This is a genomic window from Pseudomonas sp. RIT288, from assembly GCF_000631985.1.
Lineage (GTDB): Bacteria > Pseudomonadota > Gammaproteobacteria > Pseudomonadales > Pseudomonadaceae > Aquipseudomonas.
In genome coordinates this window covers 1-56,493 of record NZ_JFYN01000042.1, presented here as the reverse complement: position 1 = coordinate 56,493, position 56,493 = coordinate 1, and the positions used below count along the sequence as shown (strand labels likewise).

The 56,493-nt window shown below is 60.5% G+C and carries 52 protein-coding genes and 1 pseudogene (1 of these 53 only partly in view); 24 read left to right on the top strand and 29 right to left on the bottom strand.

Translation table 11 applies throughout. The features are described 5' to 3' along the window. Positions 1–999, bottom strand: the 5' portion of a protein-coding gene (locus BW33_RS23660) for a sensor histidine kinase (protein WP_047601601.1). 396 nt of this gene lie to the left of the window's left edge; the window shows 999 of its 1,395 coding nt (coding positions 1–999); it begins with the start codon at positions 997–999; its stop codon lies off the left edge, out of view. Further along, entirely contained in the window at positions 977–1,660 is a 684-nt protein-coding gene (locus BW33_RS23655) for a response regulator transcription factor (protein WP_027613239.1), read from the bottom strand. Before BW33_RS23655 ends, BW33_RS23660 begins: the two co-directional genes overlap by 23 nt. Before the next feature lie 308 nt (positions 1,661–1,968). Between BW33_RS23655 and BW33_RS23650 the strand changes: the two genes are divergently transcribed. The 4 genes from BW33_RS23650 to hcnC all read left to right on the top strand — a co-directional run bounded on the left by BW33_RS23650 (position 1,969) and on the right by hcnC (position 6,390). Beyond that, on the top strand, positions 1,969–2,913 hold the full coding sequence (locus BW33_RS23650; protein WP_047601598.1) for a hypothetical protein: 945 nt from the start codon (positions 1,969–1,971) through the stop codon (positions 2,911–2,913). 504 nt (positions 2,914–3,417) lie between these two features. Continuing rightward, a complete protein-coding gene (gene hcnA / locus BW33_RS23645; protein WP_047602019.1) occupies positions 3,418–3,732 on the top strand; it encodes a cyanide-forming glycine dehydrogenase subunit HcnA in 315 nt (104 codons plus the stop codon). Continuing rightward, positions 3,729–5,138: a cyanide-forming glycine dehydrogenase subunit HcnB gene (gene hcnB, locus BW33_RS23640; protein ID WP_047601595.1), complete on the top strand. Its 1,410-nt coding sequence runs from the start codon at positions 3,729–3,731 to the stop codon at positions 5,136–5,138. Before hcnA ends, hcnB begins: the two co-directional genes overlap by 4 nt. Beyond that, a complete protein-coding gene (gene hcnC / locus BW33_RS23635; RefSeq protein WP_047601592.1) occupies positions 5,131–6,390 on the top strand; it encodes a cyanide-forming glycine dehydrogenase subunit HcnC in 1,260 nt (419 codons plus the stop codon). Before hcnB ends, hcnC begins: the two co-directional genes overlap by 8 nt. A 172-nt stretch (positions 6,391–6,562) precedes the next feature. Here hcnC and BW33_RS23630 read toward each other — a convergent pair whose 3' ends face one another. After that, positions 6,563–8,371 (bottom strand): monovalent cation:proton antiporter-2 (CPA2) family protein, encoded by a 1,809-nt coding sequence (locus tag BW33_RS23630; protein ID WP_047601589.1) that lies wholly within the window; start codon positions 8,369–8,371, stop codon positions 6,563–6,565. Between the two features lie 264 nt (positions 8,372–8,635). Between BW33_RS23630 and BW33_RS23625 the strand changes: the two genes are divergently transcribed. Further along, positions 8,636–9,550: a LysR family transcriptional regulator gene (locus BW33_RS23625; RefSeq protein WP_047601586.1), complete on the top strand. Its 915-nt coding sequence runs from the start codon at positions 8,636–8,638 to the stop codon at positions 9,548–9,550. Here the strand turns inward: BW33_RS23625 and BW33_RS23620 are convergent. The 3 genes from BW33_RS23620 to BW33_RS29905 are packed head-to-tail and all read right to left on the bottom strand — an operon-like array spanning position 9,540 to position 11,823. Then, the gene (locus tag BW33_RS23620; RefSeq protein WP_047601584.1) at positions 9,540–10,307 is read right to left on the bottom strand and encodes a substrate-binding domain-containing protein; all 768 of its coding nucleotides are present in this window, start codon (positions 10,305–10,307) and stop codon (positions 9,540–9,542) included. The two genes, BW33_RS23625 and BW33_RS23620, sit on opposite strands and share 11 nt — an antisense overlap. A 12-nt stretch (positions 10,308–10,319) precedes the next feature. Continuing rightward, the gene (locus tag BW33_RS23615) at positions 10,320–11,612 is read right to left on the bottom strand and encodes an MFS transporter (protein WP_047601580.1); all 1,293 of its coding nucleotides are present in this window, start codon (positions 11,610–11,612) and stop codon (positions 10,320–10,322) included. 55 nt (positions 11,613–11,667) lie between these two features. Continuing rightward, positions 11,668–11,823, bottom strand: a complete 156-nt coding sequence (locus tag BW33_RS29905) for a hypothetical protein (RefSeq protein ID WP_160168824.1) — start codon at positions 11,821–11,823, stop codon at positions 11,668–11,670. A 199-nt stretch (positions 11,824–12,022) separates the two neighbouring features. Here BW33_RS29905 and BW33_RS23610 point away from each other — a divergent pair, with 199 nt between their 5' ends. Beyond that, on the top strand, positions 12,023–12,331 hold the full coding sequence (locus BW33_RS23610) for an RcnB family protein (RefSeq protein WP_047601577.1): 309 nt from the start codon (positions 12,023–12,025) through the stop codon (positions 12,329–12,331). 79 nt (positions 12,332–12,410) lie between these two features. Here the strand turns inward: BW33_RS23610 and BW33_RS23605 are convergent, their stop codons facing one another. After that, entirely contained in the window at positions 12,411–14,168 is a 1,758-nt protein-coding gene (locus BW33_RS23605; protein WP_047601575.1) for a hypothetical protein, read from the bottom strand. Positions 14,169–14,355: 187 nt separating this feature from the next. Here BW33_RS23605 and BW33_RS28685 point away from each other — a divergent pair, with 187 nt between their 5' ends. Then, positions 14,356–14,820, top strand: coding sequence for a hypothetical protein (locus tag BW33_RS28685; protein ID WP_081794248.1), 465 nt, complete (start codon positions 14,356–14,358; stop codon positions 14,818–14,820). Between the two features lie 2 nt (positions 14,821–14,822). Here the strand turns inward: BW33_RS28685 and BW33_RS23600 are convergent, their stop codons facing one another. After that, a complete protein-coding gene (locus tag BW33_RS23600; RefSeq protein ID WP_047601572.1) occupies positions 14,823–15,899 on the bottom strand; it encodes a sensor domain-containing diguanylate cyclase in 1,077 nt (358 codons plus the stop codon). A gap of 163 nt (positions 15,900–16,062) precedes the next feature. On the opposite strand from BW33_RS23600, the gene BW33_RS23595 reads away from it, so the two are divergent. The 3 genes from BW33_RS23595 (at position 16,063) to dmeF (ending at position 18,082) form a co-directional block, all read left to right on the top strand. Next, entirely contained in the window at positions 16,063–16,401 is a 339-nt protein-coding gene (locus tag BW33_RS23595; protein ID WP_047601570.1) for an FKBP-type peptidyl-prolyl cis-trans isomerase, read from the top strand. A gap of 463 nt (positions 16,402–16,864) precedes the next feature. Further along, positions 16,865–17,140, top strand: a complete 276-nt coding sequence (locus tag BW33_RS23590; RefSeq protein WP_047601568.1) for a metal/formaldehyde-sensitive transcriptional repressor — start codon at positions 16,865–16,867, stop codon at positions 17,138–17,140. A 12-nt stretch (positions 17,141–17,152) separates the two neighbouring features. Beyond that, complete coding sequence (gene dmeF / locus BW33_RS23585; protein WP_047601566.1) at positions 17,153–18,082, top strand: CDF family Co(II)/Ni(II) efflux transporter DmeF; 930 nt, start codon at positions 17,153–17,155, stop codon at positions 18,080–18,082. Here the strand turns inward: dmeF and BW33_RS23580 are convergent. Then, the gene (locus tag BW33_RS23580) at positions 18,079–19,182 is read right to left on the bottom strand and encodes a cytochrome P450 (protein WP_047601563.1); all 1,104 of its coding nucleotides are present in this window, start codon (positions 19,180–19,182) and stop codon (positions 18,079–18,081) included. The genes dmeF and BW33_RS23580 overlap by 4 nt on opposite strands. A gap of 78 nt (positions 19,183–19,260) precedes the next feature. Between BW33_RS23580 and BW33_RS23575 the strand changes: the two genes are divergently transcribed. The 3 genes from BW33_RS23575 (at position 19,261) to BW33_RS23565 (ending at position 22,166) form a co-directional block, all read left to right on the top strand. After that, entirely contained in the window at positions 19,261–20,019 is a 759-nt protein-coding gene (locus BW33_RS23575) for an ArsR/SmtB family transcription factor (RefSeq protein WP_047601562.1), read from the top strand. Positions 20,020–20,127: 108 nt separating this feature from the next. Further along, positions 20,128–21,348, top strand: a complete 1,221-nt coding sequence (locus tag BW33_RS23570; protein ID WP_047601560.1) for a putative DNA modification/repair radical SAM protein — start codon at positions 20,128–20,130, stop codon at positions 21,346–21,348. After that, positions 21,345–22,166 (top strand): TIGR03915 family putative DNA repair protein, encoded by an 822-nt coding sequence (locus tag BW33_RS23565; RefSeq protein ID WP_047601559.1) that lies wholly within the window; start codon positions 21,345–21,347, stop codon positions 22,164–22,166. Before BW33_RS23570 ends, BW33_RS23565 begins: the two co-directional genes overlap by 4 nt. 136 nt (positions 22,167–22,302) lie before the next feature. On the opposite strand, the gene BW33_RS23560 is transcribed toward BW33_RS23565, so the two are convergent. From BW33_RS23560 to BW33_RS23540, 5 genes are all read right to left on the bottom strand, one after another. Then, complete coding sequence (locus BW33_RS23560; protein ID WP_027613221.1) at positions 22,303–23,322, bottom strand: branched-chain amino acid aminotransferase; 1,020 nt, start codon at positions 23,320–23,322, stop codon at positions 22,303–22,305. A 242-nt stretch (positions 23,323–23,564) separates the two neighbouring features. After that, complete coding sequence (gene lpdA, locus BW33_RS23555; RefSeq protein ID WP_047601557.1) at positions 23,565–24,938, bottom strand: dihydrolipoyl dehydrogenase; 1,374 nt, start codon at positions 24,936–24,938, stop codon at positions 23,565–23,567. 7 nt (positions 24,939–24,945) lie between these two features. Beyond that, entirely contained in the window at positions 24,946–26,226 is a 1,281-nt protein-coding gene (locus tag BW33_RS23550; RefSeq protein WP_047601555.1) for a dihydrolipoamide acetyltransferase family protein, read from the bottom strand. Next, entirely contained in the window at positions 26,227–27,285 is a 1,059-nt protein-coding gene (locus tag BW33_RS23545; protein WP_003224000.1) for an alpha-ketoacid dehydrogenase subunit beta, read from the bottom strand. Position 27,286: 1 nt separating this feature from the next. Then, positions 27,287–28,522, bottom strand: coding sequence for a 3-methyl-2-oxobutanoate dehydrogenase (2-methylpropanoyl-transferring) subunit alpha (locus BW33_RS23540; protein WP_003224001.1), 1,236 nt, complete (start codon positions 28,520–28,522; stop codon positions 27,287–27,289). 185 nt (positions 28,523–28,707) lie between these two features. Here BW33_RS23540 and bkdR point away from each other — a divergent pair, with 185 nt between their 5' ends. After that, the gene (gene bkdR, locus BW33_RS23535) at positions 28,708–29,196 is read left to right on the top strand and encodes a Bkd operon transcriptional regulator BkdR (protein WP_027613216.1); all 489 of its coding nucleotides are present in this window, start codon (positions 28,708–28,710) and stop codon (positions 29,194–29,196) included. A gap of 2 nt (positions 29,197–29,198) precedes the next feature. Here the strand turns inward: bkdR and BW33_RS23530 are convergent, their stop codons facing one another. Then, positions 29,199–30,062: an MBL fold metallo-hydrolase gene (locus BW33_RS23530; protein ID WP_047601552.1), complete on the bottom strand. Its 864-nt coding sequence runs from the start codon at positions 30,060–30,062 to the stop codon at positions 29,199–29,201. 91 nt (positions 30,063–30,153) lie between these two features. Between BW33_RS23530 and BW33_RS23525 the strand changes: the two genes are divergently transcribed. The 3 genes from BW33_RS23525 to BW33_RS23515 all read left to right on the top strand — a co-directional run bounded on the left by BW33_RS23525 (position 30,154) and on the right by BW33_RS23515 (position 32,715). Next, positions 30,154–30,495, top strand: coding sequence for an ArsR/SmtB family transcription factor (locus tag BW33_RS23525; protein WP_007965280.1), 342 nt, complete (start codon positions 30,154–30,156; stop codon positions 30,493–30,495). Between the two features lie 165 nt (positions 30,496–30,660). Continuing rightward, positions 30,661–31,905, top strand: coding sequence for an NAD(P)/FAD-dependent oxidoreductase (locus BW33_RS23520; protein ID WP_047601550.1), 1,245 nt, complete (start codon positions 30,661–30,663; stop codon positions 31,903–31,905). A 9-nt stretch (positions 31,906–31,914) separates the two neighbouring features. Continuing rightward, positions 31,915–32,715 carry a sulfite exporter TauE/SafE family protein gene (locus BW33_RS23515; protein ID WP_047601547.1) on the top strand — a complete coding sequence of 267 codons (801 nt, stop codon included), beginning with the start codon at positions 31,915–31,917 and terminating at the stop codon, positions 32,713–32,715. Positions 32,716–32,906: 191 nt separating this feature from the next. Here the strand turns inward: BW33_RS23515 and BW33_RS23510 are convergent, their stop codons facing one another. The 7 genes from BW33_RS23510 to BW33_RS23480 form a co-directional block, all read right to left on the bottom strand. Continuing rightward, complete coding sequence (locus tag BW33_RS23510) at positions 32,907–34,187, bottom strand: TRAP transporter large permease (RefSeq protein ID WP_047601545.1); 1,281 nt, start codon at positions 34,185–34,187, stop codon at positions 32,907–32,909. Next, on the bottom strand, positions 34,187–34,714 hold the full coding sequence (locus BW33_RS23505; RefSeq protein ID WP_047601543.1) for a TRAP transporter small permease: 528 nt from the start codon (positions 34,712–34,714) through the stop codon (positions 34,187–34,189). Before BW33_RS23505 ends, BW33_RS23510 begins: the two co-directional genes overlap by 1 nt. Positions 34,715–34,790: 76 nt before the next feature. Further along, positions 34,791–35,762, bottom strand: coding sequence for a TRAP transporter substrate-binding protein (locus BW33_RS23500; RefSeq protein WP_047601540.1), 972 nt, complete (start codon positions 35,760–35,762; stop codon positions 34,791–34,793). Positions 35,763–35,826: 64 nt separating this feature from the next. Next, positions 35,827–36,720: an SMP-30/gluconolactonase/LRE family protein gene (locus BW33_RS23495; RefSeq protein WP_047601537.1), complete on the bottom strand. Its 894-nt coding sequence runs from the start codon at positions 36,718–36,720 to the stop codon at positions 35,827–35,829. Between the two features lie 30 nt (positions 36,721–36,750). Further along, on the bottom strand, positions 36,751–37,575 hold the full coding sequence (locus BW33_RS23490) for an NAD-dependent epimerase/dehydratase family protein (protein WP_047601535.1): 825 nt from the start codon (positions 37,573–37,575) through the stop codon (positions 36,751–36,753). Positions 37,576–37,847: 272 nt separating this feature from the next. Continuing rightward, on the bottom strand, positions 37,848–39,143 hold the full coding sequence (locus tag BW33_RS23485) for an OprD family porin (protein WP_047601533.1): 1,296 nt from the start codon (positions 39,141–39,143) through the stop codon (positions 37,848–37,850). A gap of 171 nt (positions 39,144–39,314) precedes the next feature. After that, positions 39,315–40,265 carry a polysaccharide deacetylase family protein gene (locus BW33_RS23480; protein ID WP_047601531.1) on the bottom strand — a complete coding sequence of 317 codons (951 nt, stop codon included), beginning with the start codon at positions 40,263–40,265 and terminating at the stop codon, positions 39,315–39,317. A gap of 204 nt (positions 40,266–40,469) precedes the next feature. Here BW33_RS23480 and BW33_RS23475 point away from each other — a divergent pair, with 204 nt between their 5' ends. Continuing rightward, positions 40,470–42,125 carry an MFS transporter gene (locus tag BW33_RS23475; RefSeq protein WP_047601529.1) on the top strand — a complete coding sequence of 552 codons (1,656 nt, stop codon included), beginning with the start codon at positions 40,470–40,472 and terminating at the stop codon, positions 42,123–42,125. Beyond that, a complete protein-coding gene (locus BW33_RS23470; protein WP_027613204.1) occupies positions 42,122–43,264 on the top strand; it encodes an HlyD family secretion protein in 1,143 nt (380 codons plus the stop codon). Before BW33_RS23475 ends, BW33_RS23470 begins: the two co-directional genes overlap by 4 nt. A 76-nt stretch (positions 43,265–43,340) precedes the next feature. Here the strand turns inward: BW33_RS23470 and copD are convergent, their stop codons facing one another. Together copD and copC are read right to left on the bottom strand one after the other, a co-directional pair. Continuing rightward, positions 43,341–44,198, bottom strand: coding sequence for a copper homeostasis membrane protein CopD (gene copD / locus BW33_RS23465; protein WP_047601526.1), 858 nt, complete (start codon positions 44,196–44,198; stop codon positions 43,341–43,343). Positions 44,199–44,201: 3 nt separating this feature from the next. Next, the gene (gene copC, locus BW33_RS23460) at positions 44,202–44,564 is read right to left on the bottom strand and encodes a copper homeostasis periplasmic binding protein CopC (protein ID WP_047601524.1); all 363 of its coding nucleotides are present in this window, start codon (positions 44,562–44,564) and stop codon (positions 44,202–44,204) included. Positions 44,565–44,702: 138 nt separating this feature from the next. Here copC and BW33_RS23455 point away from each other — a divergent pair, with 138 nt between their 5' ends. Then, on the top strand, positions 44,703–45,323 hold the full coding sequence (locus BW33_RS23455; protein ID WP_027613201.1) for a TetR/AcrR family transcriptional regulator: 621 nt from the start codon (positions 44,703–44,705) through the stop codon (positions 45,321–45,323). A 110-nt stretch (positions 45,324–45,433) separates the two neighbouring features. Here the strand turns inward: BW33_RS23455 and preA are convergent, their stop codons facing one another. From preA to hydA, 3 genes are all read right to left on the bottom strand, one after another. Beyond that, complete coding sequence (preA, locus tag BW33_RS23450) at positions 45,434–46,708, bottom strand: NAD-dependent dihydropyrimidine dehydrogenase subunit PreA (protein ID WP_047601523.1); 1,275 nt, start codon at positions 46,706–46,708, stop codon at positions 45,434–45,436. Further along, positions 46,709–48,076, bottom strand: a complete 1,368-nt coding sequence (locus tag BW33_RS23445) for an NAD(P)-dependent oxidoreductase (protein ID WP_047601521.1) — start codon at positions 48,074–48,076, stop codon at positions 46,709–46,711. 191 nt (positions 48,077–48,267) lie between these two features. Next, complete coding sequence (hydA, locus tag BW33_RS23440; protein WP_047601519.1) at positions 48,268–49,707, bottom strand: dihydropyrimidinase; 1,440 nt, start codon at positions 49,705–49,707, stop codon at positions 48,268–48,270. A gap of 636 nt (positions 49,708–50,343) precedes the next feature. Between hydA and BW33_RS23435 the strand changes: the two genes are divergently transcribed. Together BW33_RS23435 and BW33_RS23430 are read left to right on the top strand one after the other, a co-directional pair. Then, positions 50,344–51,828, top strand: coding sequence for an NCS1 family nucleobase:cation symporter-1 (locus tag BW33_RS23435; protein ID WP_047601517.1), 1,485 nt, complete (start codon positions 50,344–50,346; stop codon positions 51,826–51,828). A gap of 142 nt (positions 51,829–51,970) precedes the next feature. Beyond that, positions 51,971–53,254 carry a Zn-dependent hydrolase gene (locus BW33_RS23430; RefSeq protein ID WP_047601514.1) on the top strand — a complete coding sequence of 428 codons (1,284 nt, stop codon included), beginning with the start codon at positions 51,971–51,973 and terminating at the stop codon, positions 53,252–53,254. A 113-nt stretch (positions 53,255–53,367) separates the two neighbouring features. On the opposite strand, the gene BW33_RS23425 is transcribed toward BW33_RS23430, so the two are convergent. Then, positions 53,368–53,577 carry a hypothetical protein gene (locus tag BW33_RS23425; protein ID WP_047601513.1) on the bottom strand — a complete coding sequence of 70 codons (210 nt, stop codon included), beginning with the start codon at positions 53,575–53,577 and terminating at the stop codon, positions 53,368–53,370. Between the two features lie 284 nt (positions 53,578–53,861). Here BW33_RS23425 and BW33_RS23420 point away from each other — a divergent pair, with 284 nt between their 5' ends. Next, positions 53,862–55,358, top strand: coding sequence for a helix-turn-helix transcriptional regulator (locus tag BW33_RS23420; RefSeq protein WP_047601511.1), 1,497 nt, complete (start codon positions 53,862–53,864; stop codon positions 55,356–55,358). Between the two features lie 134 nt (positions 55,359–55,492). Next, entirely contained in the window at positions 55,493–55,750 is a 258-nt protein-coding gene (locus tag BW33_RS23415; protein WP_047601509.1) for a DUF1652 domain-containing protein, read from the top strand. A 375-nt stretch (positions 55,751–56,125) separates the two neighbouring features. Here BW33_RS23415 and BW33_RS30295 read toward each other — a convergent pair. Beyond that, a pseudogene (locus BW33_RS30295) lies at positions 56,126–56,493 on the bottom strand (hypothetical protein); the annotation flags it as partial.

Genomic DNA, 56,493 nt, shown 5'->3' with positions numbered 1-56,493 from the left:
GCCTTCCTCGGCCAGTGGCAGGTAGAACTCATGCAGTTCTTCGAGCAATTGCACCGGATCGAGTTCGACAAATCCTGAGCGGCGTTGACGATCTTCCAGCTCCGAGATCCGCAGCAATCCGCGAAACCGCGCCATCAGCGTGTCCGCCTCGGCCAGCACCAGATCCAGTTGCGCGGCTTCCGGTGAACCCTCACCAGCCTGCTGTTGCATGCGATACAACTGCGCACGCAAACGCGTCAGCGGGGTGCGCAAGTCGTGGGCGATGTTGTCGCACACGCCTTTGACTTCATGCATCAGCCGCTCGATGCGATCGAGCATGGCGTTGACGATGGCGGCGAGCATGTCCAGTTCATCGCGGCGATTGGACAGCGGCAAACGGTGAGTCAGGTCGCCGGCCACAATCGCCTGCGCGCTGTCCTGAATCGCGCGAATGCGCCGCATCGGTCGGCGGCGCAGCAAATGCCAACCGGCAATCCCCGGCAGGATCGTCAGCGACACCCCCCAGAACAACGCATGCAGAATGATCCGCGTGACGGCGAACAACGAGCCGTTATCGCGCAACAACACCAGCCAGCGACCGTCGCGGGTCTGGGTTGCCACCGCGTCGCAGCTGTCAGCGGGCAGGGTCGGGTCGTCGGAGTCGGCGCAGTCATTCAGGGTGTGAATCTTGCCGTCCAGCGGCAGGCCTTCGGGCAGTTGCTGCAACGCGCCGCCGAGGTACACGCCCTGGGCGTCGAACAGGCCATAGGCGTCGATGCCACGGATGTCGAAGGTCATGCTGGCGGCGAGCGCTTCTTCCAGCTGCTCACCGCGAAAGTGCGAAAACAGATGTTGACGTTGCATCAGCGAATGCTTGGCAAGGTTATCGAGGTAGCTGGAAACCTCGAAATACATGACCCCCATGAGGATCGCGCTCCAGGCCACGAACAGCGAACTGTACAGCGCCAGCAAGCGGCTGCTGGAGGAACGCCAGCCGTCAGACGGGTTCGGCAATGACATAACCCGAGCCCCGTACCGTGCGAATCAGCGGAACGTTGCCCGCCGCGTCGATCTTCTTGCGCAGACGACCGATATGCACGTCGATCAGGTTGGTGCCCGGGTCGAAGTGATAGCCCCAGACTTCTTCGAAAATCATCATTCGCGACAGGATCTGGCCGCTGTTGCGCATGAGGAATTCCAACAGCTTGTATTCGGTCGGCAGCAGCGTCAGCACCTGTCCGGCGCGGCGCGCTTCGTGGCTGATCAAGTCCAGTTCAAGGTCGGCGACCTGCAACGTGGTGGCCTGGGTGGCGACGCTGTTCTGTCGGCGCAGCAGCACTTCCACACGTGCGGCCATCTCGTCGGTGGCGAACGGTTTGGTCAGGTAATCATCGCCGCCGGCGCGCAAGCCGCGCACGCGCTCATCGACATCGGAGAGGGCGCTGATCATCAGAATCGGCGTGGCCACGCCCATGGTGCGCAGCGTGGTGACGATGGCCAGACCATCGAGTTCCGGCAGCATGCGGTCGAGGGTGATCAGGTCATAGTTGCCGCTGACGGCACGGTCCAGGCCCTCGCGGCCATTGTCGACCCAATCCACTTGCAGGCCGTGGCTGCTGAGTTCGGCGACGATTTCACGGGCAGTCACGGCGTCGTCTTCGATGGTCAAAATACGAGTCATAGAGCAAGCCTTGATCGGTTCAAACGGAATGGCAGCATTTTGCCAAGTATTTTCCGGCGCGCTTTAAATTAACTTTCATGTAGAGCCTTTCACAAACGTCAATCCGCCTGAGCTGAGGCGTTCTGGCGTCAATGCATAAAACCCGCTGCTTTCAGGCCATTGTTGCAAATTGCAATGAATATAGAAGTTCAGTCTTTTTAACCTGTTGAAATTTAACGACTTATTCAAAAGTGACAAATGGCACGGTGGCTGCAATTCATCTCGTGACGAGCTGTAACACCATTTTTCATGCCTGGAGCACTACAACAATGAATAGATCCTCTGATGGGTTTTATCCTGCCTTCGAAGGAGAGTCGAGCAACGTGTCAGGCGTGTCCTGGGGCGCGATCTTTGCGGGCGCGGCGGCCGCTGCAGCACTGTCGATGATTTTGGTGCTGCTCGGCTTCGGTTTGGGATTCTCTGCCGTTTCACCTTGGGCCGGGGAGGGCGTCAGCGCCAAGAGCCTGGGGATTTCCACGATTGTCTGGCTGGCGGCGACGCAAATCATCGCTTCGGGCCTCGGTGGTTACATCGCCGGTCGCCTGCGGGTGAAATGGGCCAACATGCACGGCGATGAAGTGTACTTCCGTGATACCGCCCATGGTTTCCTTGCCTGGTGTGTGGCTACGTTGGTGACGGCCGTTCTGGTCGTCGGCTCGGTCAGCAGTGTGATCAGCGGTGGCGTGCAGGCCGGTGCTAGTGTCGCCGGTGGCGCAGCGGCCGCCGCGACTCAGGCTGCCGGCAGTGCTGCTGCCAACACCGACAGCAACCAGTACGGTTATTTCATCGACAGCCTGTTCCGCGATGACCGTCCAGCCTCCGTCAGCGATGACGCCGCGCATGGCGCAGTAGCCCGGATCTTCGCCCAGAGCCTCGCCAACGGCCAGCTCAGCGCCGAAGACCGTACCTACCTCGCGCAACTGGTGGCGCAACGGACCAACCTGAGTCAGGCCGACGCCGAACGTCGTGTCGATGAAGTCTACGCCCGCACTCAGAAAGCCATCGCCGACGCCAAAGTCAAAGCCCAACAGGCTGCCGAGACCGCTGCCAAAGTCGCTGCCTGGACTTCGCTGTGGATGTTCATCGCGCTATTGGCCGGTGCGTTCTTCGCCAGTCTCGCAGCCACCTTCGGCGGTCGTCGCCGGGATGCGGTCGAGTACGTTGAAGTCGACACCTACGCCACCACTACCACCACGCTGCCTCCAGTCCGTTAACAAGGAGAATCACCATGCGCTCTCTACTGCTGTTTTTCCTCGGTGTGCCGATCCCGATCATCATCCTGATCGCCCTGTTCGTACACTGATCCAGATGCTCTATTGAGGCGCATGCCTCGGCCGCTTCCACTTCACGGTGGAAGCGGCTTTTTTCATTTCTGTCACATGCTGACCTGTAGGCGCTGCCGCAGGCTGCGATCTTTTGACTTTGTTTTTCACAGACAAGATCAAAAGATCGCAGTCTTCGGCAGCTCCTGCAGGTGTTCGTGTGAGGGGAGGATGATTTGTCGACCTGGATCAATATTCACTGCCGCGATATCACCTAACTTAAAAGATCCAGGCCCTTGTCGCGGTTTCGACTACAGTGCTCCGGTGCGCAATTTGCTGCGCTCATGGAGTAGCCCGGCAGACCCCCGCCAAAAAACACAATGGGTCGCCAGGCAGTGCGCAGCAAGGAGCTGACGTAACACTTACCCCTGAACCTTTTCACGGATGAACATCGTAATGCACTGCCTAGAACGCACCTTCGATATCCAGCCCCTGACCCAGGCGGACATGACTGTCCACATCAACGGCCAACCGGTCACCGCGGCCATCGGCGAAACCGTCCTCAGCGTCATTCAGTCCCTCGGCGTGCGCCAGGTCGCACGCAACGATCACAACCAGATCAGCGGCGCCTACTGCGGCATGGGCGTGTGCCAGTGCTGCCTGGTGAAAATCAACGGTCGTCACAAGCGCCGCGCCTGTCAGACCGTGGTGCGTGACGGTATGCAGATTGAAACCCAGGTCAACCGCATCAACGAGCAGGAGGTTGTATGAGCCTGCAACCGGTGATCGTCGGCGGTGGTCCGGCGGGGATGGCGGCTGCCATCGAACTGGCGCGCCACGGTGTGCGCTGCACCTTGCTCGAAGAAGCCTCGCGCCTCGGCGGCGTGGTCTATCGCGGGCCGCTGCGCGACGGCGTGCAACTGGATTATCTCGGGCCGCGCTATTCCGAAGCCCTGAGCAAACTGCACGGTGATTTTCAGGAGCAATCCGGGCTGATCGACGTGCGCCTCAATCACCGCGTGGTCGGCGCCGAAGGCACCCGTGCGCTGGTGGTGCTCGACGGCGATGAGCAACTGCACGAGATCGAATACCCGCAATTGCTGCTGGCGGCCGGTTGCCACGAGCGCAGCGTGCCGTTCCCCGGCTGGACCCTGCCGGGGGTGATCATGCTCGGCGGCCTGCAACTGCAAATCAAAAGTGGCGTGGTCAAGCCGCAAGGGCCGGTGGTCATCGCCGGTACCGGGCCGCTGCTGCCGCTGGTGGCAACGCAACTGCACGCATCCGGGGTCAAGGTCGCGGGTGTGTATGAGGCCTGCGCCTTCGGCAGGATCGCCCGCGAAAGCCTGGCGCTGCTGAACAAACCGCAGTTGTTCCTCGACGGCCTGAGCATGCTTGCGTATCTGAAACTGCACGGCATCCCGATGAACTACGGCTGGGGCGTGGTCGAAGCGCATGGCGAAGGTGAACTGAAGAGCGTCACTGTCGCGCCGTATTCGGCCAGTTGGGAACCTGATCTGACTCAGATCGAACGCTTCGAAGCCCAGACCCTGGCGGTCGGTTACGGCTTCATCCCGCGTACGCAACTCAGTCAGCAGATGGGCCTTGATCACGGTTTCAGCGACGACGGCTACCTGCGCGCCAATGCCAATGTGTGGCAGCAAAGCAACGAGCCGCACGTGCATCTGGCCGGTGACATGGGCGGGATTCGCGGTGGTGAAGCGGCGATGCTTGCCGGCAAGATCGCCGCCACCTCGATCCTCCTGCAACGCGGGGTGATCGAAGAAGAACTGGCGCGGGTACGCCGCGACCGTTATCTGGGCAAGCTCAAATCCATCGTGCGTTTTCGCGCAGCCGTCGACCGCTACACCGAACGCGGTGCCGGCCAGACCGCTTTGCCGGCCGCCGACACGGTGATCTGCCGCTGCGAACATGCGACCCGCGCCGACATCGATCTGGCGCTGGAGCAGGGCGTGCAAGACATCGCCAGCCTGAAAATGCGCACCCGCGTCAGCATGGGCGATTGTCAGGGACGGATGTGCGTCGGCTACTGCAGCGACCGTCTGCGCCAGGCCACCGGGCGCAAGGACGTCGGCTGGCTGCGTCCGCGCTTCCCGATCGATCCGATTCCTTTTTCCGCGTTCCAGTCCGTCGGCACGGAGGCCACTTCCCATGAGTAAGTTCTATGACGTGATCATTGCCGGCGGCGGCGTGATCGGGGCGTCCTGCGCCTATCAATTGTCCAAGCGCCAAGGGCTCAAGGTTGCGCTGATCGATGCCAAGCGCCCGGGCAACGCGACCCGCGCTTCGGCCGGCGGCTTGTGGGCTATCGGCGAGTCGGTGGGGCTGGGCTGCGGGGTGATTTTCTTCCGCATGATGTCGGCCAACCGCAAGCGCGAAACCCAGGGCGCGGCGGTCGCGGTGGACGCCAGCACGCCGCACATCCTGCCGGAGTCGTTCTTCGAGTTCGCCTTGCAGTCCAACGCGCTGTACCCGGCGTTGCACCGCGAGCTGAAAGACCAGCACGGGATGGATTTCAAGTTCGAGAAGACCGGACTGAAATTCGTCATCTATGACGACGAAGACCGGCTCTACGCCGAGCACATTGTCAGCTGCATTCCGCATCTGGCCGATCAGGTGCGCTGGCTCGATCAGGCGGCGCTGCGTGAGGCCGAGCCGAGCGTCAGTCAGGAGGCCCGGGGCGCGCTGGAGTTTCTCTGCGACCACCAGGTCAGCCCGTTTCGCCTCGCCGATGCCTACATGGAAGGCGCGCGGCAGAATGGCGTCGATATCTTCGTCAACACCAACGTCACCGGTGTGTTGCACCACGGCAGCCGCGTGACTGGCGTGCAGACGGCAGAAGAGGGCGTGTTCCACTGCAAGACCCTGATCAACGCCGCTGGTGCCTGGGCGGCGGACTTGAGTGCGTGGGCGACGGGGATTCGTATCCCGGTGAAACCGGTCAAGGGCCAGATTCTGCTGACCGAGCGCATGCCGAAGATCCTCAACGGCTGCCTGACCACCAGCGACTGCTACGTGGCGCAGAAGGACAACGGCGAGATCCTGATCGGCAGTACCACCGAAGACAAAGGCTTCGACGTCACCACCACCTACCCGGAAATCGCCGGGCTGGTGCAGGGCGCGGTGCGTTGCCTGCCGGAACTCAAGGACGTCAACCTCAAGCGCACCTGGGCCGGGTTGCGTCCGGGCTCGCCGGATGAACTGCCGATCCTCGGGCCGATGCGAGGGGTGGAGGGGTATCTGAATGCCTGCGGACACTTCCGCACCGGCATCCTGACCTCGGCGATCACCGGCGTGCTGCTGGACAAACTGGTCAACCAGGAAGCGCTGCCGCTGGATATCACACCGTTCCTGGCGGACCGGTTTGAGGTGGCGCCGGTCAAGCAAGAGCTCGAGTTAGAGCTGGCCTGACCCAATCCACAATCCCTGTAGGAGCTGCGGCAGCTCCTACAGTGGTCAAATTTACCGATCAATTGTGTAGGAGTGAGCCTGCTCGCGATGGCGGTGTGTCAGTAAAAGAGATGTCTACTGATAGATTGCAATCGCGAGCAGGCTCACTCCTACCATTGGAAATGCGTTGAAGTCAGACCTTGCGCGCTTCCTCTTCCAACTGGTCCGACTCAAACAACCGCGCCAGCTCCGCCCGGGCTTCCTGGGCGGTCTGCAGGACTTTGGCCGCATCGTCGTAGACCGCGTGCTGGGCTTCCAGCACCTGTTCGTCGTGGTGCTTGAAGCGCTTGATCCGCGCATCGGCCTGGGCCTGAGTCAGACCGAGGCCGACCAGGGTGCGGCGGCTCATTTCCAGACTGGAGTAATACGTCTCTCGAATCGGCTCGGCACCGACATCGACCAGGCGGTGCACGTGCTGACGGTTACGTGCGCGGGCGATGATCTTCATGTGCGGATACAGCTTGCGCACGACTTCGGCGGTCTTGATGTTGGTCTCTGGATCGTCCGTGGCAATCACGAAATATTCCGCTTCACCGACCTTGGCTGCATTAAGAATCTCCGGGCGCATCGGGTCGCCATAGAACACCGGCACGCCGCCAAAACTGCGTGACAGTTCGATGGTTTCCACCGAGGTGTCGAGGGCCACGAACTTGATGTTCTGCGCCCGCAGAATCCGCGCCACGATCTGGCCCATCCGCCCCATGCCGGCAATCACCACGCGCGGAGCCTCGGTGTCGATCTCGCGGAATTTCTCCGGCACCTCCACCGGCTGCACTTTCGGGCTGACCAGCCGTGCGCAGATCAACAGCAGCAATGGCGTCAGCGCCATCGACAGGGTGATGGTCAGTACCAGCAGGTCATACAGGCGCGGTTCGAACAGGCCCTGATCACGACCGATCTTGAACACCACAAAGGCAAATTCACCACCGGCGGCGAGCACAATCCCCAGGCGAATCGCACTGACCCTGGTCAGCCCTCCGGCCAGACGCCCGACCACAAACAGCAGCGGCAACTTCAAGCCGATCAGCAGCAGCGTCAGCCCCAGCACGGTGATCGGCGCACTCAGCAGCAGGCTGAGGTTGGCGCCCATGCCGACGCTGATGAAAAACAGCCCGAGCAGCAGGCCCTTGAACGGCTCGATCTGCGCTTCCAGTTCATGGCGATATTCCGAATCCGCCAGCAGCAGGCCGGCGAGAAACGCCCCGAGCGCCATCGACACGCCGACCAGATCCATCAGCCACGCCGTGCCGATCACCACCAGCAATGCGGTGGCGGTGGAGACCTCAGGCAGACCGGTTTTTGCCACCACGCGAAACACCGGACGCAGCAGATAACGCCCACCGACCACCACCACGGCGATCCCGCCGAGCACCTGCAAACCATGATTGAGGCTTGCGGCGCTGCTGGTTTCGTGGCCGCCGCCAGCGAGCATCGGCACCAGCGCGATCAACGGGATCGCGGCGATGTCCTGAAACAGCAGAATCGCAAACGCCAGCCGCCCGTGGGGGCTGGTCAGTTCCTTGCGCTCGGCCAGGCTTTGCAGGCCGAATGCGGTGGACGACAGCGCCAGGCCGAGACCGAGCACAATCGCACTGTTGAGCGGCTGTCCGAACACGTACAACGCCAGCACGCCGATCACTGCCGCCGTCAGCAGCACCTGCGCCAGACCCACGCCGAACACCGACTTGCGCATCACCCACAAGCGGCGGGGGGACAGCTCAAGGCCGATGATGAACAGCAGCAACACCACGCCCAGTTCGGAAATATGCGCAACGCTCTGCGGATTGCCGATCAGACCGAGCACCGACGGGCCGATGATCACCCCCGCCAGCAGATAACCGAGCACCGCGCCCAGTTGCAGACGTTTGGCCAAGGGCACGGTGAGCACCGCGGCGAAGAGAAACACGACAGCGGCTTGTAACAGGTTGCCTTCATGGGGCATGGGTTGACTCCTGACAGCGGTACGGCGGGGGGTGACAAGGATAAAGGCTGAATCGTTTCAAGATCCACCGAAGATCCCTTGTAGGAGCCGCCGCAGGCTCGGGCCGCGTTCGGACGATCTTTTGATCTTGATATTGACCTTCAAAAACAACATCAAAAGATCGCAGCCTGCGGCAGCTCCTACAGGGGTAGTGTAAGTCTGTAATATTTTGCATCAGTTGGTTACATTGATAGCCTTTGCGAATCAATTCCTGCGAGTTCCGCCATGGCCATCAACTTCGACCTCAACGACCTGCAAGCCTTTCGCGCGGTGGTCGAGCAGGGCAGTTTCCGCAAGGCCGCCGACACCGTGCGCCTGTCGCAACCGGCCCTGAGCCGACGCATCGAGAAGCTTGAAGACGCCCTCGGCGTAAAGCTGTTCGAGCGCACCACGCGCAAAGTCAGCCTGACCCAGGCCGGTCGTGGCTTCATGCCCAGCGTCGAGCGTTTGCTGGATGATCTGGATGTGGCGTTGCTGGGCATCAGTGAAGTCGCTTCGACCCGATTGGGTCATGTCACCGTGGCCTGCGTGCCGTCGGCGGCCTACTACTTCATGCCGCGGGTGGTCGCCCGCTATCACCAGCAGTTTCCACGAATCAAGGTCAAAGTCCTCGACTCCAGCGCCCACGATGTGCTCAGCGCAGTGGTCAACGGCGAGGCGGATTTCGGTTTGAGTTTTCTGGGCACGCAGGATGCCAAAGTCGACTTTGAACCGCTTGTGCAGGAGTGCTATGTGGTTGCTTGCCGGCGTGATCACCCGTTGGCCGGCCGCAGCAGCGTGACCTGGGACGAGTTCTATCAGCAGGATTACATCTCGCTGGACAAGACGTCCGGCAACCGTTTTCTGCTCGATCAGGCCTTGAGCCGTGTGGTGCCGCAACGCCAGAGCATCTGCGAGACACGACATGTGACGACGATGATTGGTCTGGTGGAGGCGGGGCTGGGGGTGGCGGCGGTGCCGCTGATGGCGATGCCCGGGCCGGATCATCCGATCCTGACGCGGGTGCCATTGACCGACCCGCAAGTGATGCGCAGTGTCGGCATCATCAAGCGCCGGGGTCGTACGTTGACCCCGGCGGCACTGGAACTGGAGCGGCTGGTGGTGGAAATGAAAGTCCAGCCGCCAACGCTCAGCGCTTGACCGAATCCAGCCCCGTGGCTTGTACGTCAGCCTGAGCGGCAGGCGCGGCGAGGTAGTCGAGCAGGGCCTTGGCCTCTTTTGGATGCTGCGCGCCGACCGGAATGCCGGCGGCAAAGCGCGTCACCGACTGCACCGACTCGGGAATCTTGCCGACAAAACTCACCCCCGGCACCGGCAGCAATTCGCTGACCTGCTGGAAGCCCAGTTGATAATCGCCCGTGGCAACCACCGAGCCGACCGGGACTTTCGGGACCATCTTCGCTTTTGGTTTCAGTTGATCCTCGACGCCGAGTTTGTTGAACAACTCCTTCTCGATGTACACGCCGCTGGCGCTGTCGGAGTAGGCCACCGATTTTGCGTCGAGCAGGGTTTTCTTCAGACTTTCGACGCTGCTGATGTCCGGCTTCGGCGCGCCTTCACGCACCACCAGACCGATCCGCGAATCCGCCAGTTCGACCCGCGAGGCCGGGTCGACCTTGCCTTGCTTGATCAGGTCATCGAGGGCGTAGCCGACCATGATCACCACGTCGGCGTGCTCACCGCGGGCGAGGCGATTAGGGATGGCTTCCGGGGCCTTGCCCATCGACGGGCCGAGCTGGGTATCGAGGGTATTGCCGGTGGCGGCTGCGAATTTCGGGCCGAGGATTTTGTAGGCGGCGGTAAAGCCGCCCGACGTCATCACGTTCAGCTGTTCAGCGTGTGCCAGGGCGCTGAAAGCGAAGAGGGCGATGGCGCTGAGATTGATCAGTTTTTTCAAGGTGATTACTCCTTATGCGGCAACCGGTTGCATACGGCCGCCTGCGCGGCGATAGAGGTAGAGCGTGGCGCACAACGCACACAGTGCGCCGACGCTCATCCAGTAACCCGGCGCCGCTTTGTCGCCGGTGTACTGGATCAGGAAGGTCGACATCGCCGGAGTGAAGCCGCCGAAAATCGCGGTCGCCAGGCTGTAGGCGAGAGAGAAACCGGCCACCCGCACTTCCACCGGCATGATCTCGGTCAGCGCCGGAATCATCGCGCCGTTGTACATGCCGTAGATGAACGACAGCCACAACAGCGACAGCAACATGTGGCTGAAGCTTGGCGCCTGCACCAGGTACGACAGCGCCGGATAGGTGGTGGCCAGCGCCAGCAGCGCCATGGCAATCAGTACCGGGCGCCGGCCGATACGGTCGGACAACATGCCGCCAATCGGCAGCCAGAAGAAGTTCGACACGCCCACCAGCAAGGTCACCAGCAACGCATCGGAAGTGCTCAGATGCAGCACGGTTTTGCCGAAGGTCGGCGCGTACACGGTGATCAGGTAGAACGCAGTGGTGGTCAGCGCGACCATCAGCATGCCGCCGAGCACCACGCCCCAGTTCTGGCCGAGCGTGCGGAACACTTCCTTCATGCTCGGGCGGTGTTTGCGTGCGGCGAACTCTTCGGTTTCTGCCAGGTTACGCCGCAGGAAAAAAATGAAAGGCACGATCATGCAACCGACGAAAAACGGAATGCGCCAGCCCCAATCGGCCACCACGCTCGGCGCCATCCACGCGTTCAGCGCATAGCCCAAGGCTGCCGCGACGATGATCGCCACTTGCTGACTGGCCGACTGCCAGGCGGTGAAAAAGCCCTTGCGGCCGGGCGTGGCGATTTCAGACAAGTACACCGAAACACCGCCCAGTTCCGCACCGGCGGAGAAACCCTGCAACAGCCGTCCGATCAGCACCAGCGCCGGGGCGAACAGACCAATGGTCTCGTAGCCGGGCACCAGCACAATCAGGATTGTGCCGCTGGCCATGATCGACAGGGTGACGATCAACCCTTTGCGGCGACCGACGTCATCGATGTAAGCACCCAGCACGATGGCGCCCAGCGGACGCATCAGAAAGCCTGCGCCGAATACGGCAAAGGTCATCATCAGGGAAGCGAACTCACTGCTCGCCGGGAAGAACACCGCCGCGATCTGCGTGGCGTAGAAGCCGAACAGAAAGAAGTCGAACTGTTCGAGGAAGTTGCCCGAGGTGACCCGGAAAATGGCGCCGGCCCGCGAGCCGCCGTGTGGGATTGAGGCTGTCATAGAAAAATCTCCACCGCTTTTATGACGTGCGCGACGTGGAAGCGGCGCACGGTTGTTATTGCGGCGGATGGTCGCGCAGCTGTAACAGGATGTTAATTGCATTGTTGGCATGGATTGATGCGCAAAGCGGATCAATCCCCTGAAACACCACTGTCCTGTGGGAGCGAGCCTGCTCGCGAAAGCGGTGTGTCAGGTAACGAAGATGCTGCATGTGCCGGCCCCTTCGCGAGCAGGCTCGCTCCCACAAGTTTGCGGAGTATCTGCAAGGCTTGTTAACACCACCAAACCCTGTAGGAGGGAGCCTGCCCGCCGACTACAATTCCCCATCCAGCTCAGGCAAAAAAACAAGGAATGATTCCAGTCCTCCGCAGTCGGAGTTCAGGTATCACACATCTCAAGGAGGTTCACCGATGAACAGCAAAACCCTAATCGCCAGCCTGGCCCTCGTCGCCGGCATTGCCGGGATCAGTCCACTTGTTCAAGCGGCGCAAACCTCAAGCGACACCGTCCAGCATTCCCCCACCGGCGACCGAGAACTGAAAGTCGGCGATCGCGCCCCGGACGTCTACCAGCGCAACGAAAAAGCCCTGAAAAACTGGAAGCAGAAAGGCCTGAACCAGCCTGAAGACCAGTCGCAATGGGTTCAGATTAACGACAAGTACGTGCTGGTGAAGATTACTAACGGGACAATCATGGAGATCAAACCGGTGGAGCGTTAAACCGTCGGTTCGATTCTTGCGTATTTTAACAGCCAGCCAGTTCATAGTGGCTGGCTGTTGAACTACTTCGTTCTTCGCGCTATATCACGTCGCTGAGAATGTTCAGATTACCCACTCGATAGCTGACCTGAGTATCTCGATAGAGCGCGTAATTGAATTGGTTTTGCTGTCCGCTCGCCGTATCCCCGAAGTAAGCGTCGATAATACGCTCGGGATCCTTGAGTTGTTCGTCATTCAGTGTGTGTTCCTCTCTGATGTTGAAATTGTGGCTGATTGAAATTTTGCCGTTCTTCAGGAGGTTGCGAAATAAGTTCCACTCGTAAAAACACACGCCTTGAAAGTTATAGAAATTGAGGAAGGGTAAGTTGTGTATCAGGATAAAATGACTGTTTTTTTCAGTGGCTGCTGATAGGCCTAATCCTTTCAGCTTGTCCCTTATGCTCGAATCCCCGAGGTTTTCCTTGAGCGTGATCAGTTGCAGTGCATAGCCTTTTTTGAAGTCGGATTTTTGAAGAATTTCGTACTGCTCACCAAGAAATGTTGGTTGCGCGCTTAGGCGGTATTTGGCCTGAATAAAGTAGAAGCAGTTGTGGGTGGTGTCCTCTAGTATCAGGTCGATGTCATATTTTTTGATCTTTGCGTTGTTTCCTGCTTTGAATCCCGGGTGAACCTTGAAACGCTGGCCCTTAATATTCCTGATGTAGTCAATCATGTGTTCCTGTTCGAAATTATTACCCAGCAGTCCTTTAACGTCATGTGAGTTTTCGGGGTCTTTCGAATCTCCCAAAAGGAATCCGACCAGCTTTTTCAAACCGTACTTGAAATTTAGGGCTCCGCGAATATAGTCATTGCCCCGCACGGCGATAAAGCTCTGTGGAGAATCCACCATGGGCAGTTGTTCACTGGCTAATGCACTGGCCATAAGGGCAGTTGATGCGGGGTTCACGTACGCAGAGAATGCGCTGCTCTGGGTTGTTCGGTGGCCTTGGAGAGCTCGCATTTCAAGGTATGCCGCGATGAATACAACATCCCTTAGATATTGGTATCTGGTATTTTTTTCAAGCGCCGGGGAAATGAAGTTGACATGGATGGACAGGCACTTATCCAAGATGTAGTCGGTGATGTTTTCCTTGTCCTGCAAGGAAAGTGGCCTGCCTTCAATGAGTGAATGACTGATGTTTTGCAGGTAAAAGCGGTCGGTCATGTTGGAGTGGAATTCTGACGTTTCAGCGAGCCACCGTTGCCGAAGGCTCGGCAATAATGCAGGCGTCACACTAATCAGGATTTTTCCACGTCTGTATTTTGCCTGCAGCAGATTCTGAGTCAGCAGGAAATACGTTTCACTCAGGTAGTAGGTCGTCCATAGTTGTTGGTGGGTCAAGGTCGAGAAAAAGTAGGATTCATCCAGATTGAGATTTTCCGTGACGCGGTTGCAAGTGTACTCAAGCTTTGTGAAAAGCGTGGCCTCCCTATAAAAAGACAGCGATTTTTTAAGATTGAGTGTTGCCTTTCGAAAGTAGCGTGCAGGTATTTTGACATTGAAGTATTTGCCGAGGGTTGTGGTGTACAGTTCGTAGTTGTCTTTTCCGATTAATTCCGGGTTGGGCTGCAGGTCTGTTTTGTATGAGTTTTTTATCGCGTTGAGGTTGTTTGCGAGTTCATGGGCGATTATGGACTTTAACTGATCATGGGAGAGGAAGTCTCTCAGTACAGGTAGACGGTGTAGTAGGCGGGTATGCCATTTTAGCGTTGCGCAGTTTGACTCAAGATACTCGATGTTTCTCAGCGGATTCTGAAGAAAGTGCAGCAGGGTCGTATCGACTGGGTTGAAAAGCATGGTGCGAATCCTTGTCACGGGCCTTTTCGGTCTTGACGTTATACGAAGATTCGAAGGTCAATTCCATAAACACGTGTTTATTCAGCAGCATCCACACAACCTTCGGTCACCACGGCTGCTTGCAATCGCACGCCATTCGGGTAAAACGCGAAGGGCGTTTCGAATGACTGGATGTCAGGAGCAATCGTTGGAAAAGAACCCGCTTTATCGCAAAGTAAATACCACTGCCCACAACGTCTGGCGCAACAGTCCGGGCAGCCACTATCGGTATGAGCGTAATACCAAGGCCGAGAGGCGTAGCGAGGCGGCGCGGGGTTCGATGCATGGGATCAAGCATCACGGCTACGATTACACGCCATTATTTCGCTTTCTGTTATCTCGCGTCGGAGGTAACTGGGATGAGATTTACAGTGAGGCAGTTTCTCGGTTGAATCGGCCGGAACCAGTGTTCTGGTTGGTTGCACGGCATGAACACGAGCGCCGGGATATCGTGGGAGTAGGGGAATCGAGTCGCTACAGCAGTTTGTATATCGATGAGCATAAACGTTTGCAAATCGTTAATCCTGAGCTAAGAGCTGAAGACATGACGCCTGCCTGTACCTGCTGCACACATACCTTCAACGGGGTTGTGATCGGCAAGCCTGAATCCTGATTTCACTCCACCCGACTACGGCTCAATACCTGCCCACCCCCCAACCGATACTGGTTATTCCCGCTGCGCTTGGCCTCATACATCGCCAGATCGGCAATGTGCAGCAGCCGATCCATGGTCGGCGCATGGTCCGGAAACACTGCCACCCCAAGGCTGGTGCCGATATGGCGCTGGTCGTTGCCGATGCTGATCGGCGGCGACAGTTCGATGAAAATCTTCTGACAGACGCTGCGGGCTTCGTCCTGCAGGTTGAGGCTCGGGGCCAGGCCTTGCAGGATCACCACGAATTCGTCACCGCCAATCCGCGCGACGGTGTCCGTGGCGCGCAGGATGCGTTTCAGACGAGTCGCGGTGGTGATCAGCACGCGGTCGCCGGCGGCATGGCCGTAGTGGTCGTTGATGGCCTTGAAACCGTTGAGATCGATAAACACCAGTGCCACTCGGGTCAGGCTGCGGCGCGCCTGTTCCAGTGCTTCGGATAAACGCTCTTCGAGCACCAGACGATTGGGCAGGCCAGTCAGCGGGTCGAAGTGGGCGAGGTGCTGGAGGTAACTGGCCGAGGCTTTTTCTTCGGTGATGTCGCGCACCACGCCCATCATCTTGATGACCGTGTCGTGGTCGTTGCGCACCACATTGCCGGTTTCCCGCAGCCAGCGAATCGTGCCGTCGGGCCAGACCACGCGGTATTCCTCGTCGTGGTTTTCACCGGTCTCCAGGCAACGCAATTCACCGTCGCGCACTCTGACGCGGTCGTCCGGGTGCACGCAGGAGCAGAACAGCGCATAAGACGGCGTGATCTCGCCGATCTTGAACCCGAACATGCCGTAGATCGCGTCTGACCAATACAGTCGATCGGTGTCGACTTCCCAATCCCAGGTGCCGATCCGCGCAAAGTACTGGCTGCGTTTGAAACGCTCGGCGTCGCCGTCCTGGTGGATGTTCTGGCGGTCGGCGGCGCGGGTCAGCAGCTCGCGGCATTCGGCCAACTGCCGGCGCAAATCGCGCGCGCGCAAAACCAGTACGACAATCACGGCAAACAGGACAACGCCAATAACAAGGCTGATCCAGAGGTGAGTCATTCAGGAGCTGCCAGCATGACGTATTGATCCGTGAAGTAATGGCGGATGGCTATGTTAATTCTTCATCACTCACTTCCGATACAGCATCGATCTGCGCCTGCGGGTTGCCAATCACCGGCAATTCTGGGAAAACGGCCGCCAGCTGAACAATAGAGTGAATGCCATGAATGATGAACTGCAGGTAATCGATCTTCAGGTGGGCGAGGGCAAGGCTGCCGTCAAAGGCGCACTGATCACCACCCACTACACTGGTTGGCTGGAAGACGGCAGCGAGTTCGACTCTTCCTACAGCCGAGGCAAACCTTTTCAGTGCGTGATTGGCACGGGGCGGGTGATCAAGGGCTGGGATCAGGGGCTGATGGGCATGCAGGTCGGCGGCAAGCGCAAACTGCTGGTGCCGGCGCACCTGGGCTATGGCGAGCGAACCATGGGCAAGATTGCGCCGCATTCGAATCTGGTGTTTGAGATTGAGTTGTTGGAGGTTTTGACGCGGGAGGATTGAGGCGGGTAACCGCCGATCAATCAATTTCCAGGCAACCTGTGGTGAGGGGAGTTATCCCCGATGGACTGCGCAGCAGGCCTTTTTGGGGCATCGCTTCGCGATCCATGGATCCCCTCGCCACAGGGACGCTTTTCAATTTCTGGTCGGGGGCTCTAGGTTGTCGAGGGCGATGCTGCGTTTTTCAGACCGCCATCGTCATCAGCCTCTTGTTCTCACAGGGATTTGTGTCAGGCGCAGAGCAAGCAACACCACCAAACTGATGCAGGAGTGAGCCTGCTCGCGATGAGGGCGGCACATTCAACATTTATGTGATCAGACATATCGCTATCGCGAGCAGGCTCACTCCTACACAGGGCTTGAGGTCGTTTTCAAAATTCCGTTCATCTCCTGAAAGCTCACCGTGCTTGCGATTGCCCAGGCCATCGGCGACTATGCGCGCCATATAGGGGTAGGGGGTATAGGTATGTCGCACATTCATGAACATAAAGACGAGCTGCTCAACCGTGTACGACGCATTGCCGGCCAGGTACAGGCCGTCGAGAAAGCGCTGGAGGGCGAGGCCGATTGCGCCAAGACCTTGCACCTGGTAGCGGCGATTCGCGGGGCGGTCAACGGGTTGATGGAGCAGTTCATCGAGGCCCATACCCGTGAGCACGTGGCGCATCCCGACCTGACTGACGAACAGCGCGCCCAGGGCGCCGAAGATCTGTTGCAAGCCATCCGTCGTTATTCCAAATAGAGCATGCGCATCATGAGCCTGACCCCAAGCGCTGAACGTTTCAGCCATGATCACCAGTTTCTCGGCGCGTCTCACGACGATAACGCCCGCCGCACCTTGTGGGTGGTGGTGCTGACGTTGGTGATGATGATCGGCGAGATCGCCGCCGGCTACCTCACCGGCTCCATGGCTTTGCTGGCCGACGGTTTCCACATGGCAACGCATGCCGGCGCCTTGGGCATTGCCGCAGCGGCCTACGGTTTCGCCCGGCGCAACGCCAACAACCGCCGCTACAGTTTCGGCACCGGCAAGGTTGGCGATCTGGCCGGTTTTGCTTCAGCCATGGTGCTGGGGCTGGTGTCGCTGGGCATTGCCGGCGAGTCGATTTTTCGTCTGTTCGAACCGACCACCGTGGCGTTCGGCGAAGCGACCGTGATTGCAATTGTCGGGCTGGGCGTGAACGTCCTCAGCGCCTTCCTGCTGATGGGCCATCACGGCCATGACCACGGCCATCAGCACGACCACGGCCATGATCATCATCACCATCACGACAACAACCTGCGCTCGGCCTACGTCCATGTACTGGCCGATGCCCTGACCTCGGTGCTGGCGATTGCCGCGTTGCTGGCCGGGCGCTATCTCGGTTGGGTATGGCTGGACCCGGCGATGGGTATTGTCGGCTCGATTGTCATCGCGAAGTGGGCCTATAACCTGATGCGCGACAGCGCTGCGGTTCTGCTCGACACCACCGATGAGCCGGTGGCGGCGGAGATCCGCGAGTTGCTGGAAACTTCGGATGATGTGCGCATCAGCGATCTGCATGTCTGGCAGGTCGGCCCGCAGGCGCGGGCGGCGATTGTCAGTGTGGTGGCCGCCGCCGGCGTCACTGCCGAGGCGATCCGCGAGCGGCTGGCGCCGGTGCATGAGCTGTCGCACCTGACCATCGAACTGCGCAGCGCCTAAGGCTGTAGCGCGCTGAACAGCGGGATCCGCCCATTGAGGGACGGGCGGTAATGCCACGTCAGTTGTTGCAGATTCACACCCTGATCAAGGATTTCTCTGACAGTCGCGGCGGCGATGCTCAGCGCCATCGCTTGTCCCGGACACTGATGCCGGCCGCTGCCAAAGCTGAAACTGCGCCGGTCAGGACGATCCAGCAGAAACCGCTCAGGCTCTTCATTCAATAATGGATCGCGGTTGGCCGAGGCCAGCAGCACCAGAATCACCTCGCCAGCCTCGAGCCGCACACCATCTATCTCGCAAGTCTGCGCGACAAAACGCCGGGTGTTCTGCACCGGCGGATCAAAGCGCTGAACCTCGGCCAGCAGTGCGTCCACTGAGGCATCACGCAACTCGGGCTGACGTTGCAGCGCGATCAGTGCATTGCCGATCAGTCCGGCAGTCGCTTCAAACGTCTGCGAACAGAGGCCGATCAGGTTGGCGATCAGCATTTCTGCCTCACCTGCAAAACGCTGCTTGATGGCCGTGAGCAACTTGCTATCAGCTTCAGCCAGCAACTCGATGAAATAACCACGCAATTGCTCCGCCGCCGCATGCGCCGCCGCCAGTTGCAGGTCATTGCTCAGCGGCGACAGGCAGGCGACGAAATCCGCGGTCAGCTCACTGATCGTCCGGCCTTGCGCCGGGGTGAAGCCGAGCAACGCCGCGACCACGCACACCGGGCCGCGTAACATCGCCTTATATAGGCCGTCGGCGTCCGCCGTAATCAGACGCGCGGCCACCAGTGCGCGTACTTGCTCGTCATCTATCAACTGCAGTGACGGCTCGATAGCCGTACGCGGGCAGCGCTGGCGCTCGCCATCGTTCATCCGCATCAACTGCCCGAACACCTTGCCGGCCATCCCCGAGGCAATCGCCTTGGGCACCGGTTCCTGCGGCGGTCGCACCCGACAATCGGCATGCACCAGCACCGCACATACCGCTCGGGCGCTGCTGGCGACCCACAATTTCAATCCGTGATCAAAGGTCAGTCCGCCCTCGGCGCGCAATTTGGCGTAGTAGGGGTAGGGATCGGCATGCGTCGCAGCGATGATCGGGTCCATGGTTCACAGCCTTGTCGTCGGGAAAGTGATGCGAGTATCTTCAGTTCGCAGCGACGACGATTCGTCGGGGAGCGAAATATGCACGCAGAACATCAAGACATTGGCGTTTCGCAGGTGGCGGCCGCCATTGCCGAACCGGCACGCACGAAAATCCTCTGTTCGCTGATGGACGGCCACGCCCGCACCAGCACTGAATTAGCGGCCGTGGCGGAAGTCAGCGCCTCCACCGCCAGTGCACACCTGGCCAAACTCAAGGATCTGTCGCTGGTGCGCCTGCACGTGCAGGGCCGCCATCGTTATTACAGCCTCGCCGATCAACGGGTGGCGCAGGCGCTGGAAGCGTTGATGGTGATCGGCCAGAAAGCCGCGCCGAGCTTCAAGCCGCACACCCCGGATCGCCTGCAATTCGCCCGCACCTGCTATGACCACATGGCCGGCACGCTGGCGGTGTTACTGCACGACCGTTTGCTCGAGGCGGGGTGGCTGGTGGAAACTGACGAGCGCGCTTACCGCTTGAGCGAGAGTGGCGAGGCGCTGTTCGTGGGTTTGGGGATTGAGGTGCAGGACTTGATCAGCTTGCGCCGCAAGTTCGCCTGCCCGTGCCTGGACTGGAGCATGCGTCGGCCGCATCTGGGCGGTTCGTTGGGCGCGGCGTTGTTGCAGATGGCGCTGAAACGCAAGTGGGTGACGCAGGATCTGGACAGTCGGGCGTTGGGATTATCGGCGCTGGGGCGCCGAGAGATCGGGTCGCGGTTCGGGGTTGAGTTGCCGTTAGACGCGAAGATCAAAAGATCGCAGCCTGCGGCAGCTCCTACAGTAATGGCGGACACCCGATAATTCTCGACCCTGCCCAATCCCAGGCTGCGATCTTTTGATCCGGTTTTGCACCTTGTGCCAATCCAATAGACTCGATACTGTACGCATAACCAGTACCGAGTCTTCGCCATGCAAATCATCGACAAGCTCAGCATTCTCGCCGACGCCGCCAAGTACGACGCCTCCTGCGCCAGCAGCGGTGCACCCAAGCGCAGCTCCGAGGGCAAGAGCGGGTTGGGCTCGACCGATGGCATGGGCATCTGCCACAGCTACACGCCGGACGGCCGTTGCGTGTCGCTGCTGAAGATCCTCCTGACCAATTTCTGTCTCTACGACTGCCAATATTGCGTCAACCGCCGCTCCAGCGATGTGCCGCGTGCACGCTTCACCCCCGAGGAAGTGGTGACGCTGACCCTGGATTTCTACCGGCGCAACTGCGTCAGCGGGCTGTTTCTCAGTTCGGGGATCATCCGCTCGGCGGACTACACCATGGAACAACTGGTGCGCGTGGCAAAGCTGTTGCGCGAACAGCACGAGTTTCGCGGCTACATCCACCTCAAGACCATTCCCGAGGCCGATCCGGCATTGATCGAGGAGGCCGGGCGCTACGCCGATCGCCTCAGCGTCAATATCGAACTGCCCACCGACGCCAGCCTGCAAACCCTGGCCCCGGAGAAACAGATCGGTTCGATCAAGCAAGCGATGAACACCATCTACACCGGCGTGCAAACGGTGCTCAACGAACCGCGTTCGGCGAAATTCGCCCCCGCCGGGCAAAGTACGCAAATGATCGTCGGCGCCGACGACACCGACGACAGCACGATCCTGCACAGCGCTCAGTCGCTGTATGGCAACTACCGCTTGCGGCGCGTCTACTATTCGGCCTTCAGCCCGATCCCCGACAGCCCGAAAAGCGTGCCATTGGCCGCGCCACCGCTGATGCGCGAGCACCGTTTGTATCAGGCCGACTTCCTCTTGCGCAGTTACGGCTACAGCGCCGATGAGCTGCTCAAGGGCCCGGGTAATCTGGCGCTGGATATCGATCCGAAGCTGGCCTGGGCGCTGCAGAATCGCGAAGTGTTTCCGCTGGACCTGAACCGCGCCGAGCCGTCGCTGATCGCACGCATCCCCGGCATCGGCCTGCGCACTACCGAACGTCTGGTGCAATTGCGCCAGCAACGGCGCATCCGCTACGAAGACGTGGCACGCATGCGCTGTGTGCTGGCCAAGGCCAAGCCGTTCATCATCACCAGCGACTACCACCCGCAACAGGCCGAAGTCACCAGCCACATGCTCTATCAGCAACTGCGTGACCGGCCGCAGCCGCAGCAGATGGGGTTGTGGGGATGATCAATCTCGATTGCGACGACCTGTTCGACACCTGGCGCCAGCAGGCACGCTGGCTGCTCAGCCATGAAGTCGACCCGAGCCTGGTGAGTTGGGCGTCGGAAGGCGTGAGCGACCTGTTTGCCAGTGACGTCTCGGTGCCCGAGGGGCAGGGGCCGTTTCAGGCACGCATCCCCCGTGCACTGCTCGATACCCTGGAGCAAGCCGCGCGCTACCGGGGCGACCAGCGTTGGAGTCTGTTGTATGAAGTACTGTGGCGAGTCAGTCATGGCGATCGCACGGCGATGATGGCCGGCGACAAGCTCGGCAGCGAGTTGCAGCGGCGGATCAAGCAGGTGCAGCGTGAAGCCCATCATTTGCATGCGTTCGTGCGTTTCATCGAACGTCCGCAGGATCAGCCAGGCCCGCAATACGTCGCGTGGCACGAACCGGCCCACGACATCCTGCACAGCGCCAGCGAACATTTCATCGGGCGCATGGGCCGCCATCGCTGGTTGATCGCCACGCCGCGTGACGGGGTTTATTACGATGGCGAGCAGTTGATTCATCAGCGCCAGTGCCCGGTGGAATGGCAGCAACTGGCGCGGAACGTCGATGACCCGCACGGCGAGTTGTGGTTGACGTACTACAGCCACATCTTCAATCCGGCGCGGTTGAACGAGAAGGTCATGCAAGGGCACTTGCCGGTGCGTTTCTGGAAGAATCTGCCGGAGGGCGAATTGATTCCCGGGTTGATCACCCAGGCGCGGATGGGCAAGCAGCAGAATGGGCAGGCGAGCGGGATAGCCGCGCGAGGCGGTAAGCGGATTGCGCTGAAATAGAAAAGCAAAGGATCGCAGCCTGCGGCAGCTCCTACACTGATCCCCTGTAGGAGCTGCCGCAGGCTGCGATCTTTCCAATAAAAAGCCCCCCATCGATCACTCGATGGGGGGCTTTTATGCATCACTGACCGTCAGATCAAACCTTTACGATCCAGCCCGCTGGCGCTTCGATGTCGCCGGTCTGCACGCCGGTCAGCTCTTTGTAGAGCTTCTGGGTGACCGGGCCGACTTCGGTTTCGCTGTGGAACACATGCAGGTGGTCGTTGTAGCTGATGCCGCCGATCGGCGTGATCACCGCCGCGGTACCGCAAGCACCGGCTTCCTTGAAGTCCGACAGTTTGTCGATCAGCACGTCGCCTTCAATCACTTCCAGACCCAGACGGGTTTTCGCCAGTTCGATCAGCGACAGGCGGGTGATGCCCGGCAGCACGGATGGCGAGTTCGGGGTGATGAACTTGTTGTCGTGGGTGATCCCGAAGAAGTTGGCCGAACCGACTTCCTCGATCTTCTTGTGGGTCAGCGGATCCAGGTAGATGGCGTCGGCGAAGTGCGCCTTCTTGGCCTGGGAGCCCGGCATCAGGCTGGCGGCGTAGTTGCCACCGACCTTGGCCGCACCGGTGCCTTGTGGGGCGGCGCGGTCGAAGCTGGAAATCTGGAAGTTGTGCGGGGTCAGGCCGCCCTTGAAGTAGGCGCCGACCGGGATCGCGAATACCGAGAAGATGAACTCCGGCGCGGTACGCACGCCGATGTTGTCACCCACGCCGATCACGAACGGACGCAGGTACAGCGCGCCGCCGGTGCCGTATGGCGGGATGAAGCGCTCGTTGGCGCGAACCACTTCCTTGCACGCTTCGATGAACTGCTCGGTCGACACGTGCGGCATCAGCAGGCGGGCGCAGCTGCGCTGCATGCGAGCGGCGTTCTGGTCGGGACGGAACAGGTTGATCGAGCCGTCCTTGCAACGATAAGCCTTCAGGCCTTCGAAGCACTGCTGGCCATAGTGAAGGGCAGTCGAGCCTTCGCTGATGTGCAGCACGTTGTCTTCGGTCAGGGTGCCTTTGTCCCACTCGCCATTGCGAAAGTACGACAGATAGCGTTTATCGGTCTTGATGTAGTCAAAACCCAGCTTGTCCCAATTGATGCTCTCGTTACCCATGACACCCTCTATCACTGAACAACCGTCGAAACGGTTCAAGGCTTCTGACGTTTTTTGGATGGGCACAACAATACTTCATTCTTGCGCGGTTTCGCAGCCCGGACGATGGGGGGAAAAGCAGATTTATTAGCCTGCTTATGAAAAAACCTTGTCCATCGCTGAAAAGATCGCAGCCTGCGGCAGCTCCTACAGAATCGGCAACCCCACTGTAGGAGCTGCCGCAGGCTGCGATCTTTTGATCTTTAAAGGTGCAACGCATGCCCCAAAGCACGCAACGCCGCTTCCTGTACCGCTTCACCCAGGGTCGGATGCGCATGGATGGTGCCGCCAATGTCCTCCAGTCGCGCACCCATTTCCAGGCTTTGCGCAAACGCGGTCGACAACTCCGAGACGCCGACACCCACCGCCTGCCAGCCGACAATCAGATGATTGTCGCGACGCGCGACCACCCGCACGAAGCCGCTTTTCGATTCCAGGGTCATCGCCCGGCCATTGGCGGCGAACGGGAAGCTGGAGACGATGCAGTCCAGCCCGGCAGCCTTGGCTTCGTCCGGGGTCTGGCCGACCACTACCAGTTCCGGGTCGGTGAAGCACACGGCGGCGATGGCGGTCGGGTTGAATTCGCGGGATTTGCCGCTGATCAGCTCGGCGACCATTTCGCCCTGAGCCATGGCGCGGTGGGCGAGCATCGGTTCGCCGCTGAGGTCGCCGATGGCGTAGACGTTGCGCATGCTGGTCTGGCAGCGGCTGTCGATCTTGATCGCCGAGCCGTTCATGTGCAGATTCAGTGCTTCGAGGTTCCAGCCTTGAGTATTTGGCTTGCGACCGACCGCCACCAGCACCTGATCGGTTTCCAGATTCAGGGTGTCGCCGTTCGGGTCACGCACCTGCAAGGTGCCATCGAAACCCAGCACGCTGTGCTTGAGATAAAGCTTCACGCCCAGTTGCTTCAACGCTTCGTGCACCGGTTGGGTCAGTTCGGCGTCGTAGGCCGGCAGAATGCGATCCTGCGCCTCGACCACACTGACTTCGGCGCCGAGCTTGCGGTAGGCAATACCCAGCTCCAGACCGATGTAACCGCCGCCCACCACAACCAGGCGCTTGGGCACGGACTTCGGTGCCAGCGCTTCGGTGGAGGAGATGATCGGCCCGCCAATGGGTAGGATCGGCAGATTGACGCTGGTCGAACCGGTGGCCAGCACCAGATGTTCGCACTGGATGCGCGTATCGCCGACTTCCACGGTTTTGCCGTCAATGACTTTGGCCCAGCCATGGATGACCTGAACCTTGTGCTTTTTCAGCAGCGCGGCGACGCCGGTGGTCAGGCGATCGACGATGCCGTCCTTCCACTCGACGCTTTTGCTGATGTCGAGGGTTGGCGCCGAAACGCTGATGCCCAGCGCCGAATGCTGGCTGTGATGGCGGGTCTGGTGAAACTGCTCGGCCACGTGAATCAACGCTTTGGACGGAATGCAGCCGATGTTCAGGCAAGTGCCACCGAGCGATTGGCCTTCGACCAGAATCGTCGAAATGCCCAGTTGCCCGGCGCGAATCGCCGTGACGTAACCGCCAGGGCCGCCGCCAATGATCAGCAGCGTAGTGTTCAGAGATTGCATGCGAGCCTTACTCCACAAACAAAGTGGCAGGTTGTTCGATCAAGCCACGGATGGCCTGGATGAAGAGCGCCGCGTCCATGCCGTCGACCACGCGGTGATCGAAGGAGCTGGAGAGGTTCATCATCTTGCGGATCACCACCTGGCCTTTGATGACCATCGGCCGTTCGACGATTTTGTTCACGCCGACGATCGCCACTTCCGGCAGGTTCAGCACCGGCGTGCTGACGATGCCGCCCAGCGCACCGAGGCTGGTCAGGGTGATGGTCGAACCGGACAGTTCATCGCGGCTGGCCTTGCCATTGCGCGCGGCGTTGGCCAGACGCGAGATCTCCGCGGCGCTGTCCCACAGGCTGCGCGCCTCGGCGTGACGCACCACCGGCACCATCAGGCCGACGTCGCTTTGCGTGGCGACGCCGACATGCACCGCGCCCAGGCGGGTGATGACCTGAGCTTCGTCGTCGTAACGCGCGTTCATCTGCGGGAAGTCGCGCAGGGCCACGACTAGTGCGCGGACGAGGAACGGCAGCAAGGTCAACTTGCCACGGCTGGCGCCATGTTTTTCATTCAGATGCGCGCGCAGCTCTTCGATGGCGGTGACGTCGATTTCCTCGACATAGCTGAAGTGCGCGGCACGCTGGGTGGCGTCCTGCATGCGCTGGGCAATTTTGCGGCGCATGCCGATCACTTGAATCTGTTCTTCGTCGTTGCGCTGGGCGTAAGCGGCGGCTGCCGGTGCCGAAGCGTTCGATTGACCTTGCGCCAGATAGGCGTCGAGGTCTTCGTGCAGCACGCGACCGGCCGGGCCGGTGCCGCGTACCAGACGCAATTGAATACCCAGATCCAGCGCATGCTTGCGCACGGCCGGCGAGGCCAGCGGACGTTCATCGGCCTCGCGGGCAACCATCGGTCCCTGGCAAACCGGTGCTGGACGCGGTGCAGCAGCGGCGGCAGGTTTGCTCTCGACGGCGGCTTCGACTTTCGCGGCAGCAGGCGGCTGTTTCGCAGCAACAGGCGCTGGTGCGGCGGACTCTTTCAGGTTGCCGGCACCTTCCACTTCAATGCTGATCAGCACACTGCCGACCGCCATCACTTCACCCGGCTGACCGCCGAGCGCAATCACCTTGCCGTGCACCGGCGATGGAATATCGACCATCGCCTTGTCGGTCATCACGTCCGCCAGCACCTGGTCTTCAACCACCAGGTCGCCGACTTTGACGTGCCACTGCGACAGTTCGACTTCTGCGATGCCTTCGCCGATGTCCGGCATCTTGATAACGTGCGTGCCCATTCAGACCTCCATGACCCGTTTCAACGCCGCGCCCACTCGGGACGGCCCTGGGAAATACGCCCACTCTTGCGCGTGCGGGTAGGGGGTGTCCCAACCGGTGACGCGCTCGATCGGCGCTTCCAGGTGATGGAAGCAGTGCTCTTGCACCAGCGACACCAGTTCGGCGCCGAAACCGCAGGTACGGGTGGCTTCGTGTACCACCACGCAACGACCGGTTTTCTTCACCGATTTGACGATGGTTTCCAGGTCCAGCGGCCACAGGCTGCGCAAGTCGATGACTTCGGCATCCACGCCGGATTCTTCGGCCGCGACTTGCGACACATACACGGTGGTGCCGTAGGTCAGCACGGTCACGTCCTTGCCCGGACGGGTGATCGCGGCGACGTCCAGCGGCACGGTGTAGTAACCGTCCGGCACCTGGGCTTGCGGGTGTTTCGACCACGGGGTTACCGGGCGGTCGTGGTGGCCGTCGAACGGGCCGTTGTACAGGCGTTTCGGCTCGAGGAAGATCACCGGATCATCGTTTTCGATCGAGGCGATCAGCAAGCCCTTGGCGTCGTAAGGGTTGGAGGGCATCACGGTGCGCAGGCCGCAGACCTGAGTGAACATCGCCTCGATGCTCTGGCTATGGGTCTGGCCGCCGTAGATGCCGCCGCCGCATGGCATGCGCAGGGTCATCGGCGCGGTGAACTCGCCGGCCGAGCGATAACGCAGGCGAGCGGCTTCGGAAATGATCTGGTCGGACGCAGGGTAGACGTAGTCGGCGAACTGAATCTCGGCCACCGGACGCAGTCCGTAAGCGCCCATGCCCACCGCAACACCGACGATGCCGCTTTCGGAGATCGGCGCGTCGAATACGCGCGAGGTGCCGTATTTGGTCTGCAGGCCTTCGGTGCAACGGAACACGCCGCCGAAGTAGCCGACGTCCTGACCGAACACCACCACATTGTCGTCACGCTCAAGCATCACATCCATGGCCGAGCGCAGGGCCTGGATCATGGTCATGGTGGTCGTGGTCATGGCGGTTTCCAACTGAATATTGTTGTTGTGATCGTTCATGTCAGATCCCCAACTGCTGACGCTGGCGCTTCAAGTGCTCCGGCATCTCTTTGTAGACGTCTTCGAACATGGTCGCGGCGCTTGGAATCTGGCCGCCGGCGAGGGTGCCGTACTGTTCGGCCTGTTTCTGCGCGGCAATCACTTCGGCTTCGAGCTCGGCGCTGACGGCGGCGTGCTCTTCTTCCGACCAGTGGCCGACCTTGATCAGGTGCTGCTTCAGGCGGGCAATCGGGTCGCCCAGCGGGAAGTGGCTCCAGTCATCGGCAGGACGGTATTTCGACGGATCGTCGGAGGTCGAGTGCGGGCCGGCGCGGTAGGTGACCCATTCGATCATGGTCGGGCCAAGGTTGCGCCGGGCGCGTTCGGCAGCCCAGGCGGAAGCGGCGTAGACCGCGTAGAAATCGTTGCCATCGACCCGCAGCGAGGCGATGCCGCAACCGACGCCGCGTCCGGCGAAAGTGGTGGCTTCACCCCCGGCGATGGCCTGGAAGGTCGAGATCGCCCACTGGTTGTTGACCACATTGAGGATCACCGGCGCGCGGTAAACGTGGGCGAAGGTGAGGGCGGTGTGGAAGTCCGATTCGGCGGTAGCGCCGTCACCGATCCAGGCCGAGGCGATTTTGGTGTCGCCCTTGATCGCCGAGGCCATGCCCCAGCCGACAGCCTGAATGAATTGGGTGGCGAGGTTGCCGGAGATGGTGAAGAAACCGGCGTCCTTGACCGAGTACATGATCGGCAACTGCCGGCCCTTGAGCGGATCGCGCTCGTTGGACAGCAACTGGCAGATCAGGTCGACCAGCGGCACTTCGCGGGCCATCAGGATGCTTTGCTGGCGGTAGGTCGGGAAGCACATGTCGTCGATGTTCAAGGCCAGGGCCTGGGCACTGCCGATGGCTTCTTCGCCAAGGCTTTGCATATAAAACGACATTTTTTTCTGCCGCTGGGCGACCACCATGCGGTTGTCGTAGATCCGAGTCTTGAGCATGGCGCGCATGCCCTTGCGCAGGATCTCGACCGGCACGTTTTCAGCCCAGGGGCCGAGGGCGTTGCCCTGATCATCGAGCACCCGAATCAGCCCGCGCGCCAGGTCGGCGGTGTCGGCAGGTTCGACGTCGATGGAAGGTTTGCGCACCGTGCCGGCATCGGTCAGATGCAGGTAGGAGAAGTCGGTTTTGCAGCCTGGGCGGCCCGAGGGTTCAGGGACGTGCAGACGCAGCGGTTCATACGCTTGGGTCATGGCTTCTACGCTCGATCTTGTGAATTTCTTGTAGTGAGCTGGCAATCATTCTTGGGTGAAAGAAATCTTGTCCTACAACAATCATAGGCCCGGCCAAGAAGAATATTTATCTCTGTTTCGTTGCGCTGGAGACGATTTGCAGATAGAAATTCTGCATAAACATAAAAAACAGGTGGTTTTGTCTCATGCGCAAACTGGACCGTACCGACATCGGCATTCTCAACAGCCTTCAGGAGAATGCGCGCATCACCAACGCCGACCTCGCGCGCTCGGTGAATCTGTCGCCGACGCCGTGTTTCAACCGGGTCAAGGCGATGGAGGAATTGGGCCTGATTCGCGAGCAGGTGACGCTGCTGGATGCCGATCTGCTGGGCCTGCACGTGAACGTATTCATTCACGTCAGCCTGGAGAAACAGGTCGAGGAGGCGTTGCAGCATTTCGAAGAGGCGATTTCCGATCGCCCCGAGGTGATGGAGTGCTACCTGATGGCCGGCGACCCGGACTATCTGATCCGGGTGCTGGTGCCGACGATTCAGGCGCTGGAGCGCTTCATGATGGACTTTCTGACCAAGGTGCCGGGGGTGGCGAATATCCGGTCGAGTTTTGCGCTGAAGCAGGTGCGGTATAAAACCGCGCTGCCGTTGCCGGCGAACGGGTTGACGCTGGGGTCTTGACGTTAAAGCTTGTTAATCGGAATCTTCAGGTAAACCACACCATTGTCTTCGGCCGCCGGAAAATTCCCCGCCCGCACATTCACCTGAATCGCCGGCAGCAACAGCGTCGGCATGCCCAGCCCGGCATCGCGTTTAGTGCGCATCTCGACAAACGCCGCTTCATCGATCCCGTCATGCACATGAATATTGCTCAGACGCTGCTCGCCGACGGTGGTCTGGCACTGCGCGGCGCGGCCTTCGGGCGGGTAGTCGTGGCAGACGTAGAGTTTGACGCTGGCCGGGAAGGCCAGCAGTTTGTGGATCGAGTTGAACAGTTGATGCGCGTTGCCGCCGGGGAAGTCGCAACGGGCGGTGCCGACATCGGGCATGAACAGCGTGTCGCCGACCAGAATCTGTTCGCCATCGATCAGGTAGGCCATGTCCGCCGGGGTGTGGCCGGGCACGTGCAGGGCGGTGGCCTTGAGGTTGCCGATCTTGAACGACTCGTTTGGTGCGAACAGGTGATCGAACTGCGAGCCGTCGACGCAGAATTCCGGTTCCAGGTTGAACAGCGCCTTGAACACGTTCTGCACTTTGCTGATCGACTGGCCGATCGCGATCTTGCCGCCCAGTTCACGGCGCAAATACGGCGCGGCGGACAGGTGGTCAGCGTGGGCGTGGGTTTCCAGCAGCCATTGCACCTGCAGGCGGTGTTCACGGACGAAGGCAATGATTTTGTCGGCCTGCACGGTGCCGGTGCGACCGGCGGCGCCATCGTAATCGAGTACCGGATCGACGATTGCACACTGCCCGCCATCGGCTTCATAGACCACATAGCTGTAGGTCGAGGAGGCAGGGTCGAGGAAAGCTTCAATCTGCGCGGGCATGGACACCAACCTGAACGAGGGAAATGGGTTGCAACACTTTATCTAAAAACATAATGTTCGCAGCTTAAGTGACGTTGAAGGCATCGTGCAAATGCAATCCAGTCTGACCGAATGTGAAGTTGCCCAGTTGCGGGCGTCCGCCTCCAAGGCCTGTGCGCTGCTCAAGGCGCTGGCCAATGAGGATCGCCTGTTGATCCTGTGCCAGCTGACCCAGGGTGAGCGCAATGTCGGCGAACTGGAAAAAATGACCGGCGTGCGCCAGCCGACGCTGTCCCAGCAATTGGGCATCCTGCGTGATGAAGGCCTGGTGGCGACCCGTCGCGAAGGCAAATACATCTTTTACGGTCTGGCCAGTCCTGAAGTGATTCAGGTGATGAAGACCCTGTCCGGGTTGTATTGCGGAGCGGTACTGAAAAGTCTGGGCCATCAATAAATGTCAGCCACCACACAATCCTTTAGGAGTGAGCCTGCTCGCGATAGCGGTGTATCAGTCAACATCTTCATCGACTGACATACCGCTATCGCGAGCAGGCTCACTCCTACAGTGGATTTATGTGATAGCCGGAAAATCCTTGCGTGCAGCAATAAGGAACAAGCAATGAACGATCAACACTGGGGCCCATCCATCAGTGCAGATATCGTGGTCATCGGCGGCGGCACCGCCGGCATCGGCTTCGTCGCCAGTCTGCTCAAGCGTGATCCCACTCTGAACATCACCGTGATCGAGCCGAGCGCCCAGCATTACTACCAACCGGCGTGGACGCTGGTCGGCGGTGGTGCTTACGACGTCAAGGACACCGTGCGGCCGATGAGCCAAGTGATGCCGCGTCAGGCCACCTGGATTCAGGCGGCGGTGACTGGCATCGATCCCGATCAGCGTCGGTTGACCCTCAACGATCAGCGCACCGTCACTTACCAGAACCTGATCGTCTGCCCCGGCCTGCGTCTGGCCTGGGAGAGGATCGAAGGCCTGCAGGAAAGCCTCGGTCAGCATGGCGTGACGTCCAACTACAGCTATCAGCACTCGCAGTACACCTGGGATCAGGTGCAGAAACTGCGTGGCGGCAAGGCGTTGTTCACTCAGCCGGCGATGCCGATCAAATGCGCCGGCGCACCGCAGAAGGCCTTGTACCTGTCGTGCGATCACTGGCGTAAAACCGGCGTCCTGAACAAGGTCGAGGTTGAATTCAACCTCGCCGGCGCCGCGTTGTTCGGCGTCGCGACCTTCGTCCCGCCGCTGATGAAGTACATCGAAAAGTACAACGCGCAACTGGCCTTCAACAGCAATCTGGTCAAGGTCGACGGCCCGGCGAAAACCGCCTGGTTCGAGATCAAGGATGCTGACGGCAACCTCACCACACAGGCGAAAACCTTCGATCTGCTGCACGTGGTGCCGCCGCAGGTCTCACCGGATTTCATCGCCCAGAGCCCGCTGGCCGACGCTGCTGGCTGGTGCGAAGTGAACCCGCACAGCCTGCAACATTCGCGCTTCCCGGAAGTGTTCGCCATCGGCGACATCTGCGGCACCAGCAATGCGAAAACCGCTGCCGCCGTGCGCAAGCAGGTCGTCGTAGTCGCCGAAAACCTCTTGGCCCTGCGCAAGCAACAACCGCTGCCACTGAAGTACGACGGTTACGGTTCGTGCCCGCTGACAGTGGAGAAGGGCAAGGTGATCCTCGCCGAGTTCGGTTACGGCGGAAAGCTGCTGCCGACCTTAGCCCTCAATGCGACCGTGCCGCGCCGCTCGGCGTGGTTCCTCAAGGCGACGCTGCTGCCGTGGTTCTACTGGAACGGCATGCTCAAGGGCCGCGAGTGGCTGACCGGTTTGTCCAAAGTCGACTGAGAACTCCCTATGTTGCTGGCAAGTCTGTTTGGCGTATTGATGGGGCTGATTCTCGGGCTGACCGGGGCGGGTGGCGGAATTCTCGCGGTGCCGGCGCTGGTGCTCGGTTTGGGTTGGAGCATGACCCAGGCCGCGCCCGTGGCGTTGTTCGCCGTCGGCAGTGCGGCGGCAGTCGGGGCGATCGACGGCTTGCGCCATGGCCTGGTGCGCTATCGCGCAGCGCTGCTGATTGCCGCGCTCGGGGCGGTGTTTTCGCCGCTGGGCATTTATTTTGCGCATCAGTTGCCGGAGAAGATCCTGATGATCCTCTTCAGCCTGCTGATGGTCATGGTGGCCTGGCGCATGCTGCGCCGCGAGCGTGCACAAGAGGGGCCGAGCGACCACGGTCACGCGAGCTGGGGGCAGAAGAACTGCATGCTCAATGAGCAGACCGGTCGTTTCGACTGGACCGCCAAATGCACCGCGACTCTTGCGGCACTGGGCGCGGTGACCGGTGTGGTTTCGGGCCTGCTCGGCGTCGGTGGTGGCTTCCTGATCGTGCCGGCGTTCAAGCAACTGACCGATGTGCAGATGCGCGGAATCGTCGCCACGTCGCTGATGGTGATCAGCCTGATTTCGGCGATTGGCGTGATCGGCTCGTTTCAGGCGGGCGTGCGGATTGATACTCAAGGTGCGGCGTTCATCGTGGCCAGCATTGTCGGGATGATCATCGGGCGCAAGCTTTGTGCGCGGGTGCCGGCGCGGACATTGCAGGTGGGGTTTGCCAGCGTGTGTCTGGTGGTGGCGGGGTATATGTTGTTCCGGGCTTGAGTGTATGGAAGATCAAAAGATCGCAGCCTTCGGCAGCTCCTACAGAAATCGCATTCCCCTGTAGGAGCCGTCGAGTGAAACGAGGCTGCGATCTTTCAGGCTGTTACAACACCAAGTGCCGCAGCTCCTACAGGAATCGCATTCCCCTGTAGGAGCTGTCGAGTGAAACGAGGCTGCGATCCTTCGGGTTGTTACAACACCAAGTGCGGTAGCCACAGGGAAATGGCGGGGATGTAAGTGACCAGCATCAACACCAGGAACAGCACCGCATAGAACGGCAGCAGCGCTTTCACGGTGCTCTCGATACTGACCTTGCCCACCGCCGAACCGACAAACAGCACCGCGCCCACCGGCGGTGTTATCAGCCCGATCCCGAGGTTGACCAGCATGATCATGCCGAACTGCACTGGATCGACACCGATGCCGAGAATCACCGGCATCAGGATCGGCGTCAGGATCAGGATCAGCGGCGCCATGTCCATCACCGTGCCGAGCAACAGCAGCATGACGTTGATGCACATCAGGATCACGTAGCGGTTGTCCGACAGGGTCAGGAACAGCGTGGTGATTTTCGCCGGAATCTGCATCAGGGTCATGATGTAGCCGAAGCTCGCGGCGAAACCGATCAGGATCATCACGATGGAAATGGTGCGTACCGTGCGGTGCATCAGCTTCGGCAGTTCACGCCACTTGTAATCGCGGTAGATGAACATGGTCACGAAGAACGACCACAACACTGCGATGGCCGCCGATTCCGTGGCGGTGAAGATCCCCGAGAGAATGCCGCCGAGGATGATCACCATCGCCATCAGGCCCCAGAGGGCTTCGCCGACGATTTTCAACGCCTGGCGCATCGGGATGACTTCACCCTTGGGGTAGTCGCGTTTTTTCGCGAAGATCAGGCACAGCACCATCAGGCAGGCGCTCATCAGCAACCCCGGCACGATGCCCGCCATGAACAGCGAGGCAATCGAAACCGTACCACCGGCGGCCAGGGAGTAGAGCACGGAGTTATGGCTGGGTGGCGTGAGCAGGGCTTGCACCGAGCCGCTGACGGTCACCGCGGTGGAGAAATCCCGTGGATAGCCCTTGCGTTCCATTTCCGGGATCAGCACCGAACCCACCGACGCGGTGTCGGCCACCGAGGAACCGGAGATCGCGCCGAAGAAGGTCGAGGCGACAATGTTGACCAGCGACAGGCCTCCGCGCACAAAACCCACCAACACTCCGGCACACGCCACCAAACGCCGGGACATGCCGCCCTCGGCCATGATCGCACCGGCCAGGACGAAGAACGGAATGGCCAGCAGCGAGAACTTGTTCACCCCCGACGCGACCTGGATCATCACCGCCTGGAACGGGATGTCAATCCACCACGCACCGATCAGCGCGGCGGCACCCAGCGCATAGGCGACTGGCATGCCGATGAGGATCAATACGATAAAACTGCCCAGCAGAATCAGAGCGTCCATTAAGCGCCACCTTCACTTTCTTCAACCAGATCGAACTGCACGACCCGCCGTTTGCTCTGGTCACCGAGCAAGAGTTTTTCCAGGACGAAAACCAGTGTCAGCAAGCCGCCCACGGGAATCGGCAGATAGGTCACGCCAACTCGCAGGTCGGGGAGGGCCGCCATGAACTGGTTCCAGGTGGACATGCACAACTTGGCGCCCCAGATGGTCATGAAAATGCAGATCGCCGCCATGAGCAGTTGGGAAAAAATCGCCGCCGCGGATCTCACGTGCGGTGGCATGCGGTCGGTGAGCATGGCCACGGCCATGTGCGCACCGGCGCGGTAACTGGCGGCGGCACCGATGAAGGTGAACACCATCATCAACAGGATCGCCGTCGGCTCTGGCCAGCTCGAACCGGTGCCCAGCACGTAGCGGGCGAACACGCCCCAGGGAATCATCAGGGAAATCGCCAGGACGGAAAGGCCGGCGACCCAGATGCACGTCATGTAGATCTTGTCGTTGATACGCAGCAGCAGATTCTTCATCGGGTTCCACCGTTACCGGGCGCGCCTGAGTCATCAGGTGCGCCGGGCCTGGTTAATGAGTACGGAGCGGGAGGCGTTACTGAACGGCTTCGATTTTCTTGATCAGGTCGGCGTACTTCGCGCCGTACTTTTCCCGCACCGGAGCGGTGGCGTCGTAGAAGGGTTTCTTGTCGACCTGGATGAACTCGACGCCAGCGGCCTTGAGTTTTTCTTCGCTGGCAGCGGACTTCTTGTCCCATAGCACGCGTTCTTCAGCCTGGGCAGCCTTGGCGGCGGTCTTGACCAGCGCCTGTTGTTCCGGGGTGAGTTTTTCCCAGGTGATTTTCGACATCACAATCGGCTCTGGCAGGATCAAGTGACCGGTCAGGCTGTAGAACTTGGCGTTCTGGAAGTGGTTGTGTTCGAGCAGGGTCGGCGGGTTGTTTTCCGCGCCGTCGATCACGCCGGTCTGCAAGGCGCTGAAGATTTCCCCGGTGTCCATGGCGATACCGTTACCGCCCATGGCGTTCATCATGTCGATGAACATCGGGTTGCCCTGGACACGAATCTTCATGCCCTTGAGGTCTTCAAGCTTGCGTACCGGTTTCTTGGTGTAGACGTTGCGCGTGCCGCCGTCCATCCAGGCCAGGGCCACGAGGCCGAATTCGGAGTTGGTGATTTTGTCGAGGATCTCGTCGCCCACTGCGCCGTCGATGACGTTACGCATGTGTTGATGATCGCGGAAGATGAACGGCATGTTGAACACGTTCACATCCGGCACTACCGGGCCGACGATACCCAGGCTGACGCGAGACAGCTGTACCGCGCCGACTTGCATCTGCTCGATGACTTCCTTTTCAGAGCCCAGTACGCCGCCCGGGAAGTATTGGAAGGTCAGCTCGCCGTTGGTCTCCCTGGTCAGGGTCTTGCCCATGTTTTCTTCGGCCACCACGGTTGGATAACCGGCGGGATGGATGTCAGCGAATTTGAGTTGCAGGGCCTGGGCGGCGCCAGTGAAGGTGAACATAAGCGGGAGTGCAGCGGCCAGCAAGGTGCGTTTGAAGTACATGGGGGTGAGTCTCCAGTCTTGTTATTGTTGTGTTCAAGGCGCAGCGGTGCAGCAGAGGCGAGTGTTACAGGGAATCGTCGAACAGCGGTTCTTCCAGGCCTTTGACCCCGGGGTTGAGGGCGAACACGCCGCCGGCCAGGGATTGCGGATCGTGGTCGTCGCCGGGACGAATCGAGGTCACGAAGAGGGTGTCCATGCGGCTGCCGCCGAAGGCACACATCGTCGGTTTCTTCACCGGCACTTCCAGCGAGAAATCGAGGCGTCCGTCCGGGGCAAAACGGTGAATCAGTCCGGCGTCGTTGGCGCAGATCCAGTAGCAGCCTTCGGCATCCACGGCGGCGCCATCCGGTCGGCCGGGGAAGTGGTTCATGTCAACGAAGATCCGCCGATTCGACGGGGTGCCGGTCTCGGTGTCGTAATCGAAGGCCCAGATCAATTGCACGTCCGGATGCGAATCCGACAGGTACATCGTCTTGCCGTCAGGGCTGAAGCCGAGGCCGTTCGGCACGATGAACCCGTCCAGCTGCGCTTCGATCACGCCTGACGGGACGGCGCCGTAGCGATAGAGTCGGCCCGCAGGCGCGTTCAGGCCCATATTCAGCACCATGCTGCCGGCCCAGAAACGGCCCTGGCGGTCGCAGCGACCATCGTTGAGGCGCATGTCTGGCCGGCTGTGCTCGACGGTGGCGAGCAATTCGCTGTCGAGGCTGCCATCGCTGTGCGGGTGCAGATGAAAAAAGCCGCTCTCCAGGCCGGCAACCCAGCCGCCATCGCTGTGACGGGCGATGCAGGCGAGCATTTGCGGGGTTTTCCAGGCATGCACATGGCCGGTGTCAGCGCTCCAGCGTTGCAGCCCGCCGTTGGGAATATCGACCCAATACAGCGCGTTTTCCTGCGGCACCCAGACCGGGCTTTCGCCCACGGCGTTGCGAGCATCGACGATCAATTCGGCTTGCATACTCATTCCTTTGCGTCGTTGTCGGAGTGTTCAGTCGCCGAAGGGGCCGGCCGCGACGAACGCGCCGCCCTGATAGATCCGCGCCGGGTCATCGGCGGCGGGCATAGGCTGCGCTTCGACTTTTTCGCGGAACACTTCGGAGCTGTCCCTGGCTTCAAAACCGAGGTGGCTGGCGAAGCGGTTGTCCCACCAGACGTCCTTGTTGGCGGACATGCCATAGACCACGGTATGGCCCACGTTGGGCGTATACAGCGAGTGTTCGAGCAATTGGGTGAGATCGTCGAAGCTCAGCCAGGTGTGCATCATTCGGCGGTTCTGCGGCTCGGGGAACGAGGAGCCGATGCGGATGCTGACGGTCTCGATGCCGTAGCGATCAAAGTAGAAACTGGCCATGTCTTCGCCGTAGGACTTGGACAATCCGTAGTAGCCGTCGGGGCGGCGGGCGCAACTGGCGTCGAGCGGCTCGTCCTGTTTGTAGAAGCCGATGACGTGGTTGGAACTGGCGAAGATCACTCGCTTCACACCATGGCGGCGTGCGGCTTCGTAGATGTGAAATACGCCGCAGATGTTGGCGCCGAGGATTTCTTCGAAGGGCCGCTCCACGGAGACACCGCCGAAATGCAGGATCGCGTCGACGCCTTCGACCAGTTGGTACACGGCGTGTTTATCAGCCAGATCGCAGGGGACGATTTCTTCGCGATCATCAACGGCTGGGGCGAGAGCGGCGATGTCCGACAGGCGCAGGACACGGGCATAAGGGCGCATACGTTCGCGCAGGACTTTGCCCAGGCCACCGGCGGCGCCGGTCAGCAGCAGACGGTTGAACGGGGCACGTGGAGTAGAGGTAGACGTCATGGCAATCCCTTACACATTGTTATTAGGTTTGTTGTAGGTTGTCGTATGACTGCGCTGAAGTATCGGTAGGCTTTCCGGAACTTGTCAACGCGACTTTTGGTGTAAGTGACGGAAGGCCCAGTTCCTTTCCCTTCAACACAATTCCCTCCTTGCAATGCAATCCTCTTGTGGGAGCGAGCCTGCTCGCGATAGCGGTGTACCAGTCAGCACACCGGCGGCTGACGGATCGCTATCGCGAGCAGGCTCACTCCTACAGGCGCGGCGTCGCCCGGTTACAACAACGAAATCGGATAGCTGATAAAGACCCGGTTCTCGTCGAACTCGTTGGTGCTGAAGTCCCGGCGTATCGTCGCGTTGCGCCATCTCACGTTGAGGTTTTTCAGCGGCCCGCTCTGTACGGTGTATCCCAGTTCCGATTCGCGACCCCATTCCTTGCCATCGGTAATCGTCCCGGTGTGCACGTTGTCGCCGCTGATGTAGCGGTTCATCAGGGTCAGGCCGGGAATGCCGAGGGCGACGAAGTTGTAGTCATGACGCAACTGCCAGGAGCGCTCTTTGGCGTTGTCATAGCTGGCGTTGTAGCTGTCGTTGGCCAGGGTGCCGCCGCTGGTGCCGTTGACCCGCATCCACGCGTCGTCGCCGCTGAGTTTTTGCAGGCCGACATAGAAGGTGTTGCCGCCGTAGCGGGCCGACAGCAGGGCAAATGCTGTCTTGTTATCGAGGTCGCCGGCCTGGGCGCTGCCGTCTTCCTTGCCGGTGAAGAAACCGAGATTGGCGCCCAGCGTCCAGTCGCCCAGGGGCTGGCTATGGCTGAGGTTGAAATACTGCTGCTGGTAGATGTCGCTGAGTTCGGCGTACCACACGCCGACCAGGGTGCGCTTGTCGTTGAAGGTGTACTCGCCGCCGCCGAAGTTGAAACGGTCGGAGGTGAAGGCGCCGCGGCCGTTCATCGACATGTCTTCCATGCTGGCATCGTTGCGCGGGCTGTTGCCACGGAACTGCCCACCGTAGAGGGTCAGGCCGTTGATCTCGGTAGAGGTGATCTGGCCACCGCGAAAGGTCTGCGGTAACGAGCGGCCATCGTCCGAGCGCAGGATCGGCAGCACCGGCATCCATTCGCCCACCTTCAATTCAGTCTTCGACACCTTGGCCTTCAGCGCCACGCCGAGGCGACCGAAATTGTCCGCCGGGCGCCCGTCATCGTGGATCGGCAACAGTTGCGTACCGCCCGTACCTTTGCCGCCATCGAGTTTTTGCGAATACATTCCCAGCACATCGAGACCGAAACCGACGGTGCCTTGGGTGAAGCCGGACTTGGCGTCGAGGATGAAGTTCTGCGTCCACTCTTCCGCCTTGCCCTGCGGGTAGTTCGGGTTGACGAAGTTGCGATTGAAGTAGGCGTTGCGCAGGTTCAGCGTGGCTTTGCTGTCTTCGAGGAAGCCTTCGGCGTCTGCGCTCATCGGCAAAACGAGGGCGAGGCTGCTGCAGCCGATCAAACTCAGGGTGGAACACGGGCGGGGGATGGAAATACGGGACGTGCGAACGGAATTGCAGACGTGTGTGCTCACTGTGACGCTCCCTGTTTCATTTTTTGTTTTTATTATTTGTTATACGTCGTCGTACAACATGGTTGCGGATAGTTGCGAGGTTTTCCGCAAAAGTCAACAGGGCTTTTTACGATGAGTTTGCGCGAGTTGGTAGCCCTCCTAATGCTGCAAAGAGGGCTGTTTTCGGCGGTTTTACCGGTTGTAGAGCGCCTCTGTGTTGTCGATCAACGGGTTTTTCTCGGTCAGGACGATCCGGGCAATCTGGTCCTTGCGCATGAAACTCACCTTCGGATGCGCCTGCGCATAACGAATGAACCGCTCCATCGCCTCGACCATCGCCGGGGTGCCGCCGATGCGGTCGTGCAGACTCACCGACATCATCCGCCGCTTACTCGCGCCTTCGGCGTACAGTCGATCAAATTCCAGCACCAGTTGCTGATAGAACTGCTCGGCGGAAAAGTGCCGACCCTCGATCAGCACGATGTCGTTGTTGCGCAGGGTATAGGGGACCACGGCGAATTTTCGCCCACGAACCATGGTCACGAACGGTTCGTCGCGGCTGACATCATCGATGTGGTAGGTGAAGTTCAGGTCTTGCAGGATCTTCAGCGTGTTGGGGCTGCGCCGCAGCCAGTTGGCGTTGTAGCCCACCGAGCGCTGGCCGGTGAGTTTTTCCACCGCGTTGACACCGTCGCCGATGAACTGCTTTTCCTGGTCGTAACTCATGTTGTAGGAGTCGGCCCAACGCATGCCGTGGGCTGCCAGTTCGTGGCCGCGCTCGGCAATTGCCTTCGCCAGTTCCGGGTGCTTGAGCGCCGCTTCGCCGACCACATGCGAGGTGACCTTGATCCCGGTGCGATCCCACAGATCGAGCATCCGCCACAAACCTTCCTTGTAGCCATAATCAAACCAGGTCTGCGCCGGCAGATCCGGGTAGCCCTTGGGCAATGGGCTGCCGGAAAACGGACTTTCCGCACCTTCGGGCTGCCCGCCTGTTTCGAACTGCATCGACACCGAAATCACCAGTTGCGAGCCGTCCGGCCACGGCCGTTCCTGAGCGAAGGCGAGGGCGGGCAGCATCAGGGCGGCAGCCAGAAGGTTTTTCAGCAGGCGTGGGGAGCGTTGCCGGAGGGGCGTGGTCATAACGGGCACCTTGCAGGTTGAGAAGGGCTGCAAGGGTGGCAGTTGCCCGGCGCGGGAAAAATCCGTTGCGGGCGAGAAGACCTTTAAACAGAATTTACGAATCAGGCTTCACACAATTCCAGTGCAGGCGAAGGCCTACAAAGGATATGGGTTTGCCGCAAGATTTGCGGCAAACTCCCGGCAACACAAGCACAAGGCCTTTCAATGGATCGATACGCCCCGCGCGACTGGCAGCCTCACGAGAAGCCCAGTCTGCCCGGTTCCCCCTCGACGCCGCTGCACTCCAACCCCAAGCGCCTGGCCTATGCGCTGGTCGGGCTGCTGGTGGCGGTGACCGGTGGTTTGGGTAACTCGCTGGTGGTCGCCAACCTGCCTTACCTGCAAGGCGCGCTGGGCGCGACCACGGCGGAGATGGCCTGGCTGCCGGCCGCCTACGTGATGACCAACGTGTCGATGAACCTGCTGCTGGTGAAGTTTCGTCAGCAGTTCGGCCTGCGCGCGTTCACCGAAGTGTTTCTGGTGCTGTATGCGTTGGTGACGTTCGGCCACCTGTTCGTCAACGACCTGAGCTCGGCCATCGCGGTGCGGGCGGCGCATGGCATGGTCGGTGCGGCGCTGAGTTCGCTGGGCCTGTATTACATGGTTCAGGCGTTTCCGGCCAAGTGGCGGCTGAAGGCGCTGGTGCTGGGCCTCGGCGCCTCGCAACTGGCTTTGCCGCTGGCGCGATTGTTCTCCGAAGACTTGCTGCAGATTGCCGAATGGCGCGGCTTGTACCTGTTCGAATTGGGCATGGCCTTGCTGTCGCTGGGCTGCGTGCTGCTGCTCAAGTTGCCGCCCGGTGACCGTTTCAAAACCTTCGAACCGCTGGATTTTCTGACCTTCGCGATTCTCGCCAGCGGCGTGGCACTGCTTTGCGCGGTGTTGTCGCTGGGGCGGATCGATTGGTGGCTGGAGGCCAACTGGATCGGCTATGCGCTGGCGGCCTCGATTGCCCTGATCCTCGCCGGCCTGGCGATCGAACACAATCGCAGCAACCCGATGCTGATGACCCGCTGGCTCGGCAGCGGCACGATGATCCGCCTGGCGCTGGCGGTGACCCTGATTCGTATGGTCACTTCGGAACAGTCCACCGGCGCCGTCGGTTTCATGCAGAACCTCAACATGGGTTATGAGCAGTTGCACAGCCTGTACGTGGTGATGCTGATCGGCAGCATCGCCGGGTTGGCGACCAGCGCCCTGACCATCGACCCCAAGCACCTGCTGATGCCGCTGATCATTTCGCTGGCGCTGATGGCGACAGGTTCGGTGATGGACAGTTTTTCCAACAACCTGACCCGCCCGCAAAACCTGTATTTCAGCCAGTTTCTGCTGGCCTTCGGCAGCACGTTCTTTCTTGGCCCGACCATGGTTTTCGGCACCCGCAACGTGCTGACCAATCCGCGCAATCTGGTGAGTTTTTCGGTGTTGTTCGGGATCTGCAACAACCTCGGGGGCCTGCTCGGCGCGGCGTTGCTGGGCACGTTCCAGATCGTGCGCGAGAAATTCCACTCCAGTCATCTGGTCGAGCACCTGACGCTGTCCGATCCGCTGGTGGCCGGCCGCGTACAGAGCGGCGGGTCGGCGGTCGGCTCGGTGCTGGCCGACCCGAGCCTGCGCAACCTGCAGGGCATTCGCAGCCTGGCGAATGCTGCGACTCGCGAAGCCAACGTACTGGCCTATAACGATGTATTCATGCTGATCGCCGTGATTGCGGTGCTGACCATGATCTGGCTGTCCATTCGTGCGCTGTGGCTGATGAGTACCACCAAAGCCGTCGCCCCAGCGCCTTCCGTACCTCCTGACGGTGCCTCCAATTCATGACCGAACCGACCACCACAACCACCAATGCCATCGCCGCCACCCCCGAAGGCGTGGCGCCGCCGTCCTCGCCGAACACCGAACCGCGCTCGCTGCGGGTGCGGATCATCTCGTCGCTGGGCTTTGCCGCGATTGCCATCGTCGGCGTGCTGATCGTGCTCTACGCCTGGCAGTTACCGCCGTTCAGCAGTGCGGTCGAAACCACTGAAAACGCCCTGGTGCGCGGCCAGGTGACGATCATCGGCCCGCAGCTCAGCGGCTACGTGTTCGAGGTGCCGGTGCAGGATTTCCAGTACGTGAAGGCCGGCGACCTGCTGGTGCGTCTGGACGACCGGATTTATCAGCAGCGCCTCGACCAGTCGCTGGCGCAACTGGCGGTGCAGAAAGCCGCGCTGGCCAACGTGGTGCAGCAACGCAACAGCGCCGAAGCGACGATCAAACTGCGTCAGGCGGTGGTGGCCGACAGCGAAGCGCAGTTGCGTAAAAGCGAGGCGGATCTGCGGCGTAACAAGGAGCTGGTGAGTGACGGCTCGGTGTCGAAACGCGAGATGGACGTGACGCTCGCGGCCAATGCGCAGAGTATTGCGGCGGTGGCGCAGGCCAAGGCCAATCTGGAAATCGCCCGGCAGGATCTGCAGACGGTAATCGTCAATCGCGGTTCGCTGGAAGCCTCGGTGGCCAGCGCTGAAGCGGCGGTGCAACTGGCGCGGATCGACTTGTCGAATACGCGCATTGTCGCCCCGCGTGACGGCCAGCTCGGGCAGATCGGCGTGCGCCTGGGCGCTTACGTCAACTCCGGGGCGCAGTTGATGGCGTTGGTGCCGAACCAGAAATGGGTGATCGCCAACATGAAGGAAACCCAGATGAACAACGTGCGTGTCGGGCAGCCTGTGCGCTTCACCGTCGATGCGCTGAACCACCGCAAGTTCACCGGCCATGTGCAGCACATTTCGCCCGGCACCGGTTCGGAGTTCGCCCTGTTGCAGGCCGACAACGCTACCGGCAACTTCGTCAAAATCGCCCAGCGCGTGCCGGTGCGGATCACCATTGATGAGGGGCAGCAGGAAGAGGAGCGCTTGCGTCCGGGGATGTCGGTGGTCGTCAGCATCGACACCGCAGCGGGCGACACACAACCGCATTAAGAGCAAAAAGATCGCAGCCTTCGGCAGCTCCTACAGGGAATCGCAGGAGCTGCCGGAGGCTGCGATCTTTTGCTTTTCAGGCTGCAATCATCGGCGGCAGGGTACCGAGCAGGGAGACCGCAGCAACGGCACCCATCCCCAACAACCACTCCAGCACCACACTGCGTTTGAGCGCGCCCCTCCGCTGTTCGCAGTCATCAATCCGCAAGCGGTTGAACAGCGCCAGCGCGAGCATGCCGACCACCAGCAACGCCTTGATCAGCAGAATCAAGGCAAACCCTGCAAACAGCGGCGTCGGCCACCATTGCCCGGTCAGCACGCGCACGTTGATCAGCCCGGTGATCAGCAGCCCGCCGACGAGCGCATAACCGACGCCGCTGAAGCGTTGCAGGATCCGGCCCATTGCTGCGCCTGGCTGGCGCAGGATCAACACCAATAGCAACAGGCCGCCGAGCCATGCAGCCACGCAGGTCAGATGAACGATCTGATTGAGGATCAGCAGGTGCCCGCTGAGACCGTCGAGCATCGCCCCGTGGCCGACCGGCGCCAGGGTCGCCAGGAGCAGCGCGCTCAAGCCCAGGCGCAACGCCAGGCTCGAACGCCAAGGCGTGAACAGCAATGCCAGCAACAGCGCGTTGATCAGCAGATGCCAGCGCCAGACCTGGCCGAAAAACGTGTTGCCGAGCACCGCGCCAATGGTCGTCGGGTCGAACGCTGCCGCAGTCGAACCGGCCATGCTGGCGGTGATCAACAGCGCCCAGGTCACACCGCTGACCAGCGCAATCGCGGTCAGCCAGCGCGCCAGTCGTGCCAGATGCCGATCCAGTGTCGGCACTGGCGCCTTGAGCAGCATCGGCCGGAACAGCCAGGCGCCGAACAGCATCAACACCGCGCTGAAATGCACAAAACGGCACAGCACCAGCGCTTCACTCATGAATTACTGGCCAACCTTGAACTGGTAGGCGCCTTTGCTCTTGTGCGTGTCGACCGACACCGCGTGCCATTCGACTTTGTATTCACCGGCGCCGAGTGCTGCGGCGGGGGTGACGATCAGGGTTTTCTTGTCGCCTTCGGTGGTCAGCGGTTTGATTGCGACCGGGGCGCCGTCGTGGGTCAGGCTGACTTTGGTGAAACTGGCTTCGACGCCTTCAGAAAAGGTCAGGCGCAGATCGGCCGGAGCGGCGACGGTGCTGTCGGCGGCCGGGGTGGCATTTTTCAGGTGGGCGTGGGCGAAAACCGAAGATGCGGCGAACAGCGAAGCGAGCAGGGCAGTGGTGGTCAGGACGTTCTTGAACAGCATCGCGGATACCTCTGAGGCAGGACAAAGAAGCGCCAGTTTAGCCATGCGCAGACCTTCGTACGAAGTTTTGTTTGCAGCGGTCGCCCCGAGGCCAGAGCGGATGCTAGTCTTCAGCAACGTCGTTGTCAGGGAGCCCTCATGGGCAATCACAAGATCGAGATCCGCCGCAGTAACGTCGAGAAAATCCTGCTGGCGGCGGAAAAAGTCTTCGCCGAAAAAGGCTTCGGCGGCACCGCCATGGCCGACATTGCCGCCGAGGTGCAATTGCCGCGCTCCAACCTGCATTACTACTTTTCCACCAAGAGCGAACTGTACAGCGCCGTGCTGTTCGACCTGCTGGAAGTGTGGAAGCAGGATGCGCTGTGCTTCGAGATGTTCGACGATCCAAGGGTGGTGCTCAGCAGCTACATCCGCGCCAAGATGAACCATTCGCGCAGCCGGCCGTACGGCTCGAAAGTCTGGGCCAACGAAATCATCCACGGCGCGCCGACCCTCGGTGAGGCGCTGGATCTGAGCCTTTACGACTGGGCGAAAATGAAGGAAGCGAAGATCCGCCAGTGGGTCGAGGACAAGCGGATTCTGCCGGTGGAGCCATCGAGCCTGCTGTATATGATCTGGGCCTCGACCCAGCATTACGCCGACTTCGACCATCAGGTGAATATTTTGAACGAGCATCAGCCGCTGTCGGACATGCAGTTCGAGCGGGCGGTACAGACGGTGACCAGCGTGATATTGCGCGGGATCGGGTTGGAGCCATAAATCAAAAGATCGTCCGATCGCGGCCCGAGCCTGCGGCAGCTCCTACACCGACCTCTGTAGGAGCTGCCGCAGGCTCGGGCCGCGATCGGACGATCTTTTGATCTTAAGAATCAGACCGCGACATGGTACGGATTGCGCGGATCATGGTTCCAGTCCAGAAACGGCTTGCCCGTCTCCATCGGCACCATCTCGATGCAATCCGCCACCGGGCAGGTGATCTGGCATAGATTGCAGCCCACACACTCATCATCGATCACTTCATATTTATGCGTGCCGTCGGCCTGTTTCAGGCTGCTGATCGCCTGGTGTGACGTGTCCTCGCAAGCAATGTGGCAACGCCCGCAACCGATGCACGCGTCCTGATCAATCCTGGCGATGACCTGATAGTTGATGTCGAGGTACTTCCAGTCGGTGGTATTGCCCACCGCGCGCCCGGAAAACTCGGCGATATTGGCGTAGCCCTGACTGTCCATCCAGCGCGACAGGCCATCCTTCATCTCCTCGACAATCCGGAAGCCGTGGAGCATCGCCGCCGTGCACACCTGCACCGCGCCGCTGCCCAACGCCATGAACTCTGCCGCGTCACGCCAACTGCCGATGCCACCAATGCCGCAGATCGGCAGGCCCTGGGTCTGCGGATCACGGGCGATCTCGGCGACCATGTTCAGCGCAATCGGCTTCACCGCCGAGCCGCAGTAACCGCCGTGGGTGCTTTTGCTGCCGACGGTGGGCAGGGCGACCATGTTCTCCAGATCGACGCTGGTGATCGAGTTGATGGTGTTGATCAGCGACACCGCATCGGCGCCACCGCGATGTGCGGCGCGGGCGGCGACGCGGATGTCGGTGATGTTCGGCGTCAGTTTGACGATCACCGGCAGCGAACAATAGGTCTTGCACCATCGAGTGACCTGCTCGACGTACTCCGGCACCTGACCGACCGCCGCGCCCATGCCGCGCTCGGGCATGCCGTGCGGGCAACCGAAATTCAGCTCGATGCCGTCGGCACCGGTGGCTTCCACCAGCGGCAGGATGTGTTTCCACGACTCCTCGACGCACGGCACCATCAGCGAGACGATCAGCGCACGGTCCGGCCAGTCTTTCTTGACCTGGGTGATCTCGCGCAGGTTGATCTCCAGCGAGCGGTCGGTGATCAGTTCGATGTTGTTGATGCCCAGCACTTCGCGGTTGTTGCCGTAATGCGCCGAGTAGCGCGATGAGACGTTGACCGCTGCCGGGTCCTCGCCGAGGGTTTTCCAGACCACGCCACCCCAGCCGGCCTCGAAGGCGCGGACCACGTTGTAGGCCTTGTCGGTCGGCGGCGCGGAGGCCAGCCAGAATGGATTAGGGGCTTTGATACCGGCGAAGACAATCGAGAGATCGGCCATTTACGCAGCCTCCACGTTGAGCATCAGTTGCGCGTTGATCGCCTCGGCGGCGAGTTTGCCGTGCTGTACGGCTTGCACGGTGAGGTCCTGATCGAGGCTGGTGCAGTCGCCGCCGGCATACACGCCGGGAATGCTGGTGCGCAGGTGATCGTCGACCTGAATCCGATCGCCCTGACGCTTGAGTTCGCGCGCCAGCGGGTCGGCGAGAGCGCTGCTGTCGAAGGCCTGGCCGATGGCTTTGAAGATCGCATCGGCCGCTAGCTCGAAAGTTTCCCCAGTGGTTTGCAGACGACCGTCGACCAGTTGCGTGCGGGCGAAACGCATGCCGCGCACCTTGCCTTGCGCGTCGAGCAGCACTTCCTCCGGTTGCGCCCAGGTCAGCAGGCGCACCTGATTGGCCTTGGCGATGTCCTGTTCGTGGCCGGTGGCGCCCATGTCCGCCGCACCCCGGCGATACACCAGATTCACATCACGCGCTCCGAGGCGGGCCATTTGCACGGCCATGTCGATCGCGGTGTTGCCGGCGCCGAGGACGATGCAGCGTTCGGCCAGTGGCAGTTGCGTCAGGTCATCGGTCTGGCGCAGTTCGCGGATGTAGTCGGTGGCGGTGAGCAGGCCGGGGGCATCTTCGTGGGGCAGGCCGAGCTGTTTGCTGGCGTTGAGGCCGAGGCCGAGGAACACTGCGTCGAACTGCTGATGCAGCTCGCTGAGGGTCAGATTCTCGCCGAGTTTCTGCCCATGACGGATTTCGATACCGCCGATCTGCAGAAGGAAATCCAGCTCCTTCTGCGCGTAGTCGTCGACCAGTTTGTACTTGGCGATCCCGTATTCATTGAGGCCGCCGGCCTTCTCCCGCGCTTCGAAAATCACCACGTCGTGGCCGTGCATGGCACTGCGGTGGGCGCAGGACAAACCCGCTGGCCCGGCGCCGACCACGGCGACGCGCTTGCCGGTGCTCGCCGCACGCTGGAACGGGTGCTCGGTGAAATTCGCATTGTCCACGGCGTAGCGTTGCAGCAGGCCGATCAGCACCGGCGCGCATTCCTGGGCGTTGTTGCGCACGCAGGCTTGCTGGCAAAGGATTTCCGTCGGGCAGACCCGGGCACAACTGCCGCCGAGGATGTTCGCCGAAAGAATTTTCTGCGCTGCGCCGGGCACGTTGTCCTGATGGATGTTGCGGATGAACGACGGAATGTCGATCTCGCTCGGGCACGCATTGACGCATGGCGCGTCGTAGCAATACAGGCAGCGCGAGGCTTCCAGGTGTGCCTGCCGGGCGTTGAGCGGTGGCGCCAGATCAGTGAAATGGCCGGCGAGGGCGGCCGCGCTTTCGTGCGGATGCGGGAGATGGTTCAGGGTCTCGATCACGGTTGTGTGCCTCACGGTAACTGCCTCTATCGGGCATTGGCCAAATCCCCGTGTAGGAGCTGCCGAAGGCTGCGATCTTTGATCTTGATCTTTAACACCAGGATCAAAAGATCGCAGCCTTCGGCAGCTCCTGCAGGGGAATGCATTTCAAATGTGTGCGAGCCTGCTCGCGAAGGCCGAAGGCCTGGAATTCAGCGTTTCACCGCTGTTGGCTTGTGCAACTCAGCCCGCTTGCTCAGCAAATCAAACACCGCCGGATACGCCGGCCGTTCGATGTACCGTCCGGCACCGCGCTCGGCGCGCAGGTCGCCGTCGGCCCAGACCACTTTGCCCTGGCTGACGGTATGGCTCGGCACGCCGCGCACGGTCTTGCCTTCGAAGATGTTGAAGTCCACCTGTTGATGGTGGGTCTTGGCGGAAATGGTGCGGGTGCCTTGCGGATCCCACAGCACCAGGTCGGCATCGGCGCCGACGCGGATCGCGCCTTTGCGCGGATAAAGGTTGAAGATTTTCGCAGTGTTGGTTGAGGTGAGGGCAACGAAGTCCTGCATCGACAAACGTCCGCTGTTGACCCCTTCATCCCACAGCACCGCCATGCGGTCTTCAATGCCGGCGGTGCCGTTGGGGATCTTGCTGAAGTCATCGCGCCCGGCGGCTTTTTGCTCGGCGCAGAAGCAGCAGTGGTCAGTGGCGGTGGTGTGCAGATTGCCGCTTTGCAGGCCGCGCCACAGGGCTTCCTGATGGCCGCGCGGGCGGAACGGCGGGCTCATCACGTAACCGGCGGCGGTCTGCCAGTCCGGGTGCTGGTAGACGCTGTCGTCGAGCAGCAAATGCCCGGCGAGCACTTCGCCGTACACCGGTTGGCCCTTGCTGCGCGCGTAAGTGATTTCGTCCAGCGCTTCCTTGGTCGAGACATGCACCAGGTACAACGGCGTGCCGATGGTCTCGGCAATACGGATCGCCCGGCTCGCCGCTTCGCCTTCCACCTGCGAGGGCCGCGACAGCGGATGCGCTTCCGGCCCGGTGATGCCCTGGGCCATCAACTTGCGTTGCAGGTGATAGACCAGCTCACCGTTTTCCGCGTGCACGGTCGGCACGGCGCCGAGTTCCAGGCAGCGTTCGAAACTCGCCACCAGCGTGTCGTCGGCGGCCATGATCGCGTTCTTGTAGGCCATGAAATGCTTGAAGCTGTTGATGCCGTGGTGGCTGACCAGCTCAGCCATTTCCTCGCGCACCTGCTCGCTCCACCAGGTGATCGCGACGTGGAAGCCATAGTCCGATGCCGACTTCTCGGCCCAGCCGCGCCACTGATGAAACGCTTCCATCAACGACTGCTGCGGATTGGGAATCACGAAGTCGATGATCGACGTGGTACCCCCAGCCAGACCTGCGGCAGTGCCGCTGTAGAAGTCTTCACTGGCCACGGTACCCATGAAAGGCAATTGCATGTGGGTGTGTGGATCGATGCCGCCGGGCATCAGGTATTGGCCGGTGCCGTCGAGCACTTCGGCACCGGCGGGAACATCCAGGTTCTGACCAACGGCTTTGATCACGCCGTCGGCGCAATAGACGTCTGCGCAATAACTTTCATCATGGGTAACAACAGTGGCGCCACGGATCAACAGAGACATTGCGGCTTCCTCGCAGGCATGACCGGCTTATACCGGTTCTATATGTTTTATAAAAACGTCGATGCTGGAAGATATATTCCTGCCAGCGCTGTCAGGAATAAAAACTAGCTGGTGTTAATCGAATGAGCAAGATTATTTTTTATAAGCTTATAACGTACATAACGTATTGAAATATAAAGATTAAAATTATAAATCACCAAAATGGTGAGGGCTTTCACCATTTTGACGCACTTGACAGGAACCAGAATTGAGCGAGATTTGTCATGGCAAATCAGCTGCTTGAACGCTAAAGAGTCGCGGTCCAGACGCCTTGCTGAAAATAACCGTGCACCACTTTGAACCTGGCTGTTCGAGTAACTTGGCTTGGTATTTTTCGCAAGAGATGAAACAAGTAAGCAACATGCCTCAATAATTTGAATAAAAGCGTTTAAACATCAAACAGTTGAAGGCGCTATACGGACAGGTCGGGAAACTCGGCACAACAGTCGGCACGTTTATTGAGTGCTGGCGCTGACAAGCCAGGCCGGTTCGCGAAGTGCGTGTCCACATGCAAGTACTCCGGCCATCGCCCGGTGTGCGGCGCGTCCGCCCACTCACCCGATGAGCAAAAATAATCAGAATAACCATGGAGCAGCCATGCAACAGAACAGATCGCAAGTGACCGAGCGCGACGGCTTGTTCGAGCTCGACGCCGGCAGCGACGTCCTCGACAGTCCCCGTTACAACCACGACATGGCACCGACCAAGGTGCGCGAGCGAACCTGGAACAAATGGCACATCACCGCGCTGTGGGTCGGCATGTCGGTGTGCGTGCCGACCTACACCCTCGGCGGCGTGCTCACCGCGTATTTCGGCCTGACCGTCGGCGAAGCGCTGATGGCGATTCTGCTGGCCAACGTCATCGTGCTGATCCCGTTGACCCTCAATGCTTTCCCCGGCACCAAGTACGGCATTCCATTTCCGGTGCTGCTGCGTTCGTCGTTCGGCGTGCTTGGCTCCAACGTGCCGTGCCTGATTCGTGCGCTGGTGGCGTGCGGCTGGTTTGGCATCCAGACCATGTTCGGCGGGCTGGCGATTCACCTGTTTCTCGGCTCGGTATTCGAGGGCTGGAAATCCCTCGGCGGCACGGGGGAGGTGATCGGCTTCATGATCTTCTGGGCGCTGAACCTGTGGGTGGTGATCCGCGGCGCCGAGTCGATCAAATGGCTGGAAACCCTGTCCGCGCCGTTGCTGGTGGCGGTCGGCATCGGCCTGCTGGTGTGGGCCATGCCCAATGTGTCGATGACCGAGTTGCTGGCGATTCCACCCAAACGTCCTGAAGGCGCCAGCGTGGTCAGTTACTTCGCCGCCGGGCTGACGGCGATGGTCGGCTTCTGGGCCACATTGTCACTGAACATTCCTGACTTCAGCCGTTACGCCAAGAGTCAGAAGGACCAGATACTCGGGCAGATTTTCGGTCTCCCGCTGACCATGTTCCTGTTCGCTTCGCTGGGGGTGGTGATGACTGCCGCGTCGGTGAAGCTGGTCGGTGTCACCGTGTCGGATCCGGTCAGTCTGATCGGCCATATCCAGAGTCCGGTGTGGGTGGCGGTGGCCATGGCACTGATCATCATCGCCACGCTTTCGACCAACACCGCAGCGAACATCGTCTCGCCGACCAACGACTTCCAGAACATTGCGCCCAAGGTGATCAATCGCACCAAAGCGGTGTTACTCACCGGCTTCGTCGGGCTGGCGCTGATGGCCCACGAGCTGCTGAAAAAGCTCGGGCTGATCGTCTCCGATGTCAGCCTGGAAACCGTGTATTCCAACTGGCTGCTGGGCTATTCGAGCCTGCTCGGGCCGATCGCCGGGATCATGGTGGTGGACTATTTCCTGATCAAGAAACAGCAACTGGACCTGGCCGGGTTGTACCGCGACGACGTGTATCCGGCGTGGAATTGGGCGGGATTTACCGCGTTTGGCGTACCGGTGGTGCTGACCCTGCTGTCGCTGGGTAGCGATGCGTTCAGCTGGTTCTACAGCTACGGCTGGTTCACCGGTTCGGCGCTGGGCGGGGTGATTTATTACGGGTTGTGCGTGATGCGGGCGCAGCCTTCGGTCGTGAAATCACCGGTGTGAGGGATGGCCCATTCGCGAGCAGGCTCGCTCCCACGGGGGAACGCACTCCAAATGTGGGAGCGAGCCTGCTCGCGAAGATGGCCTGACTAACGCCAGAGATGTACCTGAATAAATTCATAAGAAACTGCCTGAGGAGATCAACATGAACGCAGCCGTAGACGTTCTGCAATCCACCCATCAGCACATTAACCGCGACCGCCTCTGGGCCTCGCTCATGGAACTGGCCAAGCTCGGTGCCACGGTCAAGGGCGGTGTCTGTCGTCTGGCCTTGACCGACCTCGATCGTCAGGCCCGTGACTTGTTCGTGCAGTGGTGCAAGGACGCCGGGTGCAGCGTCACGGTGGATGAAGTCGGCAACATCTTCGCCCGTCGCCCGGGGCGCAATCCGGATCTGCCGCCGGTGATGACTGGCAGCCACATCGACACCCAGCCCACCGGCGGCAAGTTCGACGGCTGCTTCGGCGTCCTTGCCGGAGTCGAAGTGCTGCGCACCCTCAATGACCTCGGCGTGGAAACCGAAGCGCCGCTGGAAGTCGTGGTCTGGACCAACGAAGAAGGTTCGCGCTTCGCCCCGTGCATGATGGGTTCCGGAGTGTTCGCGGAAAAATTCACCCTCGAAGAAACCCTGGCCAAGGTCGATGCCGAAGGCGTCACCGTTGGCGAAGCCCTGAATGCCATCGGTTACGCCGGGTCACGCAAAGTCAGCGGGCACAAGGTCGGTGCGTATTTTGAAGCGCACATCGAACAAGGCCCGATCCTCGAAGACGAACAGAAAACCATCGGCGTGGTGCTCGGCGCACTCGGGCAGAAGTGGTTCGACCTGAAACTGCGCGGCGTCGAAGCCCACGCCGGGCCAACGCCGATGCACCTGCGCAAGGACGCGTTGGTCGGCGCCTCGGTGATCGTCGGTGCGGTCAACCGAGCCGCCCTCGGCCATCAACCCCACGCCTGCGGCACCGTCGGTTGCCTGCAAGCCTATCCCGGCTCGCGCAACGTCATTCCCGGCGAAGTGCGCATGACCCTCGACTTCCGCCATCTGCAACCAGCGCGCCTGGACTCGATGATCGTCGAGGTGAAGCAGGTCATCGAGGCCACCTGCGAAGAACACGGCCTGAGCTATGAACTGACCCCGACTGCCGACTTTCCGCCGCTGTACTTCGAAAAGGGCTGCGTCGAGGCGGTACGCGGCGCGGCGCAAGGCCTGGGCCTGTCGCACATGGACATCGTCAGCGGCGCCGGCCACGACGCGATCTTTCTCGCCGAACTCGGCCCGGCGGGAATGATCTTCGTGCCGTGCGAAGGCGGGATCAGCCACAACGAAATCGAGAACGCGGCGCCGGATGATCTGGCGGCCGGGTGCGCGGTCTTGTTGCGGGCGATGCTGGCGGCTTCGGCGATGGTGGCAGCGGGGCGGCGCGCGGCTTGAAGATCAAAAGATCGCAGCCTGCGGCAGCTCCTACAGTGGGATTGCGTTCAACTTGTAGGAGCTGCCGCAGGCTGCGATCTTTTCGTGTTCACCTGTAGGAACGTCTGGTTTGATCAACCGGGGCGTTGATTTTTACTCGCAGTGCCCTGGCGTCGGTCAGGGCCGTTGGGGTTGCCAACATCCAGCAACCGTCGTTCGACCAGGACATTCTCCAGTGCCTGACGCTCGACCGGCGCCATTTGGTGTTCGCGCTTTTTCAGCTCGAGCAGAATCGGGCTGGACCAGGTGCGATAAGTCTGTTCGATGTTGCGGCGCGACGTCATCAGTCTCTCCTTGATCAAGAGCCCGGTGTAGCTGGCAGGGGCTCAATCCGATGAGGGAGTAACCTTAGTCGACAAAACCCGAGTCCGCGAATGCACCGTTGTTCCCTGTAGGAGTGAGCCTGCTCGCGATAGCGGCGTATCAGTCAGAGGTGATGTGGCTGACAGACCGCTATCGCGAGCAGGCTCACTCCTGCAAATGGATTTGAGGTGCTGTTGAAGTGTTCGGCACGATCACGAACGCCTGCGGTCGTAATCTTCACACGCGCATTCCCTGTGGAGATCCAATGAGCCAGGAAGTCCTGACCACTGAAACCAACCGTCGCCAGCTGCAGCAGATCATCGCCGGGCTGTCCGACGGGGTGATTCTGCTGGAGCTCGATCAGAGCATTCTCTGGGCCAACGAGGCGGCGCTGGCGATGCACGGTGTCAGCCGGATCGGTGAGCTGGGCACTAATGCCGACGAGTATGCCAAGCGCTTCAGCCTGCGCTATCGCAACAATCATACGGTGCCCCCGGAACACTACCCGATCAGCCGCGCGGCGCGCTGTGAAGCGTTCAACGACGTGCTGATTGAAGTATCTGCCGTAAACGATCCCGAGCACGTTTGGGTGCACAGCGTGCGCAGCATGATCCTGACTGACCGCGAAGGGCAGCCGGAGTCGCTGGTGCTGATCATGAGCGACGTTACCGATTGGGCCAACGCCGAGCAGCGCTTCGAAAAGACCTTCAATGCCAACCCGGCGCCGGCGGTGATCTGCCGCCTCAGTGATTTGCGCTACATCAAGGTCAATCCGGGGTTTCTGGAGATGACCGGTTACACCCGCGAGCAGGTGATCGGCACCTCGGCCTATGAAATCGACATCTTCGAACAGGCCGAAAAAAAGGATCTGGCGATCCAGCGCCTGCGCGATGTGGCGACCATTCCGCAGATGCAGGCTCAACTGCGTCTGCCCGATGGCGGCAGCAAGCAAGTGATCGTCGCCGGGCAACCGTTGGTGCTCAATGATGAGGATTGCATGCTGTTTTCCTTTGTCGACATGGAGCTGCGCCACAAGGCTGAAGTCGCGCTGCGTCAGAGTGAAGAACGCTTTGCCAAGGCGTTCCGCCTGACCCCGGTGCCGATTCTGATCTGCAGCGCCGAGGACCAGCAGGTGATTGATGTCAACCAGGCGTTCCTCGACACCTTGGCTTATGCCAGCGACGATGTCGTGGGCAAAACCGTGACGCAGCTTAATTTCATTGACGACGATGGCGCGCGGGCCCGACTGCTGACGGCCCTGGCGAAAAACGGTCGGGTTGATCGGGTTGACGTCCGCGTGCGCAAGAAGGATGCAGAGCTGTTGGAGTGCGCGGTGTCCGCCGACACCGTGAATATTCAGGACACGCCGTGCTATCTGCTGGTGCTGATGGACATCACCGAACGCAAGCGCACCGAGCTGGAGTTGGTGGCGGCGATTGAAGAGGTGATGAAGGATGCGTCGTGGTTCAGTCGGACGCTGATCGAAAAACTGGCCAACGTGAAGAAGGTCAACTCGCCGCAACTGCCGAGCGTGTCGTTCACTGACCTCACGGCGCGTGAGCGCGATGTGCTGGGGCTGATCTGCGAAGGGCTGGCCGACAAGGAGATCGCCGCACGCCTGAAGCTGGCGCCGAACACCGTGCGCAATCATGTGGCGACGGTGTATTCCAAGCTCGATGTGCACAGTCGCAGCGAGGCAATTGTCTGGGCGCGCGAGCGTGGTCTGTTTTCTGGAGAACGCGGCGCGAAGGGCCAGCGGTAGGTGCAAATGTACTAGTCGGCAGGGTGCAAATGCAGGTTCTGGTGCGGGGGGGCAGTTCTTAGTCTGTTGGGGTGCGATACGAGCCTGTTGGCTTGGGATCGTCTCCCTTCGAAACAGCTAAAGGAACAGGCTCCATGATGAATCTTGCGCAGTTGCGCGCCAGCCTCGAACAGAGTTTTTCGCCATTGGCGTGCGAGTGTTCAGTGGATGGGGAGCATTCGCTGACGGTGAAGTTGTATCACCCGGATTCGGGGCAGGTGGATTTGGTGATCAGCGGGTTGAAGCTCAATGCGTTGCGGACGCCGGAGGCTGTGGCGGCGTTGATTGATGAGTTGCGGTATGAGTTGGAGAGCAACTCTTTGCGGGCTGCTCGGGATCCGGATTTGGCTTAGGGTTTGGGGTTTGGGGTTTGGTTTGTTTTGGGTGTATATCCGTTGCTGCGGGGGTTGCTGATTACGGTTCCGCCCTTACGGCGGGTCACTTTTGACAAACGCCTCAAAAGTAACCAAAAGGGCTTTACCCTGACGTTCGGCCCTCGCCTGGGCTCGGGTTCCTTCGCTCCGGGATTCATCCGGGGAGCAGCGCCTACGGTTTGCTTCGCTGCACCTCCTCTCGCTGTGTTTGGCTGCGCCAAACGGTCGCTGCGCTCCCACCCCCGGATAAATCCCTCCACTCAGCCTGCCGACGGGCCCTCAGATCAAGAGCTTTCGGCGAGCTGACACTCGGCCATTGAGTGGGGCGGCTTCGCCGCATGGGGTGCACGCTTTCTAAATTGTAGGAGCCAGCCTGCTGGCGACGGCGGCCTGACAGCCGACCTGTTTCTGGCAGGAGTACTCAACCCCTGTGAGGGCTGGCTTGCCATCGACGGCGGCCTGACAGCCGACCTGTTTCTGGCAGGAGTACTCAACCCCTGTGGGAGCTGGCCTGCCAGCGATGGCGACCTGACAGCCGACCTGTTTCTGGAAGGAGTACTCAACCCCTGTGGGAGCTGGCCTGCTGGCGATGGCGGCCTGACAGCCGACCTGTTTTTGGCAGGAATACTCAACCCCTGTGGGAGCTGGCCTGCCAGCGATGGCGGCCTGACAGCCGACCTGTTTCTGGAAGGAGTACTCAACCCCTGTGGGAGCTGGCCTGC

Bases quoted from the DNA above. Each gene is read 5' to 3' on its own strand.
- BW33_RS23655 (WP_027613239.1), bottom strand. From the start codon at position 1,660: ATGACTCGTATTTTGACCATCGAAGACGACGCCGTGACTGCCCGTGAA.
- BW33_RS23650 (WP_047601598.1), top strand. From the start codon at position 1,969: ATGAATAGATCCTCTGATGGGTTTTATCCTGCCTTCGAAGGAGAGTCG.
- hcnA (WP_047602019.1), top strand. From the start codon at position 3,418: ATGCACTGCCTAGAACGCACCTTCGATATCCAGCCCCTGACCCAGGCG.
- hcnB (WP_047601595.1), top strand. From the start codon at position 3,729: ATGAGCCTGCAACCGGTGATCGTCGGCGGTGGTCCGGCGGGGATGGCG.
- hcnC (WP_047601592.1), top strand. From the start codon at position 5,131: ATGAGTAAGTTCTATGACGTGATCATTGCCGGCGGCGGCGTGATCGGG.
- BW33_RS23630 (WP_047601589.1), bottom strand. From the start codon at position 8,371: ATGCCCCATGAAGGCAACCTGTTACAAGCCGCTGTCGTGTTTCTCTTC.
- BW33_RS23625 (WP_047601586.1), top strand. From the start codon at position 8,636: ATGGCCATCAACTTCGACCTCAACGACCTGCAAGCCTTTCGCGCGGTG.
- BW33_RS23615 (WP_047601580.1), bottom strand. From the start codon at position 11,612: ATGACAGCCTCAATCCCACACGGCGGCTCGCGGGCCGGCGCCATTTTC.
- BW33_RS29905 (WP_160168824.1), bottom strand. From the start codon at position 11,823: ATGCAGCATCTTCGTTACCTGACACACCGCTTTCGCGAGCAGGCTCGC.
- BW33_RS23610 (WP_047601577.1), top strand. From the start codon at position 12,023: ATGAACAGCAAAACCCTAATCGCCAGCCTGGCCCTCGTCGCCGGCATT.
- BW33_RS23605 (WP_047601575.1), bottom strand. From the start codon at position 14,168: ATGCTTTTCAACCCAGTCGATACGACCCTGCTGCACTTTCTTCAGAAT.
- BW33_RS23600 (WP_047601572.1), bottom strand. From the start codon at position 15,899: ATGACTCACCTCTGGATCAGCCTTGTTATTGGCGTTGTCCTGTTTGCC.
- BW33_RS23595 (WP_047601570.1), top strand. From the start codon at position 16,063: ATGAATGATGAACTGCAGGTAATCGATCTTCAGGTGGGCGAGGGCAAG.
- BW33_RS23590 (WP_047601568.1), top strand. From the start codon at position 16,865: ATGTCGCACATTCATGAACATAAAGACGAGCTGCTCAACCGTGTACGA.
- dmeF (WP_047601566.1), top strand. From the start codon at position 17,153: ATGAGCCTGACCCCAAGCGCTGAACGTTTCAGCCATGATCACCAGTTT.
- BW33_RS23580 (WP_047601563.1), bottom strand. From the start codon at position 19,182: ATGGACCCGATCATCGCTGCGACGCATGCCGATCCCTACCCCTACTAC.
- BW33_RS23575 (WP_047601562.1), top strand. From the start codon at position 19,261: ATGCACGCAGAACATCAAGACATTGGCGTTTCGCAGGTGGCGGCCGCC.
- BW33_RS23570 (WP_047601560.1), top strand. From the start codon at position 20,128: ATGCAAATCATCGACAAGCTCAGCATTCTCGCCGACGCCGCCAAGTAC.
- BW33_RS23565 (WP_047601559.1), top strand. From the start codon at position 21,345: ATGATCAATCTCGATTGCGACGACCTGTTCGACACCTGGCGCCAGCAG.
- BW33_RS23560 (WP_027613221.1), bottom strand. From the start codon at position 23,322: ATGGGTAACGAGAGCATCAATTGGGACAAGCTGGGTTTTGACTACATC.
- lpdA (WP_047601557.1), bottom strand. From the start codon at position 24,938: ATGCAATCTCTGAACACTACGCTGCTGATCATTGGCGGCGGCCCTGGC.
- BW33_RS23550 (WP_047601555.1), bottom strand. From the start codon at position 26,226: ATGGGCACGCACGTTATCAAGATGCCGGACATCGGCGAAGGCATCGCA.
- BW33_RS23545 (WP_003224000.1), bottom strand. From the start codon at position 27,285: ATGAACGATCACAACAACAATATTCAGTTGGAAACCGCCATGACCACG.
- BW33_RS23540 (WP_003224001.1), bottom strand. From the start codon at position 28,522: ATGACCCAAGCGTATGAACCGCTGCGTCTGCACGTCCCTGAACCCTCG.
- bkdR (WP_027613216.1), top strand. From the start codon at position 28,708: ATGCGCAAACTGGACCGTACCGACATCGGCATTCTCAACAGCCTTCAG.
- BW33_RS23530 (WP_047601552.1), bottom strand. From the start codon at position 30,062: ATGCCCGCGCAGATTGAAGCTTTCCTCGACCCTGCCTCCTCGACCTAC.
- BW33_RS23525 (WP_007965280.1), top strand. From the start codon at position 30,154: ATGCAATCCAGTCTGACCGAATGTGAAGTTGCCCAGTTGCGGGCGTCC.
- BW33_RS23520 (WP_047601550.1), top strand. From the start codon at position 30,661: ATGAACGATCAACACTGGGGCCCATCCATCAGTGCAGATATCGTGGTC.
- BW33_RS23515 (WP_047601547.1), top strand. From the start codon at position 31,915: ATGTTGCTGGCAAGTCTGTTTGGCGTATTGATGGGGCTGATTCTCGGG.
- BW33_RS23510 (WP_047601545.1), bottom strand. From the start codon at position 34,187: ATGGACGCTCTGATTCTGCTGGGCAGTTTTATCGTATTGATCCTCATC.
- BW33_RS23505 (WP_047601543.1), bottom strand. From the start codon at position 34,714: ATGAAGAATCTGCTGCTGCGTATCAACGACAAGATCTACATGACGTGC.
- BW33_RS23500 (WP_047601540.1), bottom strand. From the start codon at position 35,762: ATGTACTTCAAACGCACCTTGCTGGCCGCTGCACTCCCGCTTATGTTC.
- BW33_RS23495 (WP_047601537.1), bottom strand. From the start codon at position 36,720: ATGCAAGCCGAATTGATCGTCGATGCTCGCAACGCCGTGGGCGAAAGC.
- BW33_RS23490 (WP_047601535.1), bottom strand. From the start codon at position 37,575: ATGACGTCTACCTCTACTCCACGTGCCCCGTTCAACCGTCTGCTGCTG.
- BW33_RS23480 (WP_047601531.1), bottom strand. From the start codon at position 40,265: ATGACCACGCCCCTCCGGCAACGCTCCCCACGCCTGCTGAAAAACCTT.
- BW33_RS23475 (WP_047601529.1), top strand. From the start codon at position 40,470: ATGGATCGATACGCCCCGCGCGACTGGCAGCCTCACGAGAAGCCCAGT.
- BW33_RS23470 (WP_027613204.1), top strand. From the start codon at position 42,122: ATGACCGAACCGACCACCACAACCACCAATGCCATCGCCGCCACCCCC.
- copD (WP_047601526.1), bottom strand. From the start codon at position 44,198: ATGAGTGAAGCGCTGGTGCTGTGCCGTTTTGTGCATTTCAGCGCGGTG.
- copC (WP_047601524.1), bottom strand. From the start codon at position 44,564: ATGCTGTTCAAGAACGTCCTGACCACCACTGCCCTGCTCGCTTCGCTG.
- BW33_RS23455 (WP_027613201.1), top strand. From the start codon at position 44,703: ATGGGCAATCACAAGATCGAGATCCGCCGCAGTAACGTCGAGAAAATC.
- preA (WP_047601523.1), bottom strand. From the start codon at position 46,708: ATGGCCGATCTCTCGATTGTCTTCGCCGGTATCAAAGCCCCTAATCCA.
- hydA (WP_047601519.1), bottom strand. From the start codon at position 49,707: ATGTCTCTGTTGATCCGTGGCGCCACTGTTGTTACCCATGATGAAAGT.
- BW33_RS23435 (WP_047601517.1), top strand. From the start codon at position 50,344: ATGCAACAGAACAGATCGCAAGTGACCGAGCGCGACGGCTTGTTCGAG.
- BW33_RS23430 (WP_047601514.1), top strand. From the start codon at position 51,971: ATGAACGCAGCCGTAGACGTTCTGCAATCCACCCATCAGCACATTAAC.
- BW33_RS23425 (WP_047601513.1), bottom strand. From the start codon at position 53,577: ATGACGTCGCGCCGCAACATCGAACAGACTTATCGCACCTGGTCCAGC.
- BW33_RS23420 (WP_047601511.1), top strand. From the start codon at position 53,862: ATGAGCCAGGAAGTCCTGACCACTGAAACCAACCGTCGCCAGCTGCAG.
- BW33_RS23415 (WP_047601509.1), top strand. From the start codon at position 55,493: ATGATGAATCTTGCGCAGTTGCGCGCCAGCCTCGAACAGAGTTTTTCG.